The sequence below is a fragment of the Thermaurantimonas aggregans genome (genome assembly GCF_003851885.1).
GTDB classification, from domain to species: Bacteria; Bacteroidota; Bacteroidia; order Flavobacteriales; family Schleiferiaceae; genus Thermaurantimonas; species Thermaurantimonas aggregans.
The window spans coordinates 57672-115342 of record NZ_BHZE01000006.1; the positions used below are offsets into that span (position 1 = coordinate 57672).

Below are 57671 nucleotides of genomic sequence, written 5' to 3' on the forward strand. Positions count from 1 at the left end.
TTTATGCTAGACGTACTCATCTCAGCCATCGAAGAAAACACAGATCTGCAGCAAGAAATATGAGGCCAGAGCCTTTGGCAATTGTGCAACACATGATGCGCCAGGATGCTTTCAGTCAATGGCTGGGTATATCTGTGGACGAAGTACGACCGGGATATTGCAGACTGACCATGATAGTGCGTCGTGAAATGACCAATGGATTTGGCATCGCGCACGGCGGTATCGCTTACTCCTTTGCCGACAGTGCCTTGGCCTTTGCAGCCAATGCCGCCGGCTACGTGGCTAAAACCGTTCACCTGAGCTGTGAGTACATTCGCCCGGCAAACGCAAACGACCTACTGCAAGCTGAAGCAGTGGAAAAAGAGCGCACACATCGCTTTAGTTACATGGAAATAATCATTACGCGTAATACTGAAAAGGTGGCTGTGCTACACGGTATGGCTTATCTGAGCGATAAGGTGTGGTCTATCCCACCCACTTCTTCAGAAGCTCAATAAATTCTGACCTCGAGATTTCCTCAGCGCCCATCGAACGCAGATGTGACGTACTCATTTGGCAATCGATTAACTGAATTTCGCCTGTAGACGCCCAGTGCCTGCATGCCGAAATCAAGGCAAATTTGGATGCATTCGCCTCAAGGCTAAACATGGATTCGCCGAAAAACACCTGTCCGAGCCACACCCCGTAAAATCCACCTACCAACCTTCCATCGAGCCATGTTTCAAACGAATGCGCTATACCCATGCGGTGCAGTCGTATATAGGCACGCATGATGTCGCGACCTATCCAAGTGCCCTCCTGTCCAGGTCTCTTCACCAGCGCACATTGTGAAATTACCTTCTCAAAAGCTTGATTCTGCGTACGTTGAAAATGACCCTTATGAAATACCGCTCTCATGCTATGACTCACATGCACCTTTTCGGGAAACAACACCATCCTTGGGTCGGGCGACCACCATTGAATGGTCGTACCTGGCTCATACCAAGGGAAGTAGCCATGTCGATACGCATCAATTAAGACCACTGGTGACAATTCGCCACCCACAAAAACCGGATAATCGCCCGGATGCTCTTGCTTAGGATACGGAAAGATGGATGTTGCTTCCGAATTTTGACCCGACATACAAAAACAATCTGTGAGAAGAGGCAAAATAAACATCCGCAGAAGCGACTTCTATGAAATGGTGTGGGACGTCGTGCGACTTATTCCCCCCGGCCGCGTTACGACCTACGGCCACATTGCCGAGTATCTCGGCGCGAAAGGATCTGCCCGACTGGTAGGCTATGCCATGAATGCGTCGCACAGCCAGCCCGATGTTCCCGCCCACCGCGTGGTAAACCGCAAAGGATTGCTCACCGGCAAGCACCACTTCGGCCATCCCGAGCGCATGCAGCAACTCTTGGAAGCCGAAGGCCTCATCGTGCAAAACGATCAAATTGTTGATTTTGAAAAGCACCTGTGGGTGCCTTCCAGAGAGTTGAGGTAGATACTCATTTTTATTGGAAGTGAAATAAAAAAATTTGCATATTCAGATCAAATCTTTAAAGAGAAGTCAGAGAATTTTTTTGATTGCTAAAGCCAAAAATTAAGAGATGAAAAAATGATTTACGATAGCCTATCTTATATTCTCGCAAAAAGATTATAAAACACTTACTTTAAGAATTTCATTTCAATTGTCAGGTTGAACTATTTAAGAGATGACAGACAGTTTTTTCCAATTCGTCAGATTTGACCTTTTTTCAATACTTTTTTTTAAATTTTTGGATACTTTATAATTTCTTCATAAGCATTGATTATTAACGACATTTTATATGGAAAGATGTATTTTTTTCAAAGAGTCTATAGTGTTACAGCCAAGGTAATTATGTGCAGTTCTAAATTACGTTTTACCGCTTGCCGCAGTGGGGGATTTTGTACCCGTCCAAACCGAAGAGTCTGGAGCACTTCACTGTCAACTTGCTGAAAAGTTTGATAGGAGCTCTCAGCTTCAATTTTGCACACCACCGCCACTTTTGCAAAACCCGTGTGCCTGATGCACAACATTAACTGTTTCAAACACACATAAAATTTTGAAGTGGAAAATAATTGATTTTAAGGCTGTAAACAATTGAATGTACTTATATTAAGTTGGTTGAATATGATGTTTTGCTTACTTTTATGGTGTGCAAGGAAGAAAAAATTTCACTCAAATAATGTTTTGCCAGGTTAGTCTGGCTGAGAACTGGTAAAATAATGCTACGACCTCAAAAAGCTGATGAGATGGAATCGTAAAAGGGTGAAAGTTGCCGTAAAAGCCCTATCCAAAGACACACAAACAAGCCAAAATCTACTACGCGTGAAAAATATCTTTTTTCAAAGCGTAAAAGAAGCCTTTAAAGCGTACTTTTTCAGAGCAATCATTTTAGCATAAGAAATGTGAACTACTCCTCAAAGGCCTAAAAATTGGTCACTTTTTAGTGAAGATTGAAGTGATTTGAAAAAATTAGGTAGTTGTTCAACGGTTACCGATGTTATGGGCTGGCATTTTTATTTTTTTAATTTGTCAACGGTCTGTTTGACAGCAGTTTTGTTGTCAGTAGGGTTATAGTTGAATTTTCTGATAAATTTGTTACTGTCAAAGTAATAATCGCGGTCATATTGGTAACGCATTTCGTACATTTCTTTCAATATTGGCACAAAAAGTCCCAGTGCTTTCATTCCCCAACCGGGTAAAACTTGGTATTGGTTGCTTTTATTCATTTCTTGTGCAAAGAGGTTTATCCATTGTTCACCGGTAATTTTTTGAGGGTCTGTAGGCAAGTTCCAAATTTGATTATAGGCATCAGGCGTGTTGCCAAGCATAGCCGTTCCTTTAGCTAAATCAGGGGCATATCCCGTTGTGTGAACAACCTTCGCATTGCAAAACCATTGAGCTTTTTTTCCTTTGGCTAGATTGTCATAAATTAGGTTCATCAAAAGACTTCTGTCTTTGAACTCGCTAAAAAAATCGGGGGCACGGGCGATAATTGCATTTATTTTATTTTTTTCAATTGCTGAAAGAATAAGTTTGTCTACTTCGGCTCTTACTTCTCCTTTTTTACTTGTCGGACTGATGGGTGAATCTTCGGTAATATGATTTACATTGTCGCCACCAATTGCATAAACATTGTCAAAGAAAACAAGTTTGCAATTGTGCTTTTGACATGCGTCAATGACATTTTTAACTAATGGAACCCATAATTTTTGCCACAACTTTGTATTATAGTCAATTCCAACTGTAAGATACACTATTTCACTGCCTTCAATAGCTTTTTCTACCTGTTCTTTTACAGAAAGGTCGGCACTAAATAGTTCATCTGACGGATTAATCTTTTTCGGATTTCTACTTACAAGCCTGATTTCGTTGGTGTAAGCGGGTAATGATTTTGCCAGTTCAGTTCCGATGGCACCGCCCGCCCCTAAAATGGTCTGTTTCATATATTTTGTTTTTTAGTCTTTATGCTTGTACAATAACGTTTTGCGGCTTGGCGTTAGGGCGGGCTTTTTAGCACTACACTCGATACGAAGAACCGCACTTCAATTATACACAAAATTATAAATAGAAGCACGTCACCCCGCCTGACGCAAAACCTGTGTTACCGGTTCAAGCTTCTGTCGTCCGTGTTAAATTACCTCTGTCCAATTAAGGTCTGCAATAAACCGACTGATGCTTGTCCGACGTTGGTTATGCGTTAAAAAAAATAATAATGAAGGGCGGAAGAAAAATAATTTGAATTTTTTCTACGGTCGGGAAAAAAACACACTTTTTTGCAAGCTTTGGTCGGCGAGTAGGATTGTGCAGCTTTCAGATGTGTGCTTTTGTGTGTCGGCTTTTAGATTTCATCACCTTGTTTTAAATAATAACCAAATTGATTCAAACTTTCTTTTTTCCGATAGTATTCTGCATCTTGAAGTTTTACTTGGTTCAATTTCTTTATCTTAATCATAAGGCTATTGTCCTTCTGTTTCATCACCTGAACGCCTTTTGTCGTTCTACTGTCAACTGGTTTAATCATACTTGTATTGAATAACACTACTTTGTTAATGCTGCTTAGTGCTACTAAGTCAATATCGTTCTCTATATGCTCAATAAATACCAATTTTGATTCATCATTATAAGCATTTTTAAGTTTCTTTCGATTGTGTTCGGTTTGAAAAGCTGTCATTGAAATTTTACCAGCCTTTCCATTTTGAAATGCTACAATCAAATGTCCTGAATAATTTTTTGTTCCAGTAAAGTATATTGGCTTTTCTCCTTCTTCAAATTCAATTTGTGAAATTACTTGCGGAAGACTTTTAAATCCTCTATTTGAAATCTTGTAAACACTATACTTCGTGATAAAAACTAAAATTTCAGGAAACGAAAACAAGTCGGACGCTGTTTTTATTTTAGCGGGTTGCACTACATCATTCGTAAAAGACGATAAAGTTTGTGTTTCATCATCAAATAAATCTAGTTGTGTAACTTTATTTGGGAGAACAACCGTTTCCGTTTGTGTTACGGGTTCAACTTTCTCAGTAATTTTAATAACTGTTTCCTATTGTTCATTAAATTGATATTTTTTTCTTATTGAAGGTTCTTCATTTTGAAAATCATTTGCACCAAGAAGTTTCCAAAGTGGTTCTAATGCTTTCTTACGATTGGAATAATATTCTCCGCCTCTAACTCTGAAAAACTGCCAGCCGCATCTTTCCAAAACTCTCTGTCTCATTAAATCATTTGTGAACTGCTCTGCACCATGATATTTATCTCCGTCACATTCTATTGCTATTTTTTTTCCGTTTGATAAGAGTACAACTAAATCAATCCTGTATCTTCCCTTTGCAACTTCATATTGAGGAATCACTCTGTAATTATTTGCAACAATATCGTTATAAACATCAACTTCAAACCAACTTTCAAATGGTTCGGGTTGCGTTCCCAATGTTCTTTTAATGATTTTTTGCGGTGGGATTGGTTGCGGCTTGTAATTAAGGAAATAGTCAAGCAACTTGTAACGTAAATCATTTGTATTGCTCAAATCTTCTAATAAAACTGAATGGAACAGCCAAACTTGTTCTTTTGCTCTGCTGACCGCAACATTAAATCTTCTTTCATCTTCGGGTTTTATCAATACTGCCCTGTTGTGTTTATTTGCGGTTACTAAACTTAAAAACATGATGTCTCTTTCATCACCTTGAAAACTTGCAGAATTTCCGCAAACTATGCCACGATTCTTAAATTCAACTTCCCCGATTTTCTTAATAATCAAATTTTCAATTATGGTTGCTTGTTTGTTGCCTTGTAAAACAATAACTCCAAAAGATTTTCTTTTATAGTTATCATCCTTAATGAGTTCAGCAATTTTATTTGCAATTGCCTCTGCTTCAACTTTGTTTGTTATATTCTGATATGTTCCTTCAACATAGCCACCCTGACAATACACTGCTTTAAGTGGTTCTAATCTGTTTTCAGAATATTGTTTCATTGGATAAAGACTTATTCCTTCTGGTTCATAAAAATGTTTATTGCAGAACTCAATTATTTCAGGCATACATCTGAAATGCTCACGTAATACTATCATTCCATTACAAAACCTTTTAGCATGATCAAAGAAGCTAAATTCTGTTCCGTAGTAATTTGCAAAAGGAATATTTTGTAAGTGCCTTTTAATATGCGGTGTCATCGTATTTGCATCCACACCCACATATTCGGGAGAAGTTTGTTTGTCATCTCCAACAATGATTATATTCTTTGAAATATAAAGAAGGAATATAGCATCTGCACCAAGTTGACTCGCCTCATCAATAATTACATAGTCATACATTCCCTGCTCAGGATTAATTGTTTCAGCAACTTTGTAAAGTGGCATAATCCAACATGGAACAGAATCTTTGCACTTCTCCATTTGATGCTGTGCCTCCTTCCGAAATTTTAACGCCCTTTTTCCTGTTCCTGTTTTTCCAATTTTCTTTATTGCTTGCACCCAAGCTTGTAAATGCTGGCGTAAAAGGAAGTTCTTGTTAAGCCTGTCTAATACACTTAACCAAGCTTTCTTTGAAGCGATTGTTGAAATTAATTTTTCTTCCTCCCTCTCAAGGTTTAATAACTCTACAGATAGAATTGATTCATAATCTTCATCTAACAATTTTTTAATTTCAGCATGAGCATGTTTAAAATAAATGGCATTTTCAAGTTGTCCGATATTTGCAAAATCAAATGAGTTTTCTAAAATCTCTCTTACAAGAATCGGAAAATGTCTGAATAGGTTTTTTTGAAGATTCTTATAGCTCATGTATTTTTCTTTCTCTAAGTTTAATGTATCAATTTGAGCAAGATGCTGTTCGTATTTTTCTATGTCAATATTTGCAACTGTTTCAATTATTGAAGAAGCAATAGGATGCATGTTCTGAATTGAAAGGTAACTATTTGCTTCATTAATTTTGGACTTAAATGCTCTTGCTTGTGCAAACAGATAATTGCGGTCTATTTCTTCAATTAATGTCTGAATATTTGAAACTTCGTAACCTTGAATTCTTACTGAGGAAATTGATTCTATCTGCGATTTAATTTTATTTACCTCCGAAAGTAAATTTATTAAACCTTCTGTGTCTTCTTTGAGCTTCCTATAAAACCTTGCTTTGTCTGAATAGAATTTGTAATTTGCGCTTGGTTCTATTTCCCAAATGGTTTTAAGTTCTTCAAAGTCCTGTTTAATTTTTATGTCAGCTAATACAGTTTTAAATTCTTGTTCCGTATCGCAATCACTACCATTAACTTGAACACCTTGAATAAAATATTTTCTTTGCTTCACATTTGCAGGAGCAAGGGGATTATTGAAAACAGATAGTAATCCTCTCAATTTTTTCCCTTCACTTATTAACTTTAGAAGAAATTCTGCATCGCTCTTTAGCTGAATTAAACTTTTATCACTCGGATATTTTATTTCAACACTTCTGTCAAATTCTTTTAGTTTATCGTCTGGTAGTTCTGTTAATGTGTTTACTGTTCGTGAGAGTTTGTCTTTCCAAATGAAAAGATTATTACCATAATCACTTATTAGTTTAGCCTTGAAAGGAAAATTATTGTTTTCAATTTTTGTAAACAGTTCATGAAGTGACTTTAATAGCTTTTTTAATTCAGGATAGTCTGTGCAAGTAATAGAGATGTGTTCGTCTTTGGAAGAATATTTTTCCAACTCATTTTTAATTTTACGATACTCTTTAAGTTCTGAAAGCGAAATAAGTTTTTCTTTTTGAGGAATTGTGTAATTAAAAACGTTGCGATCACTACTTTGGTAGTAACGTGTAAGAGAATAATAATTATCAATGTCTGCTAGCAAATCAAGTTTGCTTAAATCAGTAATATCATCTTTAAACCAAGTGAAAGCGCTTAGATCTTTTTCAATTCTTACAGCAATTTCTAAGAGTGTTCCCTCATAAATACGATTAATATTTTGTCGTCTTGTCGTTTTCTCCTTTACTTTCAGCCACTCATTTTTTGTTTTTGCTTTCTGTTCTTTAATCCGAGACAATTCCTTTTGCTTTTCTTCTATCTCCTTCTTGTAATTGTCAAGATTTGTAATTTTTGAAAGTTGATCAATGATTGCATTCACACTTGCCTCAAGGTCTTGAATAGAAGAAGAATCCCCACTCAAAAGATTTACAGTTAAGTTTTGAAAATCTTTTGGTAATTGGTTTTTCAAAACTTCCAAGGCTCTTTTCGTGTAAGCAGTGACTAAAACTTTTTTGCCGTTTGCCAAAAGGTGGCAAATCAAATTTGCAATGGTGTGGGATTTTCCTGTTCCTGGTGGTCCTTGAACCAACACTTTATTATTTCGTCTTGCTTTTTCTATGATTTCAATTTGCTCATCATTGTACTTCTTCGGGAAGTAAATTGTTTCATCTTTCAATGAACCAAAATCTGAACTTTCATTTTCAGAATCAATTGTAAGCTCTTCAGGATTTTGATAATAACCGATAATGTCATTTATTGAAGGAATATCTATTGAATCGTTTGCTGTGCTTATGTTCTCTATTATTTTTTCATAGAGTGCTGTAAAACTTCTTGTGTTTCTTTTCCTCAATAGCAAAGCAGGTGCAAAATAAACTGTAGGTTTTTTTGCAACTTCTTTTGACTTGGCTAAATCATCTTTTGATTGTCCGTCTGTTCTTATTCTGTCAGCGAAAATTTGAATTGCTTCCTTAATCTGATTGTCAAACGGATTATCTGTAATATTTTTTTCTTTTAGAAATTCAGCAACTTTCTTCTCTGCATCAATAATAACTTCTGAATCAAACTGTTTATCCAAATCAAGTATTGCATCCGTTTCAATTTGTATTTCGTTCTCAACGCTTGGAGAAACCTTTACAAAAGATTCCTTCGCTGAAAATTCAAAAGTAATTTCTGCTTTTGATGTGAGAATGTGTCGACAAATCAATGGGCTATTTGCATCCTCTTGAAAATGCAAAAGTCCAACCCCAACGATTAATTCATACTCTTCTCCGAACCGCTGGGCTTTGTTGTAAATGCTGAAAAGATGTTTATAGGTCTTGCTCTGTTTTTCATACTCCGCAAGTTTTACTTTATATGTTTCAAGTTGTTTTTTATAAAGTTCCAAATCATCAATCCATTTGTTGTTGAGGTAAGATTGAAACTCTGCTTCAATTTCTGGCTTATCTGCTAAAGAGATTGTTTTGCCATTTTTTATTATAGAATTCCTCAAAATCGGTGTTCCGTTTTCGTCAGTCAAACTTTCTTTTACAATCCATTCAGAAAGTGTTTCACTTAGTTTGGGAAATGTTGGCGGTATTGGTTCGTCTTTCGGTTTTGTAATCTTTAACCAGTAGTCAGCATCTTGATTGTAATTTGGAAAAGTGATACAATCAAAAATTTCGTATTGCGGAATGTCCGCAAACCAAATCTTGTCAGGATATTGGGTTTCGGAGCTCTCAATGTCTCTTACAGGATTACTTCTAAGTTTTGAAAACTCAATTAGGTAATTAAATAAATGTAAGTATTTTTCTTTTTTCATCTCTGCCAAAATCCAAAGTTAGAATTATGTGTATACAATGCTGCATTTGAAGCGTGGGCAAAAAGCGGCTCTTTTGGGATGGTCATTGGGTCGGCTTTGAGCGTGGCGGCAACCCTAAATGTGTCGCTTGTGCGTTTGCCGTAGAAATTCAATTTTTCATTGTTCGGTGGAGGTGTTTTAATTTTTTTATTGCATAGGCTTGAGTGTCGGTCTGTCTGTCTTAACTGTCCCGAAGTTATATTGTCTGTATGTTGTTGTTCACTCGTCAAGGTTTGTTGTTTTAAAGTTTATTGTCTGCCTATCTATTTAATGGTTGCACTGTCAAATTAGCATGACCGCTAACACAAAAATATACGCTACTCGCATTATCATCTAACTCTTAAAAAATTTCAATGAATCAAATTATGTAATTGAATATCTGCAACTTAAACGAATTGACCCTTCGCAGAGGAAGGTGCCGATCCGCGTTTTTCAGCTGCATTTTAAAACTACTAAATTCCACATTGCAATACCAGCATTACTTGTACTAAATTTCTGAAATACCTGTTCTGGTTTAAAAATCTTGTTTCCGAAATATCACTAAACCATACAGAATACATCTTATTGCCTGAATCAAGTGGCCATATTTCTAATGTTTCTAAATGCCATTTTACCAGAACATTCCATTTACTTATTCCACATGGAAATCTAATTATGCTGTACACCGATTTCTCCATGATTGACCCAAAAAGTATTATTCTCCCCATTCTTCAAAAACACATTATGTTTGAGCGGCAAAACCAACTTTTGTATGAAAAAACTCTTTTTCGCAGTTCTTTTTCTCTCCTATACCACCCAGGCTCAGATTACCATGACGCCCGATCTGCTCTGGAAGCTCGGGCGGGTGAGCCTCGAAGACCTCTCGCCCGATGGCCGAAAAGCTCTCTATGGGGTCACATTTTTTGATATTGATGAAAACAAGGGATCAAAGCTCATTTACGAAATACCTACCTCCGGTGGTACGGCGTCACTGCTGGTTGACGGCGAAAAAAACCTCTCGGCTGCAGGTTACATCACCTCAGGTCAAACATGGTTTATACATGCCGGTCAGCTTTTTTTAAAGGATGGCAACCGAATTACCCAACTTACGGAGATCGAAGGCGGCATAATTTCAGGTAAGGTCATTGGTCTGTCAAATGGAAAACTGCGCATCCTCGTCGTAGCGGAAGTGCCAAATCCCACTTACCGCCTGCCGCAATACAAGTCGCTGACCAAAGCCAAATTTCGCCTCTACGACGACCTTATGTACCGCCACTGGAACTACTGGGAAGATACACGCGTTCAGCATATCTTCTTTGCTGATGTGCCTCCTGCAGCCGAACGGCTGCAGCTCAGCGCCTTTCGCGATATACTCGAAGGCGAGCCGTACGATGCTCCTCTGAAACCTTTTGGAGGATCAGAGCAATTTGTTTCAACGGCTGATGGCCGATACATCTTCTACACCTGCAAGAAGCTGACCGGCAAGGATTACGCAGTAAGTACCAATTCCGACATCTACCGCTATGAAGTAGCCACCGACCAAACAGTGAACATTACCTCCGGACAAAAAGGATACGACCTAAATCCCGTCATTTCGCCCGACGGTAAGCTGATTGCCTATTTGAGTATGGAACGCGATGGATACGAGAGCGACGTTCCGCGTCTTATGCTTTACGACATTGCCACCGGCACTACCCGCTTAGCCATTGAAAATACCTACTTGCACGACGTCGTTTGGGAAAGCAATTCTACCCTGCTGATCACCTATGACGACAGCGCTACCGTACAAATCGGCCGCGTAAGCATTGACCTCCGTCGCAACCGCTACGCTCTCACACCCGTCACCTCCGGATGGTACAACTATGGCAGCCTGCGTACAGCCGGCGGTACCCTGCTGGCTACGCGAATGGACATGAACCACGCTCCGGAAGTCTTTCGCATCGACAGACGTGGCCAAGCTACCCAAATCACCCAAGTGAACACCGGCATTTACAATGCCATCCGCAAGCCTACCGTCACTCGTCGAATGGTGCCCACTACCGATGGCCGACAGATGCTCGTGTGGGTGATCCTACCACCGGACTTCGACCCTTCCAAAAAGTATCCTGTATTGCTCTACTGTCAGGGAGGGCCACAAAGCCCGGTATCGCAGTTTTACAGCTTTCGGTGGAATTTTCAAGTCATTGCTTCACAGGGATATATCGTCGTGGCTCCTAATCGGCGTGGAGTGCCCGGCTTCGGCCGCGAGTGGAACGAAGCCATCTCCGGAGACTGGGGTGGTCAGCCTATGCGCGACTACCTAAGCGCCATCGACCATGTAGCAGCAGAGCCTTGGGCTGATGAATCGCGTATGGGAGCCATAGGGGCATCCTATGGAGGATATTCGGTCTACATGCTTGCCGGTCTGCACGAAGGCAGATTTAAGGCTTTGGTATCCCATTGCGGACTTTTCGACATGAAAAGCTGGTATGGTACCACCGAAGAGCTCTTCTTTGCCAATTGGGACCTCGAAGGCCCGTACTGGGCTGACCCTATGCCACGCAGTTACACCGAATTTTCGCCTAGCCTTTACGTAGATCGATGGACTGCCCCACTCCTCGTCATTCATGGAGAGCTCGACTTCCGCGTGCCCGTAGAGCAAGGTCTTCAGGCCTTTCAAGCAGCTAAATTACGTGGCCTCCCGGCTCGCCTGCTCCTCTTTCCCGACGAAGGCCACTGGGTGCTCAAGCCCCAGAATGCCCTCATCTGGCACTCGGAGTTCTTCCGTTTTCTAGATACTTTTCTAAAAAATTAATTTAAATCAAAAATTCATCGCAATATCTTCGCTTTAACTAACCCTAAACGACAAACCACCATGAGCACACCCTCTGACGCCACCATCGCCCGCAACATTGGCCTCAACAATGGCTACATCTTTGGCGCCATTTATGGAGGTTATACTTTGGCAGCTTACCTGATCAATCTCGAGTGGTTTACCATCACCTGGGCAGGTACTGTGCTTTTCATCTTTGGCATCGTGATGATGATCCTCTCCATCAACACCACCAAAAAAGCCCTCGGCGGCTATATCGGCTTCCGCAACTCTTTTATCACAGCCTTCGTCACCGCCCTGGTCGGCTCTCTCATTAACACCATCATTACCATATTGATATTCAACATAATTGACAAAGCAGCAGCCCAAACCGTCATCGACCTGCTCACCGACAAAATGGAGACGATGATGGAGCGCTTCTCCGTACCTCAGGAGAAAATCGATGAGGCTACTGCCAATATCAACAAGACCTTTGTACCAGCTACCCAATTGCGCGGCTTTGCCATAGGCCTGGCCTTTTATGCAGCCATATCAGCCGTATTAGCAGCCTTTCTGAAGAAAAACAGACCGTTGGAATAATTGTCTATTTTTCGTTGTTTTCTTGATTTTCAACACTGAACTCAGTCGTCCTGGTTGATCCGTCAAATGGAGTTAAAATTCTACTTTGATGGATCAATCCAGGAAAGCAAGCGTTAGTTGACATAGTTTGGGTTAGCTAACCACGATAAATCGTCAGGACACAATAGCCTTGTGACAAGTATTAATTCATACTACCAAGTTTCTGCGTATCGCTCAAGGCAGCGTTTAACTACAAATAGTTAAAACCTCTGTATGTAAAAACCGTTGTGCTATTCGCCCTCTATACACATTGAATCCATCCTCACAAAATCCTTTGCTAAAACCAAATTGATCAAGCTTTTTGAAATGCTTCGGTATTCAACCTTGAATTATCAATTTCCACCCAAAATTATCCAGACCGTTGACAATCTATAAACGTGTCCTGAATATTGAAATTAAAGAAATAACTTTTGCTTTTGCGGAAGTAAAGAAAAACAAAATATAATTATTTCAGCAGGTAGTGCTCTTAAATCAAAGTTTTTTACATCAAATTGCTATTGAAACAAAAAAGGTCACAACTTTTACGTTGTAACCTTTTGTATTTCAGGTGACTTCGTAGGGATTCGAACCCCAAACCTTCTGATCCGTAGTCAGATGCTCTATCCAGTTGAGCTACGAAGCCATTTACGAATTTTGGTGCGCAAAATTATTACTCAAATAGTATTCCGCAAGAACTTTTTTCAAAACAATTTCTTAATGTATCTCGGCCGACAGACCGCGGTTTAATAACTCTGTACACATCGGCTCGAGCTCTTCGTAAGTGCCGTTTTTCACCTCACATTTTCCCTTCAGGTGTGTGATCCAAGCACATTGCTCTGCTTGCTCAGCAGTGTGACCGCAAACCTGCATTAGTGACTCGATCACCCAATCAAAAGTGTTCACATCGTCGTTGTAAAGCACGATGCTTTTAAGGGAGGTTAGCTCTTCGAGTACGAGCGTTTTTGTATCGGTTTGATATTCAAATGCCATAATTCTTAGACCTCATTTTTCAAATCTACTCACAAAGATACAAAAGATTGTAGTATTGTTTAAAGTCTCACTTGCTCAAGCACGGGTGCAAATCCGAGAAAGTGACCCGAGATTTCTTTGAAACTCTCTGTTAAGTCAGAGAGATAAAAGTGATATTCGCCTTTATATTGCGAAGGCGACCGCAAACCTGTTTCCTCAAGTACCTTTTTTAAATGATCAGCAACAATTTTTGGTGTATCGAGTATTTGTATGGTGTGATTAAAAAATGCACTTACCTCAGGCTGTATGAGTGGGTAATGTGTACACCCCAGGATTAGGCCCTCCATTTTCTCAAAATGTTCACCCTCCAAGTAGTGCCTAATCAGCGATTTACTTACCTCCGTTCCGTATAACCCCTCTTCGATCATGCCGGCCAGCAGGGGAGTTGGCTTGGCTTTGACCTCGATTTTGTTACAAGCTTTTAAAAGCTTAGCTGTATAAACCCCGCTATTAATAGTTGCTTTAGTGCCAATGATACCAATTTTTTGAAAACCTTTTTTACAAACGTAATCCACTACTGGATCGATGACGTTTACGATAGGTAGCTTCAAACCCCAATGTTCGCATAGTGCCTCATATGCCGCAGCAGAGGCTGAATTACAGGCTATTACGAGTATTTTGATCCCTTTGCTGTAAAGAAATTCGCTGATCTCAACCGAATAGCGGATGATGGCTTCTCGACTCTTTTCACCATAAGGCAAGTGAGCTGTATCTCCAAAATATAAAATGTCTTCATTGGGCAATTCTGCCATGATGGCTTTGGCCACTGTGAGCCCTCCTACTCCACTGTCAAAAATTCCGATGGGTGAATAGCTGTCTCTGTACACGCTGAGGATGTTTTCACCGCGAAAATACGGCTGAACCTGCCCTCCACTCTACCCAAGAGTCGCGTGTTTCGTGCAACTTGCTAAATTCCAACCGAATACCTTCGGGTAAGTCTTCTGTCAAACGCGTGATAATCCATTTCAGCAAATTTTCTACTGTAGGTGTTTCGCGTAAAACGACCAATTTCATATCCGCAGGTATGCTATTTCCATTTGAAAATTCGGCTTTTTCAACGATCAAGGCATGGTCGAGTACATCGAGTACTGATGTTTGAACAAGTGCTTTTAATCGCTTTAGATCGATGATCATGCCGCGCTCAGATCCTGAGATTTGAATTTTACCTGAAACTCCAATCTCTAAAACATACGAATGTCCGTGTATATTTCTGCAGTCTCCGAGATAGTCGGGCAGAAAATGGGCAGCCTCGAAGTAAAAGCGACGATGTAATACAAAGGAAGAATTCATTTGGCCATATGCATATACAGAGCTGGCAAATGAATACAGTACGAATTGGCTGAGAAATGATTTTTTACAGCTGTTTTAAGTTGATGTCAAAAGCATTTTTTAGCACTCTGAGCCGATGGGAATACTTTTTCAGGTCAGGACGATAAATGCCATTTTGATCGAGCATATCAATTCGCACCATGCCACCGCTGGCATGTATGATATTTTTGCCCGGAAGTACGATGCCAACGTGGATAATTCTGCCGTCTTCGTCGTCGAAAAAAGCTAAGTCTCCCGGCATGGCTTCTTCCACAAAGCTAAGTTGCATGCCTACTGTGGCTTGCTGATAAGAGTCTCTGGGCATGCTGACTCCGGCCATGCGATAGGCAATCTGCACAAGGCCGGAGCAGTCGATGCCAAAGTGGGTACGCCCTCCCCATAGATAGGGTGCATACAAATAGTTTAAAGCAGTATCGATGATGGTAGCTCGCGTTTTCACGCCTTTTACTGTAGGGCCACTAAAGACAAGGGTCTCACCGGCTATGGTAAACTCACCATTTACCATTTTAGGTATTTTACTGCCCAATAAAATAGAGTAAAAGTGGTTACTGTTTTTTTTCAGTACCAAATCCACCATGTCAGCACTGTAACCTGTATAATCAGTATAATGGATTTGAAAGGTTTCATCGTCGATCAAGCTAACCTGCTCCGTTAAGACCCATCCCTGGTAATCGTCGTGTGTTAAACGCACTTTGACCCATTCTTCATCTTTGGTCTCGAGAACGTACATCAGCTCACCAAAAAGGATCTGATTGACCATTTCCGATCGATGAGAAGGTTCTTTTCTCATCGGGATGACTGACAGCAGCGAAATAGCCTTATTAAGCATAATGATCAACGAGAAGTTTTTTAGTTACAGCTTTTTACATCAAATTTTCAATCACCATAGCTGAAGCCCCTCCCCCACCGTTACAAATTCCGGCAGCGCCATATCGGGCATTATTTTGCTTGAGTACGTTGATCAGGGTAACGATGATTCGGGCGCCACTGCAACCTAGAGGATGCCCAAGCGACACAGCACCACCGTTAACATTTACGCGAGCCGGATCGAGGTTCAAAATCTTGATATTTGCCAGTCCGACCACAGAAAAAGCTTCATTGAGTTCAAAGTACTCGATGTCTTCGATTTTAAGACCAGCTTTTCCAATTGCTATTGGCAAGGCTTTAGCAGGTGCAGTGGTAAACCACTTCGGTTCCTGAGCAGCATCGGCATAGCTTACAATTCGAGCCAGTGGCTTTAAACCGAGTTCCTGAGCCTTGTCCATACTCATTAGAAGTAAAGCAGCAGCTCCGTCGTTAAGCGTTGAGGCATTTGCAGCCGTTATGGTGCCATTCTTTTCAAAAACAGGTGGCAGTGTCGGTATTTTATCGAATTTTACGTTTTTGTATTCTTCATCTTCAGCGAAAACAATCGGATCGCCTTTGCGCTGAAGAATGGTCACCGGTATAACTTCATCGGCAAATTTTCCTGACTGCCAAGCCTGAGCGCTACGCTTGTAGGATTCGATGGCAAAGTTGTCTTGATCTTCTCTCGAAAAAGAATACTCTCTGGCGCACAATTCACCACAAGTACCCATATGCTGGCCATCATATGCATCGAGCAAACCATCGCGCAACATGCCATCGACTAACTTGAGGTCTCCCAACTTCTGACCGGTGCGGCCTGTAGCCAGGTAATGAGGTACCATACTCATATTTTCCATACCGCCAGCTACCACTACTTCGTTGTCGCCGGCTTTGATAGATTGAGCAGCCATCATCACGGCCTTCATACCTGAAGAACAAACCTTATTCACTGTTGTACAAGGCACTTCAGGCGATAAACCTCCCTTCAGAGCAGCTTGGCGTGCGGGTGCTTGACCCAAATTGGCCTGTAAGACACAGCCCATCAACACTTCATTGACCAAAGATGGATCGAGCTGAACTTTAGAAAGAGCTCCACGAATGGCTGCTGCTCCGAGCTCAGGTGCTGGAACTGTGCTGAGGGATCCACCAAAAGAACCTATTGGTGTACGAACTGCTGAAACGATTACAACTTCTTTCATTTCTGATGAAAATTAAATTGTGCGCAAGTTATGGATTAGATGTGTTATAAAGTTTTCACGGTTGAACGCCAATCAGGAAAATGGCCGGTACCTTTTCAAGTGTAACGAAATTTTCCTTAGCCCAATCGGATATTTTTAAGGTTTTGATATACTGTTTTGGCCCCGTCAAATCAGAAGCTATACAGAGCAATGTATCTGGTCGAAGGGTTTGAAGACAATCTTCAATTAGCTTTGTGTTTCTGTAAGGTGTTTCAATAAAAATAAAAGTTGTTTTATCTTTTAATGAACGGGCTTCGAGCTCTTTAATTTTTCTCCTTCTTTCGTGTTTATCTACAGGTAGATACCCCACAAAGGCGTAGTTCTGACCATTCAGTCCAGACGCCATAAGTGCTAACAAAAGCGAAGACGGCCCTACCAGAGGCACTACCTCTATGTTTCGCCTATGAGCTTCCATCACAAGTAAACTTCCGGGATCAGCTACAGCAGGGCAACCGGCCTCACTTAGCAGACCCACATTTTCTCCCTCTTTACATTTGTCTAAATAAGAAAAAAAATCGTTTTCTGACCTGTGTTTGTCAATTTGTACCACTTCTATGGAACTCTGCTGAATGTAAGGAACTACTTTTTTTAAAAAAGCGCGGGCCGATTTGGCATTTTCAGCAATGTAAAACTTCGTGTTTTCAATCACTTTTTTTGTGCCCAATGGGATAACTTCCAATGGATTGATTTCAGAAATCAAGGAAGGTATTAAATACAACTTACCCATCCTGGGCGGACTGTTTTTTGACGAAATACTTTTGAACAATGGCATCACAAGCTATATCGACTAATTGAAATACTGATTCAAAGTCCTTCTCTGTTCCGTAATAGGGATCCGGAACATCTAACATTTGGCCCGGAAATGCCTCTTCTGTCATCATTTTTACTTTTTTTAGTTGCTCCGGGGTTTGAGCCATCGAACACAAGGCATCGTAAATCGATCTGTCGGCAGCATAAATGAGGTCGAAGCGATCGAAATCTACCGGACGAAACTGTCTGGCGCGTTGGTCAGAGAGGTCAATGCCGTGTTTACGGGCATTTTTCATCGTACGCGGGTCTGGTTTTTCGCCAATGTGATATGATGAAATACCCGCTGAATCAACCACAACGTCTTCAACGCCGTGACCTTTGAGTTTGCTTTTTAAAATACCCTCTGCCAAGGGCGAACGACAAATATTACCAAGACAAACCATTAATATTTTCACGCATTCCCCTTCTTTAGTTCCTCCCTCATTTGATGTACTGCTGCCTTCAGATTTTCTTTATAAGCGATTATCTTCTCCAGTATTACCGGGTCAGACTGCCCAAGGATTTGCGCTGCCAAAATTCCAGCATTTTTAGCACCATTCAGGGCTACTGTGGCCACTGGCACCCCAGCAGGCATCTGCAGGATTGAAAGCACTGAGTCCCAACCATCGATGCTATTAGACGACTTCACCGGTACACCCACTACCGGCAAAGGTGTAATGCTCGCTACCATACCTGGCAAGTGAGCTGCTCCACCAGCACCTGCAATTATCACACGTATGCCTCTCAAATGTGCATTTTTTGCATATTCAAACATTTTATCGGGCGTGCGATGTGCTGAAACTACATCTATTTCATAGGATATTCCAAACTCTTTCAACACATCGGCAGCCCCTTGCATCACTTGTAAATCACTTTTCGAACCCATGATGATTCCGACGAGTGGAGCGTGTGTCATTTGATGCGGTTAATAAGTTTTTTATTCTCCGATTTTTTTTCTTGTAGAGCTACCACTTCTAGCGCGTTTTTATCGACCACGGCGGTAAATTCTAGTCCTGCACTGTAGAGGCGTATGCTCACCGCGTTTTTGTTTACCTGTATTACCTCTCCCTCATGCGACACAAGTGGTCCCTCAATGATCTTAGCCTTTGCACCTACCGGTATATCTTTTACTTCGATTACAGCATGCTGATATTCTGCGAGAAAAGTTTTTAGACGATCCATCTCCTCATCGCGAACGATGGCGGGCTTTTTAAGCCAATACACAAAATTCAGCACACCAGGTGTTTGTAGTACATGGATGCGTTCGTTCTCCTCAATGCGCACAAATACATACGAGCGTATAATTACCTCATCTACATATTTACGCCTATCACTCCATTGTTTAAGCACTCTGCGGATGGGACAATAATTGTCGATGCTTTGGCGGGTGAGCAAATCGGCGACCTTTTTCTCATTTCTGGGTCTTGTGTACACGATCATCCATTGCTTACCCATATAAAACGTGTTTTAAAGCTTTCAATTTGCAAAGTAAAAACCCTCTCTTGTAAACATTGACATGGAGTGAAAAAATTATTTCAAAATTTACGTACTATGTATTGCATAGTACATTTTTATATTTATATCTTTGTTTTGTAATTCTCATCGTCAAAGTGTGAATGATTTAAAGGAGCAAGCCAGCGCGCAAATGCGTAAAGGCGTACTTGAACTCTGTGTTTTAGCCATTCTAAATCAAGGAGATGCTTATTCTAGTGATATAATTGAGGCATTGAAAAAGCACGAAATCATCCTCGTAGAAGGTACCCTGTACCCTCTGCTTACGCGCATGAAAAACCATGGACACCTCACCTACCGATGGGAAGAAAGCAACCAAGGCCCACCACGCAAATACTACTCGATTACCCCAACGGGAAAAGAATATTACAATACTTTAAAAAACATGTGGATCGATTTTTCAACGTCTATCAACAAACTTTTACAACAATGAAAAAAACAAGAACAACACAGATAGCTCGCGTACCATTCACCATGAGTTTAGAAGCATATGAAACTCTGTCATTGTACTTAGAAAATTTAAAGAAAGTCATTCATCCAGAGTACCAAGAAGAAACGTTGAAAGATATCGAGTTGAGAATTGCAGAGTTGTTAAATCAAAAAAATCAATCCAATCAAATCATTGAAAAAGAACTGATCGACGAAATTGTCAAAATAATCGGTAAACCAGATGAATTTTTGGAACAAAATGAAATTTCAAGTGCGTCATCAGAACACTATAAATTCAAAAAGAAATTGTTCAGAGATCCTGATAATAACCTTTTGGGAGGTATTGCTGCAGGATTATCACACTATTTATCTGTACACAGAAGTGTACTTCGGATCTTATTTATCTTACTAACTTTTTATAAAGGAATTGGAATTTTGTTATACCTTTTCTTTTGGGCAATAATACCAAAAGCAAAAAGTTATGTTGAAAAAATGATTATGAAAGGTGAAGAGATTCCAAGCAAATTTTTAGATCAATCGATGATTGACAAATATTATTCTGAAAAATTAAGTAGTTCGAAAAATATTAACAACATATTTTTTGTTAAATTATTAGACTTTATTGTAAATATTTTGATTTATACTAAAAATTTTTTAGTAAATTTCTTTTCACGAAGCGCATTGATAATTTTGTCTATTGTAATTCTTTTGTTTTTATTTGTAATGTTTCTAACAGTTTATGGAATTATTACTGATAGTATTACAATTAATAGTATCAAAATATCTAAGGAAAATGCATTAAACTATCTCTTACTCATCTTCCCCTCTACCCTGCAGTTGGTTGTATTTATTATAAGCAGCATAATTTTCGCTGTCAGTCTTTTAGCTGCATTAAGAGTAGGATTTAAAATTTTAACTAAAAAGGCAGAAACAAAACGCATAAAAAGTCTTTTTCTCGCAGTTTTTATGTTAGTGCTCTCAGCTGTTTTTACAGGTGCTGTAGTATTTACTATAAAAAGAAATTTTGCTGTGAAATCTTCTTACGTACTTCAATCAGAAAATTTTTTACTTTCAAGAGGAGATACTTTATTTGTTGTACCCATAAATTTGATTTCCAATAATGTCCTTCCTATTGTATTGACGAAAGATTCTATATATTTATCGAATATTGATATAATTCTTCTTAAAAGTCAAACAAATAATACTAAATATTTTTTAAAAGCAGAAGCTAAAGGTGCTGATGAAATAGAAGCTTTTAAAAATATTCAATACATAAAGTATCAAGTGTATAGAGATGGTAATAAAATTTATGCTTTTTCGTATTTTACATTTCCAAAAAATATTGGATTTAGAGAACAAAAAGTGGTTATTGAAGTACACCTTCCAGTAGACCAAATAATTTATTTACCTGAGATTTTTTTTACACAATATAACTTTTTTGTAGAAGAGGAAACAGAAGTATCTTTACCAGGATTTTATAAAATGACTGAAGAAGGACCTGTTAAATTGTAGATTTTTACACCAAAATACTTTCTGAAAGGGCGATTATCTATATTTGTACAAAATCTCAAGAGTGAGAAAATTTTTTAGTTTTTATTTTATTTTTATTTTTTCCATTTTAATTTATTCCAATCCAAAGCCTTCTTTTAAAACATTTGGCCCTACTATTACCAAAGGAAGTGGAACTAACTGGCAAGTAACCCAAACTAAGGAAGGATTAATAATTGTAGCATCCTCTTCAGGGGTTAAAATATTTGATGGCTACAACTGGGAACTTGTAAAAAACAGACTTAACTCAGAAATATTTTCACTAAGTTACAATTACAAAGATTGCAATATCTATGTAGGTGGCTTAGAAGACTTCGGTTATATAGAGCTCGATAATTCAAATAAATGGAAATATATTTCGTTGTTTAATCTATTACCGCTTTCTCAAACTTCATTCGGTAAAATATGGCAAACGATCACCACAGATAATGTTTATTTTATTAGTGAAAAATTTATTTTTGAATACGACCAAAAGAAAATTACTATTCATCAACCAGAAAACAATACTTTTTACAAGGCTTTTGTATATAAAAATACTTTAATTTTTCAAGAAGAAGGAATCGGGCTTTTTACAATTACCGATAAAAAGAAAAAATTTTTAAAAAACAGTAATATTTTTAACGATAAATTAATTGAATTTATACTTCCAACCACTCGAGGCACAAAATTATTTTTTAGTGATGGTGTAGTTGCGCATTGCAGGATAGAAAATGAGGAAATAAAAGACGTAATATTTGAAAGCAATCAAGTATCGAAATATATAAGAGAAGGATCTTTAAGAAAAATCCTCCAACTGTTTGATGGAAATTACGCCTTCGCATTAGGAAATGCTGGTGTCGTTATTACAGATTCCACCTTTAACATCAAATATATCTATAATCAAGAAAACAATCTCATTAACGAATTTGTAAACGATGTATATGAAGATTACTTTGGAAATCTTTGGACAGCAGAAGAGTATTTAATTCGATTTATCAACTACGGTTCACCTTACAGTATTTACTCTAATTCAGATGGAATTAAAGGAATAATACATTCATTTGTTGATCTAGAGAATACCACATACTTATCAGATCAATACAATATTTACATTTTTGATAACAATGAGTTAAAAAAAATATTTCAATTAAACGAAATTATCCGAAAGATTTATAAAATAGATGAAACTTCATTCTTTGTATTAACAAACAAATGTGTATATAAATTTGAAAATCGGAAAATCATTAAATTATTTGAATTTTCCGAGGGAAAAAATATTTTTACACTTGAATCTACAAAGAAACTTTATGGAGTTTACAACAATCATCTAATTTTAATTTTTTCAATAAAGTCTTCAAAAGTATCTTTTGAATATGTCAAAACCCTAGACCAAGTTGAATTAAGCGATATAGTAGTAGATACTAATAAAAGGATATGGTTTTCTACTACTTCTAGTGGAGTAGGATTTCTGTACGAGGGAAAACTGAAATTTTACGATACAAAATCAGGGCTACCTTCCTATTTCAACAATCGAATAGTACATGTAAACAATCAGATTTATATATTAACTCAAGAAGGGGTTTATAAGCCTGATAAATACTTGAATAATCTAAGAAGAACTGCTGATTTCGGCGATTACATTTCTAAACAATTTGTATCAAATATATATCCTTCAAAATTCGGATTATTTATCAAACTAACAAACGAAAATAATCAAAATGAATATTACTTAATAAACTCAACGCTTACGGCCGAAAACGATTTTAATAAAATTTTTAAATACTTGCCAGAAAGAGGATTTGCCGGTTGGCATTTAACTCATGACGATAAACTTCTGATTACATTTATTGAAGGACTTTATGTACTTGATTTAAATAAGTCACATAAATTGTATCAACCCCTTGAAATTTCAATTCAACAGATGTTGTACAATCAAAAGGGATACTATGATGAAAAACACAAAAGAATAGTTTTAAATTACGATTATGGACCTTTGCAAATATTTATCACATCGCCTTATTATGAGGGTCAAGATAAAATTACATATTTCTATCGGATAAAGAATGAAAACAACGAATGGCAAGAATTAAAAAATAGCAATGTAATTGTAATACCACAACTTCATTTTGGTAATTATGAAATTCAGATTTATGCTCGTAACATTTATGGCATTAATAGCGAAATAAAATCCATTCCGATCCATGTCAAAACCCCATGGTATTTAAATTTTTACTTCCTAGTAATTTTGGTTTTACTGATTGTAATTACTCTTTTGTACATCCAAAAACTTAGAGAAAGTTATCTTGCAAAAAAGAATAAAGAACTCGAAGAATTAGTACAACTTAGAACAAAGGAATTAATCGAAGAAAAGAGGGAATTAGAGCGCTCAAAAGATGAATTGTACGAATTATCGAAACAACGCAATCAACTGCTCGGCGTATATGCTCATGATTTAAAGAATCCATTAAGCGCTATTGATGGCATAAAGGAATTAATGGAGGTAACTATTTCAACTACCGATCTTGATAATCCAACAAAGAAGGAGTTGCTCGATTATTTATCGATGATTAAGAGTTCTACGACTCAAATGATGAGTATAATCCAAGATATTTTAAGTAGCGTTCGTCAAGATACCTTTAAGCAAAAAATTGATAAAAAAATCGTAGATATCATTGAAATATTGAGTGAGCATTACTCATTAATGAACAATTATGCTCGTCAAAAAAATATTCAAATTCACTTTCAACCTAGAGGAAAATTTTTGGTAAATATAGATGAAAGAAAAATAGGGGAAGTTATTCAAAATTTGCTATCGAATGCGATAAAATACAGCAATGAAAATTCTACTGTTGAAATAGGTATAACCACTGAAATTAGAAACAGTAAAGAATACGTAAAAATTAGTATAAAAGATCAAGGTCCGGGCTTTACAGAAGAAGATAAGAAAAAAATGTTTGGTCTTTTTCAACGTTTATCCGCTAAACCCACAAAGGGTGAGAGTTCAACAGGATTAGGTTTATATATTGTAAAAAATTATACAGAACTAAACGATGGGTTTGTAGAGCTCGAAAGCACTCACGGAGAGGGATCAACATTCCATATTTACTTGCCTTTAGTTGAAAAAATCATTTGAGATTAGCAAAAAAATAACCAATAGCCGAAAAGTATATAAATAGCCATAAAGAATAGTGAATCAAATAGTTTTATTGAAGTTTTTCTCTTTAAATACATATAGAAATAAACAGCGATTAAGGAAAAGAAATAAGCCACAAACATGCATCTGTAATTAATCACATTATCGTCATAACTACCTAAAAAAAACAAAGGAAAAACGAAAACTACTGCCCAATTAAATACTCCACTTCCCATCAAATTGGAGATAGCTACCGAAGAAATGTTTTTTCGAATTAAAAAAATTGTTAGCAAAAATTCAGGAATGCTCGTAATACTGCCTATCAGTAAAGCACTTGTAAGTATATCTTTTCCGCCAAAAACTAATGAAATAGCTTGACCTGATTCAACCAGCAAAATACTGCCAAAAAACGTCATTAATAATCCATATAAAAGAGCTAAAATGGGATGTGTTTTAATATAAGTAAATGTAGGAAGTTGTCTTTCATTTAAATTCCTCAAAACACTTTTACGCACCAAATAACCAAATAGTATAAAAAGAATTAAAACAATTGTAAATGTAAGAGGATGAATTTTTGGCGTATATATGAAGTTTAAAAACAGTATAAAACCTAATAAAATCTGTACCCATAGGTCTTCTTCGCGATGAAATCCGGATACCTTCAAAGGATATCGCCAAACTACCAAGCCAAGCAATAATGTGAAATTAAAAACATTGCTACCAATAACTAAGGGAAGGGGAACAGCTGTGTAATGGGAATGCAGACTGTAAATAACACAGAAAATTTCAGGTAATGATGTAAATGCCGAAAGTATCAAAAACCCTATTGCAGCGGGCTGATGTCGAAAAAAAACTGAAATGTGAATCGTAAATCGATACAAGAAAAAATATCCTGATCCTATGAGAATAATGGCTGGTATCAGGAGTAGAGCAATCATGCTAGCGCTTTCGACTTATGGTACCTTCGATTTCTTGTTTTACTTTTTCAATCTCTTTCGTTGTATCACTGAGTTTTTCCTTTTCAATTACTTCTTCAGCCGAACGAGTAATTTCATTTTTTATTTCTTGAGTGGCTCGGCGTATTTCATAAAGTCCGCGCCCTAAACTACGGGCAATTTCCGGAATAGAATCAGCACCGAAAAAGAGCAAAACAAAAAGCAGTATGAAAACTATTTCCCCGAATCCAATAAAAAGAAGCACTTTTAAATTGACTTTATACCTAGCAAAGATATAGCTACAAATAAAAAAGCCGGACGAAAGCCGGCTTTTTCAAAGTGCTAAATTTTACTGAACTATTTACACATTTGCTGCCTTGTGAGCTTCTAGCAACTTAATGCGGTCTTCTTCGCTAAAGGTGTCGTATACTACAGGAGTAGCGATGAACAGCGATGAGTATGTACCTACGATCACACCCATCATAAGAGCAAACATGAACCCTCGAATCACTTCTCCTCCGAAGATGAAAATGATTACCAATACAAATAAAGTGGTAAGAGAGGTGTTGATCGTGCGACCTAATGTATTGTTCACCGCTTCATTGATTACTTCGTTGATAGGTTTACGACGGCTGTGGGTTGCAAAATACTCGCGAATGCGGTCGAAGACAATAACAGTATCGTTAAGCGAATAACCAATAACTGTAAGCAATGCCGCGATAAAAGCCTGATCGATTTCCAGCGTAAACGGAACGATGCCGTAGAGCAACGAGAAGAGTGAAATTACCACCAGAACATCGTGGAAGGCTGCCAGAACTGCGCCAAGGCTGAATTGCCAACGGCTAAAGCGCACAAGGATGTACAGGAAGATCACCAGCAATGAAAACACCAATGCCCAAATTGCTGACTCCTTGATGTCGTCGGCTATGGTAGGACCTACCTGGCGCTCAGCCACAATACCGATTCCACTGTCGTTATCCAAAAATTGATTTTCAGGAATTTCATTAGCATAGAAAGGCTTGCAGGCTTGATAGAGCTTGTCTTTAATTTCGTTTTCTACCTCGAGTCCGGTTTGATTGATCTTGTATTTGGTGGTAACAATCACTTGATTGGCAGATCCAATGGTCTTTACGGTAGGCACAATCTTTTTACCCGACTCATCGATGAAATATTCACCAATTGCTGTGGCCAGTTTTACCGTATTTACGGGCTGGTCAAAACGAATCTGATAAGATCGCCCGCCCACAAAGTCAACACCGTAATCCAATCCTCTTGTAAACAGAGAAATGATGCCTGCAACGATAATAACTCCCGAAACTACGTATGCGCGCTTTCGAAGAGCTAAGAAATCTACTTTTGAATTGGTGAATATTCCTTCGGTAAGTTTGGAAGAAAAGGTAATATTTTTCTTCTTCTCTAAACGCGCTTCGAATATTAGACGTGTAATGAAAATGGCACAGAAAAGCGAAGTGAAAATACCGATGATCAATGTGGTAGCAAAGCCTCTGATAGGACCTGTACCAAATACATAGAGGATGATACCGGTGAGCAATGTCGTAACATTGGCGTCGATAATGGACGAGTAAGCTGCCTTATAACCGTCAGAAATAGCCAGTTTCAATCCCTTGCCGGCGCGCAACTCTTCGCGAATGCGCTCATATATAATCACATTAGCATCTACTGACATACCGATGGTGAGCACGATACCGGCAATACCTGGCAAGGTAAGCACTGCACCAAGCGAAGCCAGCAGTCCAAAAATGAAGAACATGTTTACTACCAGCGCTACGTTAGCGGCCACACCAGCATTTTGGTAGTAAAAGATCATGTAAATCAATACAATCACCAGAGCAATTACAAAAGACCAGATACCAGCTCTGATAGATTCTTTACCAAGTGAGGGTCCTACTACATCAGCTTGAACGATGCGTGCCGGAGCAGCAAGTTTACCAGCTTTTAAAATGTTAGCTAAGTCTTGTGCTTCTTGGATGGTAAAATTGCCGGTGATTTGGGTACGACCTCCGGGAATTTCATTTTGCACTTGAGGAAAGGAGTACACCAGATTGTCGAGCACTACAGCTACAGAGCGTTTTGGCTCCTGGCTGGCAGCTTCGCGAGTGATTTTTTGCCATTTTTGAGCGCCCACAGCATTCATAGTCATGGTCACGATGGGGCGGTTGCGCTCGTCGAAGTCCTGGCGGGCATCGATCACCACATCTCCAGATAGGTCAGGACGATCATCGCGATTGCCCTTGATGGCAAGCAAGAAGAGCTGCTGAGTTGACCCCTCGGGCTTAGCAGACCAGAGAAACTTTACATAGCGCTTATCAGCCGGTAATAAAGCTCTGATCTGAGGCATGGAGAGGTATTTGTTTACCTTAGCTGTATCTTTCACTAAAGCGATACCCACAATAGGCCCGGGTACAGCTTTGTTGTTTTGAAAATCGTAATAGGGTGCAAGCACCTCAAAGAGTGGATTGTACTGATTTTCTATCGAAGCTGTGTCACTTTCAGCTTTAGCAGTATCGGATGTGTTCTTAGTTTGGTCTGCTTGAGCGGTAGTTTGATCGTCTTCTACGCTCTTAATGTCGAGGATATCAGAAGGTTTTTGTTCTTTTTTATCATCAGTAGCAGTTGATTCCTTCTCTCTGGGCGCCAGCACTCTCAAGCGCTCGTTGGCTTGACTTAAGAAGTCGAGGAATTCAGAGCCTTCATACAGGTTCCAGAATTCGAGCTGGGCTGTGCTTTGCAAAAGTTTTTTCACGCGCTCTGGCTCTTTCACACCGGGTAACTCAATGAGAATACGGCCGCTGTTTTCGAGCTTTTGGATGTTTGGCTGCACTACGCCAAATTGGTCGATACGGGCACGCAGAACGGTGAATACATTGTCAATAGCGCCTTGAACTTCACGGCGAATTTCTTCCTTAATTTTTTCATCAGGTGCATTAAAACCTACTCGATCGTTGAGCATTTTGGTACCAAAAAGCGTAGGATCAGAGTAGCGCAGCGACAGTCCTTTGGTCTTCATCAGAGCGTCGAGCTCTGTGAAAAACAGGTTGGCGTAATTGTCTTGAGTGCTTCTCAGTTTTTTGTCTGTATTGTCAAGGGCTTCGATGATCAGAGGATTGTTTTTATCGCCAGCCAGGCTACGAATGATGTCGCGCACCTGTACCTCAAGGATCACGTTCATACCTCCTTTAAGGTCGAGTCCAAGGTTCAACTCCTTTTGTTTAACCTCAGCGTATGTGTATTTTTTTATAAGGAGGTTTAAAACTTTTTCGGAAGCCATTGAGTCGAGATAGCGCTGTTCGGCTTCTCTGTCGCCCTTAGCGTATTCATGAGCTTTTCGCTCTATTCTCGAGGCTGTAAAGGTGAAAGTGAGCTGGTAAAGGCAAGCGATCGCAAAGGCTATAGCGAAGCCTTTGATAAGTCCCTTATTTTGCATTCCTTACGTTGGATTAATATGTTTTTTATTTTGAGGCCGCAAATATAGCCGCCTGTTTCTAATTCAAAAGTCCTGAGTTTTATTTAAATGGCCATACCTGGTTTTTAAAATCGACTCGTGCCAATCTGTAATACTTGTCGAGTGTTACTTTCTTAATATCTTTAAATGGAATGTCGGTTTTAAGCTCATACACAGGCCTCACCCAGGGCCAATAGGGCGCGGTGATAAATCCTTCGCGTGGCTGTGTCTGATACATCAAGTCAAGCGGAATGAAGTACGCATACTCTTTATCGGCCTCCACATACACCTCTGCGGGCATGATTGCTTTACCAGAATTTTCTATCACAACTACTGCTCGACCGTCGGCATCTTCACGCACCTCTTTGATGGCGATTTTTAGCGTTTTGGTAGAGTTAATCCATTGATGAAAATACCAATGGAGCTTTACACCCGATACTTTTTCCATACACTTGCGCAGTTCATCCGGACCAGGATGTTTGAACTTATATATGTCGTAAAAAAGCCTCAACCCATCAATCACTTTCTCACGGCCAATGATTCCTTCGAGTTGGGCCAGTAGTAAAGAACCCATGTAATACGCTGCTGTACCATAGTTTCTGTTGGTGTTAAAATGATCCGCATGTATGGCCATAGGTTCAAAATTGTCATCGCGGGCTAAAGCTACATAGCGCTCGAGCGAAGGAATGTGCGGATTTGCCCGACGAAGCGGGTCATCAGGAGGAAAGAGCTCATTCATAATAAGATCCTCGACATACGTGGTAAATCCTTCGTCCATATAGTGGTGTAAGGATTCATTAAATCCCAAAATGCCATAAAACCAGCAGTGTGCAGCCTCGTGTACGCACAGACCCACCATACCCTTAAGCTCACCGCTGCCTAAAACAAGCGTAGCCATTGGATATTCCATCCCTCCATCTCCACCTTGAATGAAAGAATACACCGGATACGGATAGGCGCCTACATACTTTTCCATAAGCTGAAAAAAGCGCTCCATGTAGTCAGGCAGTTGCTCCCATGTGCTTACGTTTGCCGTCCGAGGTTTGAAAAAAAACCGCAACAGTGGTCCTCCGGGCACTTGGTGCGTTTTGTGGACGTACTCCGGATCGGCAGCCCACACAAAGTCGTGCACATTTTCAGCCTTGAAGTGCCAAGTAATGCGTGCATTCGGCTTGTGTTTTACAGTTTTTGACGTATATCCGTGGCCTATTTCATCGGCATTCTGCAATACTCCGGTAGCAGCCACTACATAGCGAGCTGGCAGAGTGATGCGCACATCCCAGTCGCCGAAAATTCCATAAAATTCTCTGCCGATGTAGGGATTAGGATGCCAGCCCAGTCGGTCGTAGTTGCACAACTTCGGGTACCATTGCGCCATGCTGTAGGCTACGCCTTCGACGTTATTACGGCCTGTGCGTCTGATTTGTACAGGTACCTGACTTTGGTAGCGCATATCGATTACCGCGCTATCGCCAGGTAATACAAAGGCTTTTGGAACATGAAGAATGGTCTCATACAGATTAAAAGGTGTCTCCTGGCCATTGATTTTCAAAGACTGAATGCGGTGATAACCGATTTCGTCAGGCTTAAGTTTTGAAATGCGGTTACCTACCCGTCGGTCGGGATCGGCGATGGTGCGCGAGCGTACATCCATCATGCTTCCAGGCTGAAAGGCATTGTAATACAGATGGAAAAATAGTTCTTGGAGGGTATCTGGACTCTGATTGTACACCACCAATCGCTGAGTACCTGAAAATTGGTGCTTTCGGTCGTCAAAATCGACGGCAATGTCATATTTCACGCGCAGCTGCCAGTCAGTTGCAAATGATTTGGTAAGTGGGAATAGCAATAAGAGAAAAAAAAACCACGAATTCTTCATCAGCCGAATTTTGGACTGCCAAAGAAAGGCACCGGCAGAAAATAAAAAAACCGACAAAATGTCGGTCGAGTCAGTGGAGCTGGCGGGATTCGAACCCGCGTCCAAACAAGGAACACATCAGCTTTCTACATGCTTAGTCTGTCGTTGCTTTTTCGACCATCGGATGGAGACAGACACCCTGCCGATGGCTTAGCTGCTGTGTTTTCGGGGCGTGTTCGCAGCCTACACTCCCCTATTCACCCTTTTATGACACCCTGTAATCTACCGCCGGGCGAATCGGCTGTAGCAGGATGACTTGCTCTGCCACCTGGTGGCAGATAAAGCTAACCAACATCCCGTTGATTAAGCAGCAAGTGCGTAGTTGTTGTTGCCATTTATGGCTGTGACCAAGATTTACGAGCGTCGTCACCTGGCTCGGCATGCTTACTGACACATTCACCTTGCTGTCAAAACCAGTCAGCCCCCAAAGAACGTTTTTACGACCGCAAAGGTATCAATTGTTGTGCAGAATTTTCAAACCTGAGCCTTTCACTCAATTTCCTTCGATTAATCTTTTTGGGCAATTACTTTTGCAAAATATATTCATATATCTATTGGAATCACTGATATATTTAAAATCATAAAGAAAAACGCCTCAGTAAATATTGAGGCGTTTTACATCTGTTTTTTGTCTTACGATCAAATCACTACACCTGCTGAAGCTTGCTCGAAGCGTTTGTAGAGCTGGCTTTGGGAGAAGTCGTTTGACTTGAGGATGTACTGCAACTCGAGCTGGGCGAGGAAGCGATAGAACTGCAGGCTGTTTTGTAGCTCTTGTGAGATAGCCTTGCGCTTGCTGCCTTTAAACTGATTAAAGTAGCGAATTTCCTGGTCAAGCTGGTCGGCAAACTTGTTCATAAGGTCCAGAGCCTTGTCGTTGGCACCAGCTTTCAGGTAGCCCTCAATGATGCCAAACATGAAGTAATTGAATTCAAATTTTTCGATCGGCATCTTTTCCATACAGAAATCGAGAGCTTTTATGGCCTTTTCGTTTTGGCCTTCGGCTGCCAATTCAGAAGCCAAACGCGCATAGATGTTGCGGAAGTTGAAGCTCAAACGGCGATTAGTTTCATCGAGGTACACATCGGGTAGCTCCATGTTGCCGAACTGAAACTTGTTCATCAGGTTGTTGTACATGATTTCGGTGTCCACCTTACCGAATTCGAAGCGCTGACCTTTGTCGGCCATTTTCATCGGCACAAAGCGATAGGCAAGCCCCTCGAGGCGGAAGTACTCGGTGAGGAAGAAGTACGAGCGATCGGTGCTGCCTACAGTGATGGAGAAATAGATTGGACGGCTCCAGTCGTTGTTGGCCAAGAGGTCGAGCACCATGATGTCGCGCTTAGCCAGATAGTCCATGTCTAGATCTACGTCGATGTAGTCGAGTATTTTGGCGGTATCTGACTGGCGGACGACCTTGTTGCGAAGCACGGCTTCCTTATCAACCGGGAATCGAAGGCGCTTAACTGGGTAGTACTGAAACTCGCGCTTGCCGCCATATGCCTGGAAGCGGGTGATGGGATCATCGCTCTTGATCCATTTCATAAAGTCTTCGGCCATCCAGCGTGCATTGGCAGGGGCTACATTCGGACGCTGCTGGTAATAAAGCACATCGCGGGTACCTTGCTTGTATTGATTCCACTCGAGCGAGAAGGGCACCGGGTCGCTGTCGTATGCCTTGCGCTTCATCTGATCGATGTACCAATCGGTATTCAGCAAGCTTAGGTTTACTACACGCACGTCGGTGCGATAGCCCTCCACCTCCTGCACGTACCACAGGGGGAAGGTGTCGTTGTCGCCATTGGTGAAGAGAATGGCGTTTGGCGCACAACTGTCGAGATATGCTTTCGCAATATCACGTGCGGTGTAGCGATTAGCGCGGCTGTGGTCGTCCCAATTCTCTTTGGCCATAATGCCCGGCACCAGAAGGGTGCACAGAGCAGACACTGCAAGAGCATGAACTGGCTTATTGAACTTCTCGCGCAGCAGGTCAAGAATTCCAAATACACCTAAGCCAATCCACATAGCATATGCGTAGAAAGAGCCTACAACAGCATAATCCCTTTCCCGAGGTTCAAAGGGCTTTTGGTTTGTATAGACAATCACAGCCACACCAGTAAAGAAGAAAAACAGAAACACTGCCCAGGCATCCTTTGGATTCTTTTTAAAGTGATACCACAGGCCAAAAATGCCGAGCAACAAGGGCAGCAAATAGTATTTGTTGCGAGCCTTGTTGTTTTTCATATAGTCAGGCAGATTCTTCTGCGGACCAAGGCGTATGTTGTCGATAAATGGTATGCCTGAGATCCAATTGCCTTTTGTCAACTCATAACGTCCTTGGTCGTCGTTTTGGCGACCGGCGAAGTTCCACATAAAATACCGCCAGTACATGTGGCCGAGCTGATAGTCGAAGAAAAACTTTAAGTTTTGGCCCACGGTGAGCTTCTTTTCCGGGTTGCGGATGTTTGCTAAGCGCTTGTAGTTTTCTATATGCTCTGGATCATCGCTCCACATACGAGGAAAGAATCCGATGGTTGACTTATCCCAGTTGCGCTCTGAATACTTTGCATCATAAGAAATCACATAACGGCCAGCCTCCTCATCGCGCACATAGATGGGCTTGCCGTCTTTAAAGGGGTTATTTCTGTCAAGCTGCGAATTAAAATACTGACCATACAGAATTGGGAAGTCGCCGTACTGTTCGCGCTTATAGTAGGCCAGCAAGCTTAGGGCATCCTCTGGATTGTTTTCGTCGATGGGGGGATTGGCATTTGAGCGGATAGCAAGAGTAAGGAAGCTCGAATAGCCAAGTATGATGTAGAAAATGGAAAGAGATATGACGTGCATGTAGTAGTAGCCTTTTTGCTTGGCATACCAAAGAGACCAGACAAAAATTCCGACTAAAAGCAAGGTGGTAAAGATGGTACCGGAATCAAATGGAAGACCGAAGGTGTTGACCAGCGTAATTTCCATGAAGCCATACAAACGCAATAGAAATGGAATGATCACTACGAAAATTACCCCCAGAATGCCCACACCTATTGCATTGGCTACCAAGAAGTTAAGAGTAGTAATTTTTTGATATTTTTTAAAAAAGTAAATCATGGTGATCGCTGGCACAGTGAGGAACACCAGGATGTGAACGCCCACCGAAAGCCCTACCAAAAAGGCGATGAGAATGAGCCAACGGTCAGCGCGCGGATTCCAGTCCACTTCGCGTTCCCACTTCAAAATAGCCCAAAAGGCGATGGCCGTAAAGAAGGACGACATCGCATACACCTCGCCCTCTACGGCTGAGAACCAGAAACTGTCGCTGAACGTATAAGCCAGCGACCCAACTACCCCACTGCCGAGAATGGCGATCATGGTCGTTTGATCGTTGCGGCCAAGGCTTTCGGCAAGTTTGCGTCCAAGTGCAGTGATGGTCCAGAACAAAAAGAGAATGGTAAAGGCGCTGGAAAGGGCCGAAAGAGTGTTTACCCAAAAGGCCATTTGGGTCCAGTCGCCAAAGGCGAAAATGGCCATTACGGCACCGAGCAATTGAAAGAGAGGTGCCCCTGGTGGGTGACCAACTTGAAGTTTTACAGATGTTGCAATGTATTCTCCACAATCCCAGAAAGATACGGTAGGTTCGAGGGTGAGCATGTAGGTGAGCAAGGCAATGCCAAACACAGCCCAACCTACAATGTCATTCCACTTTTTGTAATTTTCCATTTCTTAGGTAAATCTTTTTTTGTTTGTGGGCGAAAATAGGACAAGGCGATAAATAGGTGATAAATTTTGTGTGATGTAAATACAGCTAAAAATTTTGAGGTTGTTTTAAAATGTTTTAAAAAACTAGTAACAAAAATTTACTAGCATCAGCTGACGCCTTCCGAGAGTACATTCTCTTTTCGAATGATTCCGCATTCGACATCCGAAACATTGAAATTCACCAATATTCTAAGTTTTAACCTATTAATCTAAAACAGGTAAGGATTTGTTTGTGATGAACTTCTGCTAAATTTTCTACGGATTTTACTTCGATAAAAACTTTATTATAGACCAGTAAATCAAGTCAAAAACCTTAATCTACACATGTATCTCTGAAGCAGGAATTAGTACTTCTTTTCTGTCATGTAATCCTCTTTCAAACTATTCGGCATGTAATGCTGCCATATAAACCGATTCAAATAATCTAGGACCGAAGGCTTTGTGGACAATAAAAATCGAGCCTCTAATTTGATAGGAAATTTTGTTTTCTCTAATTAAGAATTTTTAAATAACCTTAGATAGATTCATTACGACATAATTTTTTAACAGCAAAAAATTTAATTTTTTTGAATATCCCGTGGAATTTGCAGAGGTTCGATGATTTTTATTAATCTCTTTCTTAACACTGTGCTATTCTGCGAGTTCTGCGGGAGTTTTAAACTCCCGCTGAGCTCGATGATTTATGCAGAATTCAAATATTCATCACTTGGGATGAATCATGTCCTCTGGACGGACCCACTGGTCGAATTGTTCCGGAGTAAGCAGGCCGAGCTCTACGGCTGCTTCTTTTAGGGTTTTGCCTTCTTTGTGGGCCTTTTTGGCAATCTTAGCCGCATTTTCATAGCCGATGTGTGGATTCAGTGCCGTAACCAGCATCAAGCTGTTGTCGAGATGGCGCTTGATGACCGGCAGATTGGGCTCTATGCCCACAGCGCATTTGTTGTTGAAGCTTTCACACGCATCGCCCAGCAAGCGCGCACTGGTCAGAACATTGTAGGCGATCACAGGCTTAAACACATTGAGCTCAAAGTGTCCATTGCTGCCAGCCACGGCCACGGCCATATCGTTGCCAATGACCTGTGCGCACACCATTGTAAGAGCTTCCGGCTGTGTAGGATTCACCTTGCCCGGCATAATAGATGAGCCCGGCTCGTTATCAGGTATCAAAATCTCACCAATACCACAGCGCGGACCAGAAGATAGCATGCGGATGTCGTTGGCAATCTTCATACAGCTCACGGCTACGCGCTTCAGCGCGCCAGAGAGCTCTACCATGGCATCGTGGGCAGCCAGAGCCTCAAACTTATTGGGAGCAGTAATAAAGGGCAGTCCTGTGAACTCGGCAATCTTTTGTGCCACAAGCACGTCGTAACCTTTGGGAGCGTTAAGACCGGTACCCACCGCAGTTCCACCGAGAGCAAGTTCGCGTACCATTTCCAGGGCATTGCGCAGGGCGCGCAGACCGTTGTCAAGTTGCTGCACATAGCCGCTAAACTCCTGGCCCAGTGTGAGCGGAGTGGCATCCATAAAGTGGGTACGACCGGTTTTTACTATGTCTTTGAAGGCTTCTGATTTTGCCTTAAGCGTATCTCGTAGCACTTCGATCTGCGGGATGGTGCGGGTTACCACCAGCTTGTAAGCCGCAATATGCATAGCCGTGGGGAAGGTATCGTTGCTCGATTGTGATTTGTTTACATCATCGTTTGGATGGAGTACTTTTTTCTCATCGGTCAGTTTACCACCGGCCAGCACATGCGCGCGATTGGCAATTACCTCATTAACATTCATATTTGACTGCGTTCCAGAACCGGTTTGCCAGATCACAAGTGGAAATTCGTCGTAGAGCTTGCCCTCGATGATCTCATCGCACACCTTTGAGATCAGGTCGCGTTTCTCAACTGAAAGCACCCCTAGCTGACCGTTAGCATGTGCTGCTGCTTTTTTCAAGTAGGCAAATGCCTCAATGATTTCGCGAGGCATACTGCCCTCAGGGCCTATTTTAAAATTGTTGCGCGAGCGCTCTGTTTGAGCACCCCAATAGCGGTGAGCGGGTACCTGTACCTCGCCCATTGTATCGCGTTCAATGCGGTATTCCATGATTGAAAAGAGTTGAATTGAGCCGCAAATATTGCCCACGACTGCCGATCCTTCAATTTTTTTTGGGCGAAGAATTCTTGTTTATACAATGTTCATAGCAATGATGGAGGAATTAATGACTGACTTTTTCAAACAATTGCATTCTTACAACTGTCTTTACTTTCGTGCTTAAATTTTTTGCTACAGATGACCCTCGAAATTGCCGCCCGCTATCTACACTTTATAAGCATTTTTGCCATTGTGGCAGCCTTGTCGATCGAAGCCTTTAGCGTAAGGCCCGCCATGACCCGCGCTGAAATCGGACGCATCAGCCGCATTGACGGCATTTACGGACTGGCAGCGCTCACCTTGCTAGCGGCCGGCTTCACACTTTGGTTTTGGGTGGGTAAGCCTGCAGACTATTATTCAAAAAACTTCCTCTTTCACACAAAACTCGCCCTGTTTACCGCTGCCGGCATACTATCGGCCTGGCCTACCGTCTTCTTCCTCAAAAAGCGCAAAGGAAATCCCGACGACATTGTGATTGTACCAGTACACATCCGCAGGATGATCACCATTCAGCTCATTTTGATCGCTTGCATACCCTTACTGGCCGGACTTATGGCCAAAGGCATAGGATATTTTGGTTCCTGAAAAAGAAAACCTCCTAATGACCAAACGCGAAAAAGTAAAATATCTCCTTACCGAACTCGACCGACTGTATCCTGATCCACCAGTACCACTCCATCACAGCGACCCATACACCTTGCTGATAGCAGTGCTGCTCTCAGCTCAATGTACCGATGAGCGCGTAAACCGCATTACTCCCCTGTTGTTTGCAGAAGCTGATAATCCCTACGATATGGTGGCTCTGGGGCTTGAACGCATTGCCGAAATCATCCGACCCTGCGGCCTTACGCCTATGAAATCAAAAGGCATTTACGAACTCAGCAAAATCCTCATCGACAAATACCACGGCCAAGTACCGGCTGACATGGAAGCCCTTGAAGCTCTACCTGCTGTAGGGCATAAAACGGCTTCTGTAGTGATGGCACAGGCATTTGGAGTGCCGGCCTTTCCGGTAGATACCCACATCCACCGCATGATGTATCGATGGGGACTTTCGGACGGCAGTAGTGTACAACGTACAGAACGCGATGCCAAGGCCCTCTTCCCCAAATCGCGCTGGAACAAACTCCACTTGCAAATCATTTTTTACGGCCGGGAGTACTCCCCAGCCCGTGGCTGGGATTTAGATAAAGACTTCATTACCCGCACCATAGGCCGCAAAGAAATTATCAAAGCCTGGAAACAGGAAAAAAGTAAAAAAACCAACCAACAGCCTTAACTTTTTCATTAAACTTCCTTGCAAATTTTTTAAGATAGTGTACTTTTGACACTAAAATTATTCAGAGATGAAAAGAATTATACCATTTTTTTTTGTAGTGATTGGCTCTCAGGCTCAGTTTATAAGTTCGCCACCCAATAGAGATGGTTCCATATCCACCGGAGAATACGGCGACCACACGAATGGTCGAAATGCCTGGTCCGACGGTACGCGTACATGGTACATGACCTGGGATAATACCAATCTTTATCTCGCGGTTAACAGTAATGGAAATGCAACTGATGATGAGTTTGTGATTTATATCGACACAGACCCGCAAACACCTGTAAACGGGGGTTCGAATTCAAATGGTTCATTAGCAGGAATTAATTTCGATGGAGTTGAATACACAAGACTACCATTTAGAGCAAATTTTTTGGCATACATACGAAATGGTTATCACCAACATAGAACTCACAACGGAAGTGGTGGATGGAACTCGAATGTTGACAATTCAACTGATATTGTTAAAACCACTTCAGGTAACTTACAAGAAATAGCTATAAATTGGTCATTGATGGGAGGTAGACCTTCGAGTTTTAATTTTATTATTTATTTAAATGGCGGAACTGCATATGGAGGGACTTCCATCACTGGTGCAAGTGCAGATGGAGGAACGGCATCAGATTTGACAGGAAGACAATATTTTTCTATTGAGAGTACAGGCGATGGTTCATCTACACCGCCATTTTCTAGGCTATGCTATGTAAATCAAATCGCGTCAAACAACATAAGTGCTTATGGAAGTTCATTTTTTGGAGTAACCGTAGCCGATAATCAGACTACAACTTTAAACACAAACTTGACAATTGAAAGTTTTTTACGTGTAGAAGGCGGGTGCACATGGACTGTATCAGGCGATAGGACTGTGACTTTTACAGGTAGTACTGCTACGCTCTTTAACTCCGGTTTTATGAATGCCAATCCATCGTTTGGCAATACAGCAAATTATGATATAGGCAATGGAACTGACGCAACAATACTCACCCTTGAAGGGCTTTCAAACATTGATGTGTTCAATTTTAATATCAAGAATTCTTCAACATGTCGCATCAACGGTCGGCAATTAAGAACAGGAAATACCGGAACAATAACGGTAGAAAACGGAGGAGTTCTGGAAGCAAATGCAACCAACTCTATATTAGCTGAATGGGGTGGAACTTCTAATGTGACAATAAATTCTGGTGGTTTATTACGGGTAACTTCAGGTTCTAATCTGGATATTACAACCGATAATCTTACAAACAATGCATCAGAAGGTATTTTGATTGAAGCCAATTCCCTTACTTCGTATGGAGCATTGCGCTTTACATCTTCTTACAGCGGAACAGGCACAGTCACTCAACAACGGTATCTTCGCTCGGGCACCGGTAATGCTGGTTGGAATGCTATTTCTGCCTCAATGAATGCCAGTACTGCCAGTCATTTTGGAACAATTGGTACGGATGTTCATGTCAATACCAAAAATTTGTACCGATGGGATGGCTCTGAATGGGTGAATATTACTAATGGAAGTTCGACTATCACACCTGGTATCGGTTATTACGGTTTTGTGGGCACCAACGGTATTCAAACCACTGGAGATGTTTACAATTTTACCGGAACTCCAAATACCTCCATTACAGCACCAAGTTTAACTTTTGATAATCCGGGTTCAGGGGTTACCTTCACCATATCTGGTAGCACATCTAATCAAGGTTGGAATCTTATTGGTAATCCATTTACTTGTCCTTTGGATTTCAATACTTTTACAAGAACAAACGTCGATGATGCTTTTTACATCTTTACAGGCACTGGTTATCATTCATACGCCGGAGGGGGACTTCCTAATTTATTAATCGGCCCCATGCAAGCCTTTTGGGTAAAAGCAAATGCTGCTTCACCTTCGCTTGGTACTTCTTGGTCAATGTCGTCAAACGGAAGTGTTCATTCTAATCCGGATTTACATAGAGGTACCAGCATTGAAGATTTCTTTGTGCTAGATGTAGAAGATGCCAATGACAGCGAAAAAACCGACCGACTGACCATTTCAATACATAACTCAGCAACCGATGATTTCGACAACGAATGGGATGCCTGGAAATTGCGCAACAGTGCCGGCTATCCTAATATCTACACAAAATACAACAATAATGCAATGGCAATTAATGCTGTACCTTATGCCAGCGGACTGAAAACTTTTGATGTCGGTTTTATCTCTACCCTTCACAATCATCCTTACACAATTCATCTTCGTGATCAATACCTGACAAACGGATATGGTGTATATTTAGAAGACAAAAAATTAAACCTTACACACGATTTTAAAAATGGAGCTTACACATTTATCAATGACACAATTTTTAAAGACCGCTTCATACTTAAGTTCAGCGCTATCGATCCTTTATCAACTAACCAAGCAGAAGTGCCAAAAGCCTCACCCTATCAAGCCTGGGTACACGACGGCCAGATTCATCTAAAAGGCTTTGAAAACCTCGGCCGTACTACCCTGAAAGTGACCGATATGACCGGCAAGGTAATTAAAGTTTGGAATGTAGATATTGCCGAAGGCGCCACCACTACATTTGCTTTGCCAAACCTGGCAAAGGGGGTTTATGTACTGAACATTGTGGCTGGAAACAATTCAAAAAACATTAAATTTATCTATTAATAACAAAAATCTGATCATATGAAAAAGTCTTCTGTTCTTCTTGTTATTTTGATTCTATCATTTCCTTTATTCACCTATGCTCAACCTGATCCTCCGGGAGGACCAGTGCCTGTAGATGGTGCCGTTGGTTTGCTTGCTTTGGCTGGTGCCGCGTATGGAGCGTACAAGAGGAGAATCAAAGAATAATCTATCTCTTGAGGATTTTAACGCCGGTCTCTGTACCGGCTTTTTTATTTTTAGGTTTTTCCATAATACTCTAAAGGCGTTTTATACAAAGCCATCTGATAGCAATTTCAAACTCCTAAAACAAAATTTTTTTGCTGAATTATCGGACTCGATTAAAACCATATTCAAATTTTGCAAGTTATACATCTTGCACACCGACTAATGAAAAGTCCTTTTTTGCTCGAGCAGTGGTTTGCATCGCGGGGTTGGCGAGCATTCGTTTTTCAGCGCGAAGCGTGGAATAAAATCCTACAAGGCAAATCAGGCATTGTAAATGCCCCAACGGGAAGCGGTAAAACTTACTCTGTGTTGGGCGGTGTACTTGAAGTGCTCAAGAGCGAAAATCCAAAAGGTTTAGTGTGCTTATGGATAACGCCCATACGGGCGCTGGCTAAGGAAATAGAACTGAGTGTTGCACGTGCGTTGGAGGGATGTGGTCTTAGCTGGAGGGTGGGCATACGCACGGGCGATACAGAGATAGCCGAGCGACGTGAGCAGGCAAAACAAATGCCTGAGATACTGATTACAACACCGGAAAGTCTCCATCTACTGATAGCTACGCGCGATGGCGAGCGGCTATTCGAACAACTGCGATTCGTAATAGTGGACGAATGGCACGAATTGATGGGCAACAAGCGCGGTGTGATGATGGAGCTGGCTCTTGCGTGGCTAAGGGCTCGACTGCCCGCATTGCAAACGTGGGGCATCTCAGCCACCATAGACAATATGTACGAGGCTATGCAGATATTACTCGGCAGAACTTACCGTGAAGGAATTTTAGTAAGGGCTGACTTGCGCAAGCGAATTGAGGTAATACCTGTATTGCCTGACACCATTGACCTAATGCCTTGGGCCGGGCACCTGGGAATAAAATTGTTACAAAAAGTAGTACCCGTCATCGAGCAGAGCCGCAGTACACTCATTTTTACCAACACGCGCTCACAATGTGAAATCTGGTACCAACAGTTGCTCGAGGCAGCCCCGTCGCTGGCAGGACAGATAGCCATGCACCATAGCAGCATCAGCCGCGAGATTCGCCATTGGGTAGAAGATGCTTTACACGATGGTCGATTAAAAGCCGTGGTGTGTACATCGAGTCTCGATTTGGGCGTGGATTTCAGACCGGTAGAAACCATCATCCAAATTGGCAGTCCTAAGGGCGTGAGCCGCTTTATGCAGCGCGCCGGTCGCAGCGGCCATCAACCGGGAGCCGTAAGTCGCATTTATTTCGTGCCCACGCACACCTTGGAGTTGGTTGAGTCTGCTGCCCTACGCGAAGCTATCGATCGACAAGTGATTGAGCCCCGTGAACCTTATGTGCGCAGTTTCGACGTGCTGGTACAATGGCTTGTCACTCTAGCGGTAGGTCCGGGCTTCGAGGCTGGAGAGATTCTTCATCAAGTGCGTTCTACCCACGCCTTTACATCGATCAGCGATGAGGAGTGGTACTGGTGTTTGTCGTTCATTACCACAGGTGGGCGTACACTTGAGGGATACGACGATTTTCACAAGGTAGTGCGTACCGACGACGGTCGGTATGTCGTAAAGAGCAAGCGCATCTCCCTGAGGCATCGCCTCAGCATTGGAGCCATTGTAAGCGATACGGTGATGCGCGTAAAGTTTCTTAACGGCGGATTTGTAGGCACAATCGAAGAGTGGTTTATCAGTCGCCTGAAGCCAGGCGATGTGTTCTGGTTTGCCGGACGCAGTTTAGAGCTGGTGCGTGTACGTGGTTTAGAGGTTACTGTACGCGCCAGTCAGCAAAAAGAAGGCCTTGTGCCCAGTTGGATGGGTGGACGCATGCCCCTCTCTGGCCAGATGGGCGCCATGCTGCGTGAAAAACTCCAAGAAGCCTTCGACGACAAGACAACCGACCCGGAGCTTAAGTTTATCTCACCTCTTTGGAAGTTACAGCTCGAGCGCAGTGCCATACCCGGACCTGATCAGTTGCTGATCGAATATCTCGTTTCGCGTGAAGGACATCACCTCTTTGTCTATCCCTTCGAAGGTCGATTTGTACACGAGGGAATGGCTTCGGTCTTAGCTTGGCGGTTGGCGCTTTTTCAGCCCATTACGTTTAGTATAGCTATGAACGATTACGGCTTCGAACTGCTTTCTGCCGATCCCATTCCTATTCAAGAGGCCCTCGACTCTGATGTATTTAGCACAGAGCATTTGGAGCGCGATATCCTTCAAAGCGTAAATGCCACTGAAATGGCACGTCGTAGATTTCGGGACATTGCCGCCATAGCCGGTTTGGTCTTTCAGGGATATCCGGGTAAACCAGTAAAAGAAAAGCACTTGCAGAGCTCAGCGAGTTTGATTTTCAGCACCTTATCTGAGCACGAACCCGATAACCTCTTGCTTCGGCAGGCATACGACGAAATCCTACAGTTTCAGCTCGAACATGGACGCATGCAACAGGCTTTCAGCCGCATTCAAGGTCAAGAAATCTTGCTGCGATACATCGAACGTCCCACGCCCTTTTGCTTCCCTATCATGGTCGATCGCCTACGCGAACGCCTAACCAACGAATCCCTCGAACAGCGCGTCGAAAAAATGCTCAGAGAGGCAGGCGTGGAAGTGAAATGATCAGAGGTAAAGGTTAAGGGTTAAGTAACTTAAACTCTAACATCAACCTTAACTAAAACTCTTTCTGCGCATTTCTGTAAGATCTGCGGGAATTAATGAATTAAAAAACAAACATTTACTTTTTAAATACCCTGATAAATCACAGTAAAAAGCTTTCGTAACTTTGAGGTAACAAACCTCCCACTACTCTTTTACACCAAGTTTGATTAAACCTATGCCGGCAGAAGTACTACAAATAGATCAAAACACTGAGGACAAACGCAAAATTTTAAATCGCTACCGAGCCCTGCTTAGGAGTTGTGCGGGTAAGCTCGACAATGCAGATAAAAAACTCATCCGCAAAGCCTTTAACGTGGCAATGGATGCGCACAAAGGCGTGCGTCGCAAAAGCGGTGAGCCATACATCCTGCACCCCCTGGAGGTGGCCATCATCGTATCGCGCGAAATCGGCCTCGGGCCTACATCCATCGCTTGCGCCCTTTTGCACGATGTAGTTGAAGACTCCGAATACACCCTCGAAGACATTGAGCGCCTCTTTGACAAGACCATCGCAAAAATCATCGATGGACTTACCAAAATCTCTTTCGTATCGGATATGGACATCTCCGTGCAAGCTGAAAACTTCCGCAAGATGCTGCTGACCATATCTGACGACATCCGCGTAATCCTCATCAAATTGGCTGACCGCCTGCACAACATGCGTACTATGGACGATATGCCGGCACACAAGCAACTCAAAATAGCCTCCGAAACCCTCTACCTCTACGCTCCCCTTGCCGGAAGGCTCGGCCTCTACAACATCAAAACCGAACTCGAAGACCTCTCCCTAAAATACACGGAGCCCGAGGTATATGCCGAAATCGAGCGCAAGCTGCGCGAAACCAAAGCCGATGATACGCGCTATCTAACCCAGTTTTCCGAAAAAATCCGAGAACTGCTCAAAAACGAAGGCCTCGACTTCACCATTAAATACCGCACCAAAAGCATTTATTCTATACGGAAGAAGATGCGCAAACAAGGCATCCCTTTCGAGGAAGTTTATGACAAATTTGCCATCCGCATCATCCTGAACAGTTCGCCCGAGCGCGAGAAAGCTGACATCTGGCGCGTGTATTCCATCATCACCAGTCACTATAAGCCGAGTCCTGAACGGTTTCGAGACTGGATATCAGCGCCTAAATCAAATGGCTATGAATCGCTGCACACCACTGTGATGGGGCCAGATGGTCACTGGATCGAAGTACAAATCCGCTCCAAGCGCATGGACGACATTGCCGAGCGCGGCTATGCTGCCCACTGGAAGTACAAAGAAGACGCCTCCTCTGACGCGCACTTAGAAAAACTCATCGAAAAAATTCGCCAGCTGCTCGAAAATCCAGAATCCAATGCCGTAGAATTTGTAAACGATTTTAAAACCAACCTGCTCTCGGATGAAATTTTCATCTTCACGCCCAAAGGAGACCTCAAACGACTCCCTGCCGGCTCCACCCCTCTGGATTTTGCCTTTGAAATACACACCGATATCGGACTTAAAACGCTGGGCGCAAAGGTGAACGGCAAGCTTGTACCTCTCAATTACAAATTACAAAGCGGAGACCAAGTTGAGATCATCACCTCTGAAAAACAAAAGCCCAAAGAAGAATGGCTCAATCATGTAGTTACTAGCAAAGCGAAAACTAAAATTAAATCGTCGCTGCGCGAAGAAAAACGCGTACTCGCCGACCAAGGTCGTGAAATTCTCAGTAGAAAACTTTCGTACATTAAAATCAAACCGACCGAGAAAGTTCTCAACCGCATGGCGCAGTTTTTCAAACTGGCCAATACCCAAGAGCTTTTTTACAAAGTTGGAAGTAAAATCATTGATAACGAAGACATTAAAGAATTTGCCAAAGAATACAACAGGGGCTTTATGGCCTACCTGCGCAAAAAGTTCGGCCGTTCAGATTCAGAGGATACACAGATCAAGAAAACAGTACAAACCGAAGAAGACCCAAAGATTCTCGTATTTGGGCAAAACGACGAAAAGCTCGAATACCGCATGGGTAAGTGCTGCAATCCTGTGCCGGGCGATTCGGTGTTTGGATTTTTGAGCAGTGGGTCAGGGATTACGGTGCATCGATACGATTGTCCGAATGCCATTACGCTCCAGAGTAACTATGCCAATCGCATCATCAAAGCCCGCTGGGTGGCTGAGCAATCAGGCAACTTCACGGCAGTGCTCGTTATCAAAGGAATTGATACGATGGGACTAGTAAATAAGGTTACCCAAATCATCTCGAACGACATGAATGTGAACATTAAAGCCATCAATATCTCTGGCGATGCGGGCATATTCTCCGGAGAGATTACCCTTGTAGTAGCTGATAAAATGCATTTGACCAAAATCATTGAAAAACTAAAGAAAGTAGAAGGTGTAACCTCTGTAACCCGAAAATAACTCTTACTTTACACACTCAATGTTTTAGCTTATACTACATCAAAATTTCTTAAAAACCCTAAAAATGCCATCGGCTTTGACCTCGATTGAGACTTAATAGATATCCATTTTGGCAGAGAGTTTGTAGGTTTGCAGGCTTTCATTGAATAGAGAAATATTGATGATATTACCCATTGTAGCATACGGCGATCCGGTACTGAAGCGCAAAAGCATACCTATTGACCACTCATACAAGAATCTTAATGAACTTATTGCCAATATGTGGGAAACCATGTATCAGGCCAACGGCGTAGGACTAGCAGCTCCACAAATAGGATTAAACATAAGGCTTTTTATTGTTGACGCTACACCTTTTGCTGAAGACCCGGAATATGCCAATGAAGAAGGCATCAAAGACTTTAAAAAAGTTTTTATCAACGCACAAATTTTAGAAGAGAGTGGTGAGAAATGGGCCTTCAACGAAGGATGCCTCTCCATTCCTGAAATCCGCGAAGATGTTTCGCGCCACGAACGCATACGCATGACTTGGTTTGATGAGAACTTTCAAGAACACACCGGCGAATTTGACGGCATTCGGGCGCGCATCATACAGCACGAATACGATCACATCGAAGGCATCCTATTCACCGATCGACTTTCGCCCCTGCGAAAAAGACTCATTAAAGGCAAACTTGACAACATTCTGAAGGGTAAAGTGAGTTGTAACTACAAAATCCGTTTTTACAACAAATGATGAAAAGAGTCTATTGGTTAATAGCAATGCTCATGCTAATCGCATGGTCTTGCGGCTCGGGAAGTGAAACTTCAGAAGATAAAAACGACGCAAAAGAGCTGATCGCAGAAATAGAAGCCATTGAAAACAAACTGCTCAAGACCATGCCTGAAGCTGACACGGCGTTGGCGGTACAATTGATCGAAAAAATGCAAGAGTACAGTCAAGCCTTCCCTCAAGACACGCTATCTGCGCAGTTTTTGATAAAAGCGGCCAATCTCTATCTGTTGCTACCCGACCGAGAAATAGACGCTTTGAGGCAATTGCAGATCGTTTATACCCGATTTGCCGGTCAGCCGTATGCTGCACAAGCCCTTTTTCTAGCCGGTATGATCTATGACAACAACTTGCGCCAACCTCAGCAGGCCATACGCATGTGGGAACAAGTAGTTGCTGACTATCCCACACACCCTTTGGCAGCGCAGGCTTCGAGTTTGCTAAAAATTACGGATACCGACCCCTACAACGACCTCGAAATGATCGAGCGTTGGCTCAATGACCCAAAAAACAAATCCATTCAATCAGCTGAAAATAAGTAAATTAAACTATGGACCTTAAGAAAATCATCGCTGTAACTGGTAAGCCTGGCTTGTACAAACTCATTACTACAACCCGTACAGGAATTTTGGTAGAAAGTCTTACGGATGGCCGAAAAATGCCCGTAAGCGCCAATCAAAACGCCTCAAGTCTCTACGACATTTCGATGTTTACCTATGGCGACGACAAACCACTGCGCGAAATTTTGGCTGACATGTATAAGCACTACAACGGCCAAAAAGCACCATCGCACAAAGAGTCTGAATCGGTACTTAGGTCTGAGTTTGAGAAATTCTTTCCCGATTACGATAAAGAGCGCGTGTACTTGAGTGACATTAAAAAAGTATTTCAGTGGTATAACACGCTTGTAGAACTTGGACTAGCTGACGACCAACCCGAACCTGTGGATGCTACCGCTGAAAAAAGCGAATCATCTACCACAGCCGAAGAAACTCAGCAGTAAAGTGAATTCATTCGACGATAAACTCAAAGCCTTTGGCCGACTGCTCACCATTATGGACGAGCTTCGTACCCAATGCCCATGGGACATGAAGCAAACGATGGAGAGCCTGAGGCACTTAACCATTGAAGAGACCTACGAGCTCGCCGATGCTATACTCGACCAAAACATGGCCGAAATCAAAAAGGAAATCGGCGATCTCATGCTCCATATGGTTTTTTACGCTAGAATCGCTTCAGAATCAGGCAATTTCGACATTGCTGATGTGCTCAATGGCATTTGCGATAAACTCATTGCAAGGCATCCACACATCTATGGCGATGTAAAAGTGTCGGGCGAAGAAGAAGTAAAAGCCAATTGGGAAAAACTGAAGCTGAAAGAAGGAAACCGCTCAGTACTCGATGGTGTGCCAAAAAGCCTGCCGGCAATGGTAAAAGCACAGCGCATTCAAGAGAAAGCGCGCGGTGCAGGCTTTGACTGGGACAATGCCGAGCAAGTGTGGCAAAAGGTTCAGGAAGAACTCAAAGAATTCCACGAAGAGGCAACGAAAGGCAATAATGATGCAATGGAAAGAGAATTCGGTGATCTGCTCTTTAGCCTCATCAACTATGCCCGCTTTCTGAACATCAATCCTGAAAATGCCTTAGAAAAAACCAACAAAAAATTCATCCAGCGTTTCCAGTACATGGAACAAGCTGCTGCTGCTGACGGACGAACGCTTCACGATATGACATTGGAAGAAATGGACATTTATTGGGAAAAGGCAAAAGACGTTGAAAAATGAAAAAACTCTTTTTTGCAACCAGTCTTTTATTACTAACATCCTCGATTTACTGCCAAAAAGTAAAAAAAGAAGCAGAGCTCTACACCAAACCCGGCGTGCGTGTGCTTTTTACCATACCCGAGGGCACCGAAGTATATACCGGGCCAATGACCGACAATTGGTACCCGGCGAGCATAGAAGTAATGGTGCGCCGTGCTGAAATGAGCGGTCATCGCATCGCTCAGGGGGCTTCCATTTTTATCGGAGGTAAAGAAGTGGGTGTAATGCCACAGCAATGGGATGTGACAGAAGTGGTTGAGGCTGGCGGAAGGCACAAAGACAAGTTTCGAGTAATCATTCAGGGCTATCTCTTCAAAACCAAAATCGACGATGCTACCAAGCCCGAAGCTGCCCTAGAAAAAGTTATTGCTAAAAAAGGCAATATCACAGCAAGCCTGTCAGAATGGGTTTCTGAATTCAAGCCTGAAAAACACGTACTGCCTAATGGTACAGTATATGTGCTGCGCGACAAAAACAAATCATTGGCCGGTGATGGCATTCGCCTACTACTGTTTTTAAAAGGCGATAACCGGCTTACAGCTGTGGTTACACAAAATCACCCTCTCAATGCACGGTTTAAACATGTTCAAAGTGAGGAGCCTTATTTGTATCATTTTCCCTTCGGAAAACCTTCCACCACAGATTGGGAAGAGATTGAAGGCATTGTGATGAAATTTTCGCCTTTATAGCGATTGATAAAATTAATTGTTCACTACTTCAGCTCTTTCATGAGTTTCGCGCAGATCACGCCTTAAAAGCAGAGCCATACATGCTGAAGTAATTAGGTTTCTTTCGTCCATAGGGAGCTCTTCGCGAATGTAATAACCGCCCTTGTTGATTATATCGGCTATTGCTAACTCTATCCCATCCTTCCTGATGACAAAACCTATCGGAGTATTTGACCACATACGCTTGCCAGACGGGCGACGGAAATAATGAAAACTTTCTACTTCGTAAGTTTCGCCTTGGGGACCTTTCAATATGCCTATTCCTCTTTGCTGTGGTAAAATGAACATAGGCGGCTCATTGTACACCAATTCCCATTCTTGTACAGAGCCTGTACTATCGCTCAAGGCGATGGTAGCTACAAAGACATTTTCGTATTTGATGGGCCAGCCACCCATGCGACGAGCAATCCAGGTAAAATCTTCTTGTCGAATTTTGGTGAAACAAAAGACAGTCGCAACGGTATCTTGAGGCCGAGCTGCCTCGCGCACCACAAAGCGATAGCGCTCACTGGCGCCTGTCCAGCGCATCACAAAGGTAAAGTGGTAACTTTCCGTCCAACCTCTACGAATGTTGGTAGCCAAGTATGGTCCAACAGTCATGTTTTTTTTAAAAGGCCAGGATTGCCTATTTTGAGCCTGATAATAGGCAGAGCGTTGCTCGAAGTCATCGGGTACCGCAAGCCTGTAAGAACAAGACGATATAAAAATTGTAAGTAAGAAAAACAACCAAGTATTTTTGGTAAAGTTCATGTTTTTTGATTCCAGATTTTTATTGAAATTAACGAAAATTGGTAAGCAAGGTTATCAAATTTTACTAAAAAACAATTGAATTAGTTTAGTGTGAAATTTTCTTTGAATAAACAGGAAGGTGCAAAGCATAAGTTATTAGTTATCAGTGTTTACGAAATGAAAGATCTTACAAGAAAAGATGGATAATTGGGTTAAAAGGAATGAATCAGACAGATAAGGAGAAACAAGCAATACAAATCGTGTTCGACCTTAACGTGAGGAATACGACGGGAGCGCGCCAACACAGTGCGTAGGCAACGCAAAGCAATGCCGAAGCGCAGCAGCGAAGCAACTACAGACATAAAGTTTCAGTTTACTCAACATCTTTTTAACCTGATCATTGTATCCGCCTCAGTCAAGAGCGCTTATGCACGCTGCCTTAAGCACACCCAAACAGAAAAAGAAAATTAATCAAACACTTTCTCTCCGGAGGTTAGCCCTTTCTCGCAACTGTCGTGAAGTAAGACGGCTGCCATCATAGCTCCATCCTGGAGGGCCAAAGAGGTACAAAAATGCCGCACGGAGATTAGGAGCAGAGCGCACATCGCGAACGATATCGCCCCATTCGTGAAAGGCGATGCGAAAAGGGTTGTAAGTATCGATGTTTTTAGTAAGTCCGTAGGTGGGCCGATGATCTTCGGGCACGAAGGTGCCAAACAGTCGATCCCAAATGATGAAGATGCCCGCATGGTTGCGATCGAGATAGCGTGGCTCGCTGGAATGATGAACTCGGTGGTGAGAGGGTGTATTGAAGATCCACTCGAACCAACGGGGAAGTCTATCAATCGCTTCAGTATGAATCCAGAATTGATACAAAAGGTTAATGGATTGCATGGTCATAACCATAAGTGGATGAAAACCAACGAGAGGCAGCCATGCCCAAAACAAAAAGCCTCCGGAGAGGGTGCCCGTCCAGGTTTGGCGTAGAGCGGTAGAAAGATTGTACCGCTGTGAAGAGTGGTGCACTACGTGCGATGCCCACAGATAGCGCACCTCGTGTGACCAACGGTGATACCAATAATAGGTAAAATCGTCAGCAAACAACAGTAGTAGCCACACCCACCAAGCACTGCCTAAATCAAAAAACCTGTACCGCCAAAAAAAGTAGTAGGTGGCCAATGCAAAGCTCTTGCCTATCAGATTGATAAGTACATTGCCGATGCCCATTGCAAGGCTGCTAAGTGTGTCGCGGGTCTCGTATAGATGTTTTTTGGTAAGCTCTGAAAAAATCAGTTCTGTTAACAACAACACTAAAAAAGCAGGTATCGCGTAATGGATAAGATTAGGCATCTTTAAGATTTTTAAGATGTGATTTTAAAATTTAAACAATGACAAAAATCACCAACGTATTTTTAGTAAGTCAAATTTAATCTTTCTTAATTAAAAATGGTTCTTTCTTTGTGAACGACAATCAAAATTTTCATATGGCAGATACACACGGAAACAAGCCTCTTCAGCGGTTTTTTAAAATGTTAGGAAATTTTAGAAAAGAAATCTACTACATTTTTTTACTGGGTATTCTAGCTGCCATAGTGAATCTCAGCTTGCCACTCGGCATACAAGCTATCATCAATCTTGTGATGGGTGGCAGGGTATCAAATGCTTGGATTTTATTGGTAGTAATTGTATTAATCGGCGTTGTTTTAGCTGGATTTTTTCAGATACTTCAGATGTCATTGGCCGAAGCCATCCAACAGCGCATCTACATACGTGCTGCCTACGAGCTTGGCTATCGCATGCCTCGATGGGATTATAACTACTTAATCAAAGAATATCCACCTGAGTTGGCCAACCGATTCTTCGATGTACTTACCATCCAAAAAGGATTGCCAAAGATTTTAAAAGAATTTATTTCTGCATTTATTCAGATTGTCTTTGGGCTCTTGCTTTTGTCGTTTTACCACCCGTTTTTCATCTTTTTCGGGCTCTTCTTGATGATTTATCTCGTGTTGATCTTTGTATATAGCGGGCCTAAAGGCATGAAATCGAGCCTGATGGAGAGCAAGTACAAGTACAAGACTGCCTTTTGGCTCGAAGAGGTAGCGCGTGTATTGCCATCGTTTAAACTGGCAGGAGGTAGTGATATAATAAATGATAAGTTGCATCCCATCGTTGAAAATTACATCAAGTATCGCAAAGAGCACTTCAAGGTGCTTTTGTTTCAGTTTGGAAATATCGTGGCTTTCAAAACCATTATAACCGGCGGATTGCTAATACTTGGTGGTATTTTGGTTATAAATCGCGACATCAGCTTGGGGCAGTTTGTTGCCAGCGAAATTATCATCATCATCATTCTAAACTCCGTAGAAAAACTTATGCTCAGTTTGGAAGTGATCTACGACGTGCTTACCGGTACAGAAAAGTTGGGCCAGGTGATGGATGTACCTTTGGAAAAATACGACGGCGTGGACTTCAGCGAATTAGAAAACGGTAAGCCGGGACCCATAGCGATTTCTTTTAATAACATCAGTTTTAATTTCGATAAAACTCAAAAAAACAAGCTATCAGAAATCAATCTCGAGATAAAAGCCGGGGAGCGGGTTTGCTTGAGTGGACCAAATAACTCAGGGAAATCGGTGCTGCTACATATAGCTGCTGGTTTGTACACCAATTATACAGGTACAGTCACCTTTAATGGCATGCCAATCCAAAACATTGAACCCTTTAGCCTGCGCAAGCGCATCGGTGATAACCTGAGTGATCAAAACATTTTTCATGGAACCATACTTGAAAATTTGATAATGGGAAGGGATGTAGAGCTCAATCATGTAATATCTCTTTGCGATCGACTGGGCTTGACTCAATTTATGAAAGAACTTCCCGACGGATTTGATACCGAGGTATTCCCAAATGATCGAAGAATTCCGAAGAGCTTTTTCAAAAAGATTCTGTTGATACGCTCACTGCTTAATAATCCCGGACTTCTGCTGCTGGAGGATGTACTCTCTGAGCTTGAAACGGGCTTCTGCGAGGCTATAGCTGAGTATCTGACCGATAGAAGCCATCCATACACACTGCTTGCTATATCCAATCTATACACCTTTGCAAAGAAGTGCGATAAAACCGTTATTATCGAAAAAGGTAGAGTCATTGCCACGGGGCATATTGACGATCTCATTAAAGATGAACACATTCGGTCGATGTTCCGATTTACTATTGAAGGATTAGAACCCTAAAAAACGGCTATCAAAATGCTCAACATATCAGACAACGAACCCAAAAACATTATCAAAGTAGAGGCAACTAAAGCGTATAAATACACCAGCGTTCCCCTCTTCTTCAACTATCTGTCAAAAGTGATGTGGGGGTTGTTGATTTTATTTTTGATCATGCTTTTTCTGCCTTGGACTCAGAACGTTCAGGGATACGGTCAGGTCACCGCATTTAGGCCCGAACAACGACCGCAGACAGTACAATCACCGATACCTGGTACTATACGACAATGGTTTGTACGCGAAGGTGATACCGTTAATGCTGGCGATACGCTAGTGTTTATCACTGAAATTAAGGACGAATACTTTGACCCCAACCTCTTAGTCAATCTTACCGCTGAGCTCAAAGCAAAGGAAGCAGCCTTGATTTCGTATCAAGATAAGGCTAATGCCCTGGCACAACAAATCAAAGCACTGAAAGAAAGCCAAGAAATCAAGCTACAACAGGCTATGCTAAAAGTACAGGCCGACAGCAATGAGTATGAGGCTGCACGCATGCAATACAAATTTGCCGATATACAATTCAAGCGCACTGATACGCTCTACAACGAAGGGGTTAAAAGCCGCTTCGACTGGGAGCGAAGCAACCAGGCCTTTCAAGATGCTACTGCTAAGCTCACTGCCGCCCGAAACAAATTTTTGCAATCAAAGGCAGACTTGCTCGGTATTCGCGCTGACTTTGCCGAAAAAATCTCAAAAGCCGAAAGCGACCGTCAGTCAGCCATCAGCGACTATTATTCAACGAATGCTGAGATTGCCAAATTGAGAAGTAAAATAAACTCCATCAACGTACGCCAAAGCTATTACTATGTAACGGCGCCACAGCGGGGCATGGTCACACGAATGACGCGAGTCGGCATTGGCGAAAACATTATGGAAGGCGAACCCATCATGGAAATCATGCCCTTACAATATCAGTTGGCCGTAGAAGTGTTTGTAAGGCCGGTGGATCTACCCCTTATGCACCTACACGAAAAGGGTAGAATTGAATTCGATGGCTGGCCAGCCATCGTGTTTTCCGGATGGCCAAGCATAACGTTTGGAACCTTCGGTGGAGAAATAGCTGCCATCGACAATGTGCTGAGCGAAAACGGAATGTACCGCATTCTTATGATTCCTGATAAAGATGACGTACCCTGGCCAGAACAAATACGATTTGGATCTGGTGTGCGCGCTATACTTCTGCTCAAAGATGTACCTGTATGGTATGAAATCTGGCGACAGCTGAATGGCTTCCCGCCGGAATACTATACGCCCGAAACCAAAAATGGCCAGAAAAGCGATAAATCAAAAAAAACAGCTTCTAAATGAAGAAGTTCTGGTCGCTTCTCAGTGTAATTGTGGCCTTTTCTGAGGTGGGATTTGCCCAATTCGAGCCTTCTTCAGATTCGGCGTACGTGATGCCTTTACAAGATTTTATAGGACTTGTTTTAAAACACCATCCTGTTGCCAATCAAGCCGCTTTAATACCTCAGGAAGGCAAAGCTAGACGGCTAATGGCAAAAGGTTCTTTCGATCCAGTGGCCTTTTATTTTGCTTCAGGCAAAGAGTTTAACAACAAAAATTACTACAGTTATCAAGATGGAGGATTAGAATTTTTTACTTATCCTGGTATAAAATTCAATGCCACCTGGAGCACGACTGGCGGTGATTTCTTAAATCCGGAAAGCAACATGCCCATAGGTGGACTACTCGCCATAGGCGCTGATATACCTGTACTTCGGGGACTACTTACCGATCAGCGAAGACTCGAACTTCAGCAAGCCAAACTCTTTAACCGCTACTCAGCATACATGCAGCGCCGGGTACTTAATGATTTGCTCTTTGAAGCAATTGCTGACTACTGGATGTGGTCGTTGCGATTTGCTGAATTTCAGATGCGCGATCGCTTTGTAAAAGTAGCCCGACAGCGCTTCGAATTGGTAAAGACTGCCTTCTTAAACGGCGATGTGCCGGCGGTTGATACTCTTGAAGCCTTTATTCTAATACAATCGCGCGAAATAGCCGCCGAACAAGCTCGCGCACAGCTCAACGACGCAAGGCTGAAATTGTCAAACCACCTCTGGAGCCCTTCTGGTGAACCTTTAGAGCTTTCTTGGTTAGTAATTCCTCAGTTTTTAAATGCACCCACTCAGTTTCCTGTGAGTTTCGATAGCATCATAAAAATATCTAACGAATTTTACCAAATAAATCCCGAAAGTCAGCTGCTCGACTACCAGGTGCGCCTGCTCGAGGCTGAAAGAGCCTTTAGAAAAAATGAATTACTGCCCAAACTCAACATCAAATATAATTTTTTGACCGAACAAGTGGGCTTTTTAGCAGGAGAGGAGATTTTTATATCTCCCAGGAACTACAAATTTGGAATCGATTTCAGCATACCGCTCTTTTTGCGCAGAGAGCGCGCAGCATTGCGAATCAATGAAATCAGGCTCACCGAAGCTCGCTTGCAACGCGAAAATCGGAGAATTGCCCTGCAGCGACGCATGCAGCAAGAAGCTTATCTGCTCGAAAACCAATTCGAACAGATGAATATGGTGAGAAACAACATGAAAAACTTTTTTGAACTGCTGCGCATAGAGCAGCGCAAATTTCAGATCGGCGAAAGCTCTCTCTTCTTAGTAAACGCTCGCGAAGTGCAAGCTATAGATGCTGAACTTCAGTACTTGCAACTACTGCATCGATATCAGACTTCGATTGCTTCATTCTTTAGAGCTGCAGGTATTTTGTATGACTACACTCCGCCACAGTGATTTTTTAAAAACATTAGTAGAGCTTAGCTGTACTTTTGTAGTACAAAAACATTAGCAACCTATGAAAAAGGTAGTTCTTATACTAACTGTGCTCTTTTTTGCCTTTTCATGCTCCACACAATCTGCTGACAGCACCAAAGTCGACAGCCCTCAAACAGACGTAAATAAATCAGCCGTAGCCAATACATCTGCCGAGCTCGAAATTCGAGGAATGACCTGTGAAGTCGGTTGTAAGAAGTTGATCGAGAAAAATGTGCGAAAAATGGCAGGTGTTACCAAATTTGATATCGACTTTGAGCAAAACTCTGCTTACCTTGAGTATGATTCATCCATAACCAGTGCAGATAAAGTAAGAGAGGTAATAAACAACATTAATAACGGAACCTACTCTGCCACAGTACTCGATGTGTCCAAACTATAAGTAATGATGCGATCAAGAGCCAGGTGGTTTGTTCGCCTAATTGTAATCGAACTTGTATTAATCTACTTGGTGATTTTAGCTGGCAGCATAGTGCGCGCCACCGGATCAGGCATGGGCTGTCCTGACTGGCCAAAGTGCTTTGGATACATCATTCCACCCATACAAAAGGAAGAGGTCGTCTTTCATCCGAATCAACAGTACAAAAAGGGTGTTTTTATCGTTCACAATGAAGCCCTTTACAGAGCAAGGCGGACCTTCACTAGTGGCACCACATTCCAAGAAGCTGATTGGGAAAAGTACACAGTGCACGATTATGCTATATTTAATCCTATACACACCTGGATTGAGTACCTCAATCGTCTGCTGGGTGCACTATCAGGCATTCCAATGCTGTTGATAGCATTTCTTTCCTTAAGCTTTTGGAAAAGACTGAAAATCATTCCAATACTTGCTTTTACTGGTGTATTTTTATTAGGCTTTGTAGCCTGGCTTGGCAAAAAAGTGGTGGATGGAAATCTCATTCCTCACTCCATTACCCTTCACATGCTTGGGGCGCTTTCTATTGTATCTGTGCTGTTAGCACTTTTGCTCTTTACTCGAAAGACGCTCAAAACTGACCTTACCCTCGATCGTTCGCTCAGACACTGGCTCGGTGCTGCTGTATTACTCACTGTCCTTCAAATTGTCTTAGGAACCCAGGTACGCGAACAAGTAGATCACCTCAACAAAGAATTGATGGGCCTTAACCGTGAAACCTGGCTTACTACCATTGGTCTTAAATTCTACCTACATCGATCGTTTTCGATCATTATTCTGCTGGTTAATGGGTTCATTTTTATGCGAAATCGATCGCTTAAAAAGCCACTTACATTAATCAACTTCATGATGGCCACATTGATAACTGAAATTTTAGCAGGAGTAGTTTTGGCCTATTTCGCCTTACCAGCCGTAGCGCAGCCCGTTCATATGATATTAGCCGCATTGCTGTATGGCATACAATTTTACCTTTGGCTAATGCATATGATCGAGCGCGTCTCTGATCTGGAAACGAGCACCACTAATACCATTTTCATTTTTCAAAACTCAGGTATCATCAGCGAATTACAGAGTACTGATAAAATAACAAGCGAAAAGAAATAAAATGCGACTTGTAGAGGTTATTCCGCATCCGATCTTCAAAGTCAGCGTTTATTCTCACGACTTGCATTACTACATTGAGATCGAAGGCGGACCCATGAAGCAGTGTTTCAAATTCAGCAAAGAATTGGTATCAGCTGAGAAAGGGGGAATAAATGCTTTACTTGATGAAGCATTTTTCAAGCAGGTAAAAACCGTTTTTGACACAATGCACCAAAATTTTTCCGATGCAGTCCGTCGATACAAAAATCTTTAGAATAGCTATAATTCTGACGTTTTTAAGTTTACTGCCTACGTGTAAAATTAGCAATACAA

At 41.8% G+C, this 57671-nt stretch carries 48 protein-coding genes, 1 tRNA gene and 1 other RNA gene (2 of these 50 cut by a window edge); 26 read left to right on the forward strand and 24 right to left on the reverse strand.

Features of this window, described 5'->3' with window-relative positions; genetic code table 11:
* Nucleotides 1-63 carry the 3' end of a hypothetical protein gene (locus EIP89_RS04300; protein WP_124397431.1) on the forward strand. It extends 441 nt beyond the left edge of the window, so only the last 63 of its 504 coding nucleotides appear in the window; the start codon falls outside the window, past its left edge; the stop codon is at nt 61-63.
* Between the two features lie 29 nt (nt 64-92).
* A complete protein-coding gene (locus tag EIP89_RS04305; protein ID WP_245966097.1) occupies nt 93-497 on the forward strand; it encodes a PaaI family thioesterase in 405 nt (134 codons plus the stop codon).
* Here the strand turns inward: EIP89_RS04305 and aat are convergent.
* Nucleotides 466-1122 carry a leucyl/phenylalanyl-tRNA--protein transferase gene (aat, locus tag EIP89_RS04310; RefSeq protein ID WP_160160516.1) on the reverse strand — a complete coding sequence of 219 codons (657 nt, stop codon included), beginning with the start codon at nt 1120-1122 and terminating at the stop codon, nt 466-468. The genes EIP89_RS04305 and aat overlap by 32 nt on opposite strands.
* 58 nt (nt 1123-1180) lie before the next feature.
* Here aat and EIP89_RS04315 point away from each other — a divergent pair, with 58 nt between their 5' ends.
* A complete protein-coding gene (locus EIP89_RS04315; RefSeq protein ID WP_124397434.1) occupies nt 1181-1486 on the forward strand; it encodes an MGMT family protein in 306 nt (101 codons plus the stop codon).
* A 1040-nt stretch (nt 1487-2526) separates the two neighbouring features.
* Here the strand turns inward: EIP89_RS04315 and EIP89_RS04320 are convergent.
* From EIP89_RS04320 to EIP89_RS04330, 3 genes are all read right to left on the reverse strand, one after another.
* A complete protein-coding gene (locus tag EIP89_RS04320; protein ID WP_124397435.1) occupies nt 2527-3456 on the reverse strand; it encodes an NAD-dependent epimerase/dehydratase family protein in 930 nt (309 codons plus the stop codon).
* A 395-nt stretch (nt 3457-3851) separates the two neighbouring features.
* Complete coding sequence (locus EIP89_RS04325; RefSeq protein ID WP_124397436.1) at nt 3852-4388, reverse strand: hypothetical protein; 537 nt, start codon at nt 4386-4388, stop codon at nt 3852-3854.
* A gap of 168 nt (nt 4389-4556) precedes the next feature.
* Nucleotides 4557-9032: a PDDEXK-like endonuclease domain-containing protein gene (locus EIP89_RS04330; protein ID WP_124397437.1), complete on the reverse strand. Its 4476-nt coding sequence runs from the start codon at nt 9030-9032 to the stop codon at nt 4557-4559.
* A gap of 790 nt (nt 9033-9822) precedes the next feature.
* Between EIP89_RS04330 and EIP89_RS04335 the strand changes: the two genes are divergently transcribed.
* Together EIP89_RS04335 and EIP89_RS04340 are read left to right on the forward strand one after the other, a co-directional pair.
* Entirely contained in the window at nt 9823-11844 is a 2022-nt protein-coding gene (locus EIP89_RS04335) for an alpha/beta hydrolase family protein (protein ID WP_124397438.1), read from the forward strand.
* Nucleotides 11845-11904: 60 nt separating this feature from the next.
* On the forward strand, nt 11905-12441 hold the full coding sequence (locus EIP89_RS04340) for a DUF4199 domain-containing protein (RefSeq protein WP_124397439.1): 537 nt from the start codon (nt 11905-11907) through the stop codon (nt 12439-12441).
* Between the two features lie 587 nt (nt 12442-13028).
* Here EIP89_RS04340 and EIP89_RS04345 read toward each other — a convergent pair.
* The 10 genes from EIP89_RS04345 to EIP89_RS04390 all read right to left on the reverse strand — a co-directional run bounded on the left by EIP89_RS04345 (nt 13029) and on the right by EIP89_RS04390 (nt 19145).
* Nucleotides 13029-13102, reverse strand: a tRNA-Arg gene (locus EIP89_RS04345).
* A 71-nt stretch (nt 13103-13173) separates the two neighbouring features.
* On the reverse strand, nt 13174-13449 hold the full coding sequence (locus EIP89_RS04350; RefSeq protein WP_124397440.1) for an ATP-dependent Clp protease adaptor ClpS: 276 nt from the start codon (nt 13447-13449) through the stop codon (nt 13174-13176).
* A gap of 59 nt (nt 13450-13508) precedes the next feature.
* Nucleotides 13509-14315: a glutamate racemase gene (gene murI / locus EIP89_RS04355; RefSeq protein WP_124397441.1), complete on the reverse strand. Its 807-nt coding sequence runs from the start codon at nt 14313-14315 to the stop codon at nt 13509-13511.
* A 13-nt stretch (nt 14316-14328) separates the two neighbouring features.
* Nucleotides 14329-14778, reverse strand: a complete 450-nt coding sequence (locus tag EIP89_RS04360; protein ID WP_124397442.1) for a 6-pyruvoyl trahydropterin synthase family protein — start codon at nt 14776-14778, stop codon at nt 14329-14331.
* Nucleotides 14779-14842: 64 nt separating this feature from the next.
* Nucleotides 14843-15646 carry a C40 family peptidase gene (locus EIP89_RS04365; RefSeq protein ID WP_124397443.1) on the reverse strand — a complete coding sequence of 268 codons (804 nt, stop codon included), beginning with the start codon at nt 15644-15646 and terminating at the stop codon, nt 14843-14845.
* A 34-nt stretch (nt 15647-15680) separates the two neighbouring features.
* Nucleotides 15681-16862 (reverse strand): acetyl-CoA C-acyltransferase, encoded by a 1182-nt coding sequence (locus tag EIP89_RS04370; protein WP_124397444.1) that lies wholly within the window; start codon nt 16860-16862, stop codon nt 15681-15683.
* A gap of 55 nt (nt 16863-16917) precedes the next feature.
* Nucleotides 16918-17628, reverse strand: coding sequence for an SAM-dependent methyltransferase (locus tag EIP89_RS04375; protein WP_124397445.1), 711 nt, complete (start codon nt 17626-17628; stop codon nt 16918-16920).
* Nucleotides 17621-18106 carry a low molecular weight protein-tyrosine-phosphatase gene (locus EIP89_RS04380; protein ID WP_307718668.1) on the reverse strand — a complete coding sequence of 162 codons (486 nt, stop codon included), beginning with the start codon at nt 18104-18106 and terminating at the stop codon, nt 17621-17623. The genes EIP89_RS04375 and EIP89_RS04380 overlap by 8 nt, the downstream gene beginning before the upstream one ends.
* The gene (purE, locus tag EIP89_RS04385; protein WP_124397447.1) at nt 18103-18606 is read right to left on the reverse strand and encodes a 5-(carboxyamino)imidazole ribonucleotide mutase; all 504 of its coding nucleotides are present in this window, start codon (nt 18604-18606) and stop codon (nt 18103-18105) included. Before purE ends, EIP89_RS04380 begins: the two co-directional genes overlap by 4 nt.
* Nucleotides 18603-19145: a UpxY family transcription antiterminator gene (locus tag EIP89_RS04390; RefSeq protein WP_124397448.1), complete on the reverse strand. Its 543-nt coding sequence runs from the start codon at nt 19143-19145 to the stop codon at nt 18603-18605. The genes purE and EIP89_RS04390 overlap by 4 nt, the downstream gene beginning before the upstream one ends.
* 190 nt (nt 19146-19335) lie before the next feature.
* Between EIP89_RS04390 and EIP89_RS04395 the strand changes: the two genes are divergently transcribed.
* The 3 genes from EIP89_RS04395 (at nt 19336) to EIP89_RS04405 (ending at nt 24291) form a co-directional block, all read left to right on the forward strand.
* Nucleotides 19336-19635, forward strand: coding sequence for a PadR family transcriptional regulator (locus tag EIP89_RS04395; RefSeq protein WP_124397489.1), 300 nt, complete (start codon nt 19336-19338; stop codon nt 19633-19635).
* Nucleotides 19632-21143 (forward strand): PspC domain-containing protein, encoded by a 1512-nt coding sequence (locus EIP89_RS04400; protein ID WP_124397449.1) that lies wholly within the window; start codon nt 19632-19634, stop codon nt 21141-21143. The genes EIP89_RS04395 and EIP89_RS04400 overlap by 4 nt, the downstream gene beginning before the upstream one ends.
* A gap of 61 nt (nt 21144-21204) precedes the next feature.
* Nucleotides 21205-24291, forward strand: coding sequence for a sensor histidine kinase (locus EIP89_RS04405; protein WP_124397450.1), 3087 nt, complete (start codon nt 21205-21207; stop codon nt 24289-24291).
* Between the two features lie 2 nt (nt 24292-24293).
* Here EIP89_RS04405 and EIP89_RS04410 read toward each other — a convergent pair whose 3' ends face one another.
* From EIP89_RS04410 to fumC, 8 genes are all read right to left on the reverse strand, one after another.
* A complete protein-coding gene (locus EIP89_RS04410) occupies nt 24294-25229 on the reverse strand; it encodes a sodium:calcium antiporter (protein ID WP_124397451.1) in 936 nt (311 codons plus the stop codon).
* Nucleotide 25230: 1 nt separating this feature from the next.
* The gene (locus EIP89_RS04415) at nt 25231-25491 is read right to left on the reverse strand and encodes a twin-arginine translocase TatA/TatE family subunit (protein WP_245966098.1); all 261 of its coding nucleotides are present in this window, start codon (nt 25489-25491) and stop codon (nt 25231-25233) included.
* A 96-nt stretch (nt 25492-25587) separates the two neighbouring features.
* Nucleotides 25588-28671: a protein translocase subunit SecDF gene (gene secDF / locus EIP89_RS04420; protein ID WP_124397452.1), complete on the reverse strand. Its 3084-nt coding sequence runs from the start codon at nt 28669-28671 to the stop codon at nt 25588-25590.
* A 79-nt stretch (nt 28672-28750) separates the two neighbouring features.
* On the reverse strand, nt 28751-30568 hold the full coding sequence (locus tag EIP89_RS04425) for a M1 family metallopeptidase (protein WP_124397453.1): 1818 nt from the start codon (nt 30566-30568) through the stop codon (nt 28751-28753).
* A 71-nt stretch (nt 30569-30639) separates the two neighbouring features.
* Nucleotides 30640-31032, reverse strand: a transfer-messenger RNA (tmRNA) gene (gene ssrA / locus EIP89_RS04430).
* A gap of 214 nt (nt 31033-31246) precedes the next feature.
* Nucleotides 31247-34321, reverse strand: coding sequence for a glycosyltransferase family 117 protein (locus tag EIP89_RS04435; protein WP_124397454.1), 3075 nt, complete (start codon nt 34319-34321; stop codon nt 31247-31249).
* A 235-nt stretch (nt 34322-34556) separates the two neighbouring features.
* The gene (locus tag EIP89_RS11730) at nt 34557-34655 is read right to left on the reverse strand and encodes a GxxExxY protein (RefSeq protein WP_371851058.1); all 99 of its coding nucleotides are present in this window, start codon (nt 34653-34655) and stop codon (nt 34557-34559) included.
* Nucleotides 34656-35062: 407 nt separating this feature from the next.
* Nucleotides 35063-36457 carry a class II fumarate hydratase gene (fumC, locus tag EIP89_RS04445; RefSeq protein ID WP_124397455.1) on the reverse strand — a complete coding sequence of 465 codons (1395 nt, stop codon included), beginning with the start codon at nt 36455-36457 and terminating at the stop codon, nt 35063-35065.
* Nucleotides 36458-36643: 186 nt separating this feature from the next.
* On the opposite strand from fumC, the gene EIP89_RS04450 reads away from it, so the two are divergent.
* The 11 genes from EIP89_RS04450 (at nt 36644) to EIP89_RS04495 (ending at nt 49008) form a co-directional block, all read left to right on the forward strand.
* On the forward strand, nt 36644-37090 hold the full coding sequence (locus tag EIP89_RS04450; RefSeq protein ID WP_124397456.1) for a DUF2214 family protein: 447 nt from the start codon (nt 36644-36646) through the stop codon (nt 37088-37090).
* Nucleotides 37091-37106: 16 nt separating this feature from the next.
* Nucleotides 37107-37784 carry an endonuclease III domain-containing protein gene (locus tag EIP89_RS04455; RefSeq protein ID WP_124397457.1) on the forward strand — a complete coding sequence of 226 codons (678 nt, stop codon included), beginning with the start codon at nt 37107-37109 and terminating at the stop codon, nt 37782-37784.
* A 67-nt stretch (nt 37785-37851) separates the two neighbouring features.
* Nucleotides 37852-40473: a DUF8693 domain-containing protein gene (locus EIP89_RS04460; RefSeq protein WP_124397458.1), complete on the forward strand. Its 2622-nt coding sequence runs from the start codon at nt 37852-37854 to the stop codon at nt 40471-40473.
* Between the two features lie 18 nt (nt 40474-40491).
* Complete coding sequence (locus EIP89_RS11545) at nt 40492-40659, forward strand: PID-CTERM protein-sorting domain-containing protein (protein ID WP_170157619.1); 168 nt, start codon at nt 40492-40494, stop codon at nt 40657-40659.
* 201 nt (nt 40660-40860) lie between these two features.
* Nucleotides 40861-43290, forward strand: coding sequence for a ligase-associated DNA damage response DEXH box helicase (locus tag EIP89_RS04465; RefSeq protein ID WP_124397459.1), 2430 nt, complete (start codon nt 40861-40863; stop codon nt 43288-43290).
* Between the two features lie 214 nt (nt 43291-43504).
* Complete coding sequence (locus tag EIP89_RS04470) at nt 43505-45727, forward strand: RelA/SpoT family protein (RefSeq protein WP_124397460.1); 2223 nt, start codon at nt 43505-43507, stop codon at nt 45725-45727.
* 160 nt (nt 45728-45887) lie between these two features.
* Nucleotides 45888-46460: a peptide deformylase gene (gene def, locus EIP89_RS04475; protein ID WP_124397461.1), complete on the forward strand. Its 573-nt coding sequence runs from the start codon at nt 45888-45890 to the stop codon at nt 46458-46460.
* Nucleotides 46457-47038, forward strand: a complete 582-nt coding sequence (locus EIP89_RS04480; RefSeq protein WP_124397462.1) for a tetratricopeptide repeat protein — start codon at nt 46457-46459, stop codon at nt 47036-47038. Before def ends, EIP89_RS04480 begins: the two co-directional genes overlap by 4 nt.
* Nucleotides 47039-47046: 8 nt before the next feature.
* Entirely contained in the window at nt 47047-47499 is a 453-nt protein-coding gene (locus tag EIP89_RS04485; protein WP_160160517.1) for a DUF5606 family protein, read from the forward strand.
* A 1-nt stretch (nt 47500) separates the two neighbouring features.
* A complete protein-coding gene (gene mazG / locus EIP89_RS04490; RefSeq protein WP_124397463.1) occupies nt 47501-48280 on the forward strand; it encodes a nucleoside triphosphate pyrophosphohydrolase in 780 nt (259 codons plus the stop codon).
* Entirely contained in the window at nt 48277-49008 is a 732-nt protein-coding gene (locus EIP89_RS04495; RefSeq protein WP_124397464.1) for a hypothetical protein, read from the forward strand. The genes mazG and EIP89_RS04495 overlap by 4 nt, the downstream gene beginning before the upstream one ends.
* Nucleotides 49009-49020: 12 nt before the next feature.
* Here EIP89_RS04495 and EIP89_RS04500 read toward each other — a convergent pair whose 3' ends face one another.
* A complete protein-coding gene (locus tag EIP89_RS04500) occupies nt 49021-49797 on the reverse strand; it encodes a hypothetical protein (protein ID WP_124397465.1) in 777 nt (258 codons plus the stop codon).
* Nucleotides 49798-50247: 450 nt separating this feature from the next.
* Nucleotides 50248-51126 (reverse strand): sterol desaturase family protein, encoded by an 879-nt coding sequence (locus EIP89_RS04505; protein ID WP_124397466.1) that lies wholly within the window; start codon nt 51124-51126, stop codon nt 50248-50250.
* Between the two features lie 134 nt (nt 51127-51260).
* Here EIP89_RS04505 and EIP89_RS04510 point away from each other — a divergent pair, with 134 nt between their 5' ends.
* The 7 genes from EIP89_RS04510 to EIP89_RS04540 all read left to right on the forward strand — a co-directional run.
* Nucleotides 51261-53012, forward strand: a complete 1752-nt coding sequence (locus EIP89_RS04510; RefSeq protein WP_124397467.1) for an ATP-binding cassette domain-containing protein — start codon at nt 51261-51263, stop codon at nt 53010-53012.
* 15 nt (nt 53013-53027) lie between these two features.
* The gene (locus EIP89_RS04515) at nt 53028-54359 is read left to right on the forward strand and encodes an HlyD family secretion protein (RefSeq protein WP_124397468.1); all 1332 of its coding nucleotides are present in this window, start codon (nt 53028-53030) and stop codon (nt 54357-54359) included.
* The gene (locus tag EIP89_RS04520) at nt 54356-55798 is read left to right on the forward strand and encodes a TolC family protein (protein ID WP_124397469.1); all 1443 of its coding nucleotides are present in this window, start codon (nt 54356-54358) and stop codon (nt 55796-55798) included. Before EIP89_RS04515 ends, EIP89_RS04520 begins: the two co-directional genes overlap by 4 nt.
* Before the next feature lie 61 nt (nt 55799-55859).
* The gene (locus tag EIP89_RS04525; protein WP_124397470.1) at nt 55860-56219 is read left to right on the forward strand and encodes a heavy-metal-associated domain-containing protein; all 360 of its coding nucleotides are present in this window, start codon (nt 55860-55862) and stop codon (nt 56217-56219) included.
* 3 nt (nt 56220-56222) lie between these two features.
* Nucleotides 56223-57359: a COX15/CtaA family protein gene (locus EIP89_RS04530; RefSeq protein WP_124397471.1), complete on the forward strand. Its 1137-nt coding sequence runs from the start codon at nt 56223-56225 to the stop codon at nt 57357-57359.
* A 1-nt stretch (nt 57360) separates the two neighbouring features.
* Nucleotides 57361-57612: a hypothetical protein gene (locus EIP89_RS04535; RefSeq protein WP_124397472.1), complete on the forward strand. Its 252-nt coding sequence runs from the start codon at nt 57361-57363 to the stop codon at nt 57610-57612.
* Nucleotides 57584-57671 carry the 5' portion of a hypothetical protein gene (locus tag EIP89_RS04540; RefSeq protein WP_124397473.1) on the forward strand. Its footprint extends 356 nt past the window's final position, so the window shows 88 of its 444 coding nt (coding positions 1-88); the start codon lies at nt 57584-57586; the stop codon falls past the right edge of the window. Before EIP89_RS04535 ends, EIP89_RS04540 begins: the two co-directional genes overlap by 29 nt.

What these genes read in the sequence shown, in the direction of transcription:
- EIP89_RS04520 (WP_124397469.1), top strand. Translation starts at nt 54,356, where the DNA reads ATGAAGAAGTTCTGGTCGCTTCTCAGTGTAATTGTGGCCTTTTCTGAG.
- EIP89_RS04480 (WP_124397462.1), top strand. Translation starts at nt 46,457, where the DNA reads ATGATGAAAAGAGTCTATTGGTTAATAGCAATGCTCATGCTAATCGCA.
- EIP89_RS04450 (WP_124397456.1), top strand. Translation starts at nt 36,644, where the DNA reads ATGACCCTCGAAATTGCCGCCCGCTATCTACACTTTATAAGCATTTTT.
- EIP89_RS04535 (WP_124397472.1), top strand. Translation starts at nt 57,361, where the DNA reads ATGCGACTTGTAGAGGTTATTCCGCATCCGATCTTCAAAGTCAGCGTT.
- EIP89_RS04365 (WP_124397443.1), bottom strand. Translation starts at nt 15,646, where the DNA reads ATGCTTAATAAGGCTATTTCGCTGCTGTCAGTCATCCCGATGAGAAAA.
- secDF (WP_124397452.1), bottom strand. Translation starts at nt 28,671, where the DNA reads ATGCAAAATAAGGGACTTATCAAAGGCTTCGCTATAGCCTTTGCGATC.
- EIP89_RS04340 (WP_124397439.1), top strand. Translation starts at nt 11,905, where the DNA reads ATGAGCACACCCTCTGACGCCACCATCGCCCGCAACATTGGCCTCAAC.
- def (WP_124397461.1), top strand. Translation starts at nt 45,888, where the DNA reads ATGATATTACCCATTGTAGCATACGGCGATCCGGTACTGAAGCGCAAA.
- EIP89_RS04330 (WP_124397437.1), bottom strand. Translation starts at nt 9,032, where the DNA reads ATGAAAAAAGAAAAATACTTACATTTATTTAATTACCTAATTGAGTTT.
- EIP89_RS04485 (WP_160160517.1), top strand. Translation starts at nt 47,047, where the DNA reads ATGGACCTTAAGAAAATCATCGCTGTAACTGGTAAGCCTGGCTTGTAC.
- EIP89_RS04375 (WP_124397445.1), bottom strand. Translation starts at nt 17,628, where the DNA reads ATGGGTAAGTTGTATTTAATACCTTCCTTGATTTCTGAAATCAATCCA.
- EIP89_RS04360 (WP_124397442.1), bottom strand. Translation starts at nt 14,778, where the DNA reads ATGAATTCTTCCTTTGTATTACATCGTCGCTTTTACTTCGAGGCTGCC.
- EIP89_RS04390 (WP_124397448.1), bottom strand. Translation starts at nt 19,145, where the DNA reads ATGGGTAAGCAATGGATGATCGTGTACACAAGACCCAGAAATGAGAAA.
- EIP89_RS04350 (WP_124397440.1), bottom strand. Translation starts at nt 13,449, where the DNA reads ATGGCATTTGAATATCAAACCGATACAAAAACGCTCGTACTCGAAGAG.
- EIP89_RS04470 (WP_124397460.1), top strand. Translation starts at nt 43,505, where the DNA reads ATGCCGGCAGAAGTACTACAAATAGATCAAAACACTGAGGACAAACGC.
- EIP89_RS04515 (WP_124397468.1), top strand. Translation starts at nt 53,028, where the DNA reads ATGCTCAACATATCAGACAACGAACCCAAAAACATTATCAAAGTAGAG.
- EIP89_RS04305 (WP_245966097.1), top strand. Translation starts at nt 93, where the DNA reads ATGATGCGCCAGGATGCTTTCAGTCAATGGCTGGGTATATCTGTGGAC.
- EIP89_RS04495 (WP_124397464.1), top strand. Translation starts at nt 48,277, where the DNA reads ATGAAAAAACTCTTTTTTGCAACCAGTCTTTTATTACTAACATCCTCG.
- purE (WP_124397447.1), bottom strand. Translation starts at nt 18,606, where the DNA reads ATGACACACGCTCCACTCGTCGGAATCATCATGGGTTCGAAAAGTGAT.
- EIP89_RS04465 (WP_124397459.1), top strand. Translation starts at nt 40,861, where the DNA reads ATGAAAAGTCCTTTTTTGCTCGAGCAGTGGTTTGCATCGCGGGGTTGG.
- fumC (WP_124397455.1), bottom strand. Translation starts at nt 36,457, where the DNA reads ATGGAATACCGCATTGAACGCGATACAATGGGCGAGGTACAGGTACCC.
- EIP89_RS04410 (WP_124397451.1), bottom strand. Translation starts at nt 25,229, where the DNA reads ATGATTGCTCTACTCCTGATACCAGCCATTATTCTCATAGGATCAGGA.
- EIP89_RS04435 (WP_124397454.1), bottom strand. Translation starts at nt 34,321, where the DNA reads ATGGAAAATTACAAAAAGTGGAATGACATTGTAGGTTGGGCTGTGTTT.
- aat (WP_160160516.1), bottom strand. Translation starts at nt 1,122, where the DNA reads ATGTCGGGTCAAAATTCGGAAGCAACATCCATCTTTCCGTATCCTAAG.
- EIP89_RS04400 (WP_124397449.1), top strand. Translation starts at nt 19,632, where the DNA reads ATGAAAAAAACAAGAACAACACAGATAGCTCGCGTACCATTCACCATG.
- EIP89_RS04530 (WP_124397471.1), top strand. Translation starts at nt 56,223, where the DNA reads ATGATGCGATCAAGAGCCAGGTGGTTTGTTCGCCTAATTGTAATCGAA.
- EIP89_RS04505 (WP_124397466.1), bottom strand. Translation starts at nt 51,126, where the DNA reads ATGCCTAATCTTATCCATTACGCGATACCTGCTTTTTTAGTGTTGTTG.
- EIP89_RS04335 (WP_124397438.1), top strand. Translation starts at nt 9,823, where the DNA reads ATGAAAAAACTCTTTTTCGCAGTTCTTTTTCTCTCCTATACCACCCAG.
- EIP89_RS04510 (WP_124397467.1), top strand. Translation starts at nt 51,261, where the DNA reads ATGGCAGATACACACGGAAACAAGCCTCTTCAGCGGTTTTTTAAAATG.
- EIP89_RS04315 (WP_124397434.1), top strand. Translation starts at nt 1,181, where the DNA reads ATGGTGTGGGACGTCGTGCGACTTATTCCCCCCGGCCGCGTTACGACC.
- EIP89_RS04500 (WP_124397465.1), bottom strand. Translation starts at nt 49,797, where the DNA reads ATGAACTTTACCAAAAATACTTGGTTGTTTTTCTTACTTACAATTTTT.
- EIP89_RS11545 (WP_170157619.1), top strand. Translation starts at nt 40,492, where the DNA reads ATGAAAAAGTCTTCTGTTCTTCTTGTTATTTTGATTCTATCATTTCCT.
- EIP89_RS04425 (WP_124397453.1), bottom strand. Translation starts at nt 30,568, where the DNA reads ATGAAGAATTCGTGGTTTTTTTTTCTCTTATTGCTATTCCCACTTACC.
- EIP89_RS04455 (WP_124397457.1), top strand. Translation starts at nt 37,107, where the DNA reads ATGACCAAACGCGAAAAAGTAAAATATCTCCTTACCGAACTCGACCGA.
- EIP89_RS04460 (WP_124397458.1), top strand. Translation starts at nt 37,852, where the DNA reads ATGAAAAGAATTATACCATTTTTTTTTGTAGTGATTGGCTCTCAGGCT.
- EIP89_RS04395 (WP_124397489.1), top strand. Translation starts at nt 19,336, where the DNA reads ATGCGTAAAGGCGTACTTGAACTCTGTGTTTTAGCCATTCTAAATCAA.
- EIP89_RS04370 (WP_124397444.1), bottom strand. Translation starts at nt 16,862, where the DNA reads ATGAAAGAAGTTGTAATCGTTTCAGCAGTTCGTACACCAATAGGTTCT.
- EIP89_RS04525 (WP_124397470.1), top strand. Translation starts at nt 55,860, where the DNA reads ATGAAAAAGGTAGTTCTTATACTAACTGTGCTCTTTTTTGCCTTTTCA.
- EIP89_RS04320 (WP_124397435.1), bottom strand. Translation starts at nt 3,456, where the DNA reads ATGAAACAGACCATTTTAGGGGCGGGCGGTGCCATCGGAACTGAACTG.